This window comes from Streptomyces sp. NPDC037273 (genome assembly GCF_055603625.1).
In genome coordinates, this window is sequence record NZ_JBVJVO010000019.1 from 1 (window position 1) to 56,083 (window position 56,083).

A 56,083-nucleotide genomic window follows, 5' to 3' on the forward strand; every position below is an offset into this window, starting at 1 on the left:
CCCCCCCCCCCCCCCCCCCCCCCCCCCCCCCCCCCCCCCCCCCCCCCCCCCCCCCCCCCCCCCCCCCCCCCCCCCCCCCCCCCCCCCCCCCCCGGGACCAGGGCCAAGGCCAAGGCCGGGGCCAAGGCCGCATGCGCGGCTCCGGCACCGGGTGGTGTCCGGGCGCCCCTCCGCCGCAACCGCGCGTCCCACGGCGACATTCGTACAAGACGAAGAGCCGTCAGCGCAGGCATCGTCCCGTACATGAGAGATGAAGCCGTCAGTACGCACCTGCACGGGATGCATGTGGCCCACTACGGCCCGCGGCAGGCTCCGCCGCTGGTGCTCATCCACGGATCGGGAATCTCGGGTGCCTCCTGGAGCCCGGTCGTGCCGGTACTCGCCGACCGGCATCACGTCATCCGGGTCGACCTCCCGGGACACGGCCGCTCCGCGCCCGCGGAGTCGTACGACGTGCCCGACCAGGCGGGCCGCCTGGCCGCGGTGCTCGACGACCTCGGCGTCCACCGGGCCGGCGTGGCCGGGCACTCCAGCGGTGGATACATCGCCACCGCGCTTGCCGAACAGCGCCCCGACCTCGTCGGCTCGCTCGCGCTGATCAGCAGCGGCCCGAGCCCCGACGCGCTCCTCGCCCAGCCCGTTCTCCTCCGCGTGCTGATCGCCCCACCGCTGGGCCCGCTCCTCTGGCCGATCCGCTCGGACGCGATGCTCCGCAGGGGGATGACCGCGGTGTGCAACCGCCCGGTGGACATCCCGGACGACCTCGTCGCCGAGGTCCGGGGGATCGGCTACCGCACGTTGAGGACGGTACTGCGCCGAAATGCCGCGTACATCGCCGAGCGGAGCATGCCCGAGCGTCTCGCCACTCTCTACGCACCGGTCCTGGTGATCTTCGGCGCTGCCGACCGCCGCTGGGATCCGTCCTCGGCACACCACTACGACACGGTGCCGAACGCACGGGTCGAGCAACTCCCGGACGTCGGACACCTCCCCATGCTCGAAGCACCGGAGGCGACCGCTGAGTTGCTGCTCGCCTTCGCGGCGGCAGGCCGCTGACATCGATCGCTACCCTTGATGCCATGGGGGCAGCGCAGTCACCACCTGACTGGACGTCCGTGGAGATCGCGATCCCGCGGCCGTCAGAGCGACTGTCCGGGATCAGCATGGCGGGGTTCAGCCATCGCGGGCCGGGGCTCGTGGACATCGCGATGGTCGCGCACCCCTCGGTCACCCTGCTCGTCGACCTCAGCGACGGGGACGGCCTCGTCTACGACGCCCACGGCCGTCGCGAACGCGGCAGCGTGGCCGTCGGGCTGACCCCCGGCGACCTTCGGATCAGCGGCCGGACGGACAAGGCAGGCCAGTGCCTCCAGATTCGGCTGTCTCCTGTCGTGGCGGCCGCGGTGCTCACCGCACCGACCGAGCTGGCGGGGTCGGTGGTCTGCCTGGAGGACATTTGGGGTCGCGAAGCCGCGCGAGCCGAGGACAGGCTGCGCGCCGCCACGTCGTGGGACGAACGGTTCGCGATCGCGGCGGAAGTCCTCGGCCGACGCATGGACGCGCGGCCACCACTCGATCCGGAGGTCGGTGCGGCTTGGCGGCGGCTGCTCGCGAGCCGGGGACAGGTACGGGTCGACACCCTGGCCGACGAGCTGGGATGGAGCCGCAAGCGCCTGTGGTCCCGCTTCCGGTCCCAGATCGGCCTCACCCCCAAGCGCGCCGCCCAACTGGTGCGCTTCGACCACGCCGCCCACCTCCTCGCGGCGGGTGAAGCCGCCGCTCGGGTGGCGGCCGCGAGCGGCTACGCGGACCAGTCCCACCTCCACCGCGAGGTCAAGGCGTTCACGGGGGAGACGCCCACCGCCGTGGCCACTGCGCCGTGGCTCGCGATCGACGACGTCGCCTGGCCGACGTCGCTCACCAGCCTGTCGCCGTCGGCGTCGCCGTCGCCACCGTTGCCTTCGTCGCCGTAGACGCACGTGTTCGGTCACGTGGACGAGGTCGTCTTCGCCGAGAGCTGCTGACCGTACGCACCTCGAACCGTACGGTTGCGAGCCCGCACTCGGCAGACGTCGTTTGGGACGGCTCAGCCGTGGCGGGATGCGTCGCGGCGTGAACCCGCCATTCCGCGAACACGCGAACAGGCAGGTGGAGCGGCCAGTATGCGGCCGAGCCGATCGATATACGGAACTCCAGCGTTCGGCTCGGCGCGAGATCCTCGCGCTTTCCGGTGGGCGGGTCGTCGCGGTGGCGCCGGCGGCCAACTCCGGTCAGCGGGAGGCGATGCAGGCCGGGGTCCGCTACCGGGTGGTGTACGAGCGGGATTCGCTGGCGTCCCGACACACCCCTGCTGCTCAAGCACCGGGCTTCGCTGGGCGAGGAGATGCGGGTCGCGTTCGGGTTGCCGCTGAAGCTGGTTCTGGTGGACCGGGAGCGGGCACTCGTCGTCCCGCTCGCGGAGAGCGCCGAGGAGGGGGAGGAGGGGGAGGAACCGACGGCGACGGTGCTGCGATCGAGGCCGTTGCTTGACGCGCTCAGCTGGATATTCGACCGGGTCTGGGACAGCGCGCTACCGGTACCACTGGCGGTGGGGGCGACGGTCGACGGACCGCTGACACCGGACGACCGGCGGCTCCTCATGCTTCTCCTGAACGGGTACACGGATCAGGCCATCGGGGCCCAACTGGGCCTGTCCGAAAGGACAGTGCAGAGGCGGGTGCGCAGGCTGCTGGTCCTCGCGGGCGTCCGCAGCCGCCTCCAGCTCGGCTGGCACGCGGCCCGCCACCACTGGCTCTGACCCCTTCCCGGATGGGCAGTTCCGGGCACGGAGTTCCAGGCGGGGAGTTACCGACGGAGCCCCCTTGGCCTGGGCCTGTCGGGATTACGTCACGGCGGTAAGACGACAGTACGGAGGGCCTGCTGGAGGTGTGTGGTCAAGGCCGATGTCAGTCCCGTCGTCGAGGTGCGATGGCGTCGATCCACGCACGTGGCAGGCCAGTTGACACCTGTCCCTTCGCCCACACGGTATGACGAGGACGGTTACCTACCCCAGCCGTGCTCGGTGACCGCCGAGCCTGTGACCGACTTCGCCTTCCGTGAGGTGCTGCCCGCGGAGTTGCGTCCGAGGCTGGAGCAACTGGTTCACGAGACCGGCGACGGTGGTGATGTCATCACCCGCCTCGCCGGCTGGAAGCTCGGCGGCTGGCCGACCTGGCATCTGTCGCACCCCGCGGTGTTTCCCTGCGGTGACTGTGGCACGGCCATGACACTGCTGTTCACTGAGGCCAGTGACGACGAGACAGGGGTCGTGGTCGGCCGATGGGGAGACCTGCGTCTCTTCATCTGCCCGACCGATCACCGCCACGCCTTCCAAATGGACCTGCACTGAGCTCGGAACCAGCCGTTGTGAGCTCAGTTCCCTCCCTCAGTGGGGGAGTGGATGAAGCCTCCGCCTCAGGAAGGACCGCTGCTCTCATTCCCCAGCCCACCCGAACCGGCGACCAGAGCCTCTCCGAGCGGGGTGCGCCGGTAGAGCACCGACCGTCCGGACCGGGCGCGGACCAGGAGTCCCGCGCCTCGGAGGATGGCGAGGTGGTCTCCTACCGCGCCGGGCGCCATGGTGAGGGTTCGGGCGAGGTGGCTGGTACTGGCCGGGGCGTCCAGGGCCAGCAGGAGGCGGGCTCTGGCGCGGCCGACCAGAGCGGTCAGAGTGTCCGGTTGGGGGAGGGTGTCCGGTTCGCCCCACAGGGCGGCGGTGCCGCGGGCGGGATAGATCAAGGTCCTGGGCCAGGGGTCTTCGAGGTGGGCGGCGACGTTCGCGACGAAGACCGAAGGGATCAGCAGCAGTCCGTCGCCGGAGAGGTGGACCGTTCCGCCTCGGAAGAACTCGATCTCGATGCCGCCGGCGTGCCAGGTGATGCCCGGGTGCAGGTCTTCGATGGTCGTGACCCATCCGTGTTCGCCGATCACACCCACCCGGTGCACGACATCGCGCTCGCAGATCGCGCGCAGTTGCGGCCAGTCCCGGGCGAGCAGCTCGTGCCACGCCTGGTCCATCGCCTCGGCGATCCTGGGGACGGCATCCGTCGAGTCCAGCACCGCGCGTACGCGGGGATCGCGGGCGGACGGGCCGGTGGCGGGCGTTGTGGAGGTGGCGATGGCGGCCATTTCGCTTCGGGCCGCATCCAAGGGTGTGGCTCGGATCTTCGCCAGATCGTCTGCCCAGGTCTGGCTGAGGCCGCGCGGGGGCGGGGCGATGAAGTTCGGTCCGCCGTGCGGAGTCTGCAGGGCGAGGACGGCGTCCAGCTCGGTCTCACGGCGAAGCCGTTCGAAGACCGGCGTGAGCCGGGAGGACCAGGCCCGCGGCAACGGCCGGCTGTGGCCGGCGAGCGAGCGCAGCAGCAAGCAGAGGTCCATCGCCGGCGACAGCGCGAAGCGGCTGCGCAGCAGGTCATCGACGGAGACTTCGAAGCGGAGCACCCCGGCATGCTACCGCTCGAGGTCTGCGCAGATTCGTCCAGCGACGAATCATTGGTGAGTGACGTGGGAGTACGCCGAGGCTGACCGTCATGACCTCAACCGCCGGACCCGCGCAGCACGACCACCGCGCCACCTACCGCGAGGTGCTGGCCGAGCCGCGATTCCGACTGCTCTTCTCGACCCGCACCGTCGCGATCACCGCGGGCTCGCTGCGGATCACCACGTTCTCGGTTCTGGTCTTCGCGACCACGGGCTCCGCGCTGCTCAGCGCGCTGGCCTTCGGCATCGGGTTCCTCCCACAGGTGCTCGGCTCGCTGCTGCTGGGCGCACTGGCCGACCGACTGCCACCCCGCAGTCTCATCGCCGGCGGCTACGCCTTGGAGTGCGCCGCCGCCCTCCTGCTGGCCCTGGTGCGGATGCCGATCCCGGCAAGCCTCGCTGTCGTGGCGCTCGTCGCCCTCGCCACACCGGTGTTCAGCGGCGCGTCGAGCCGACTGGTCGCGCAGTGGCTGGAAGGCGACGCCTACGTACTGGGCCGCTCCCTGAACAACATCGCCGCCTCCGGAGCGCAACTGTCCGGCCTGGCACTGGGAGGCGCGGTCGTCGCCCTACTCGGCCCACACCGGGCACTCGCGCTGAGCGCCGCCCTCTACCTCGGCTGCGCGCTCGCCATCCGCACCCGGCTACCCCGCCTTCAACCAGAACAGTCCAGGGGCACAACCACCAGCGCCAACATCGACAGCGGGACCGTCCGAGCAAGCCTGCGCGGCGCCGGCCTCCTGCTGCGCCGACGCACGGTACGACGACTCATGCTGGCCCAGTGGCTCCCGCCCGCGTTCGTAGCCGGCGCGGAAGGCCTCCTTATCGCCTACGCAGGAGAACGCCACCTCGCACCGGGCTCGTACGCGGTACTCATGGCCTGTCTGCCGGTCGGCATGCTCGTCGGTGACCTGCTGGTGGCGCGGCTGCTCCGCCCATCCACCCGGGAGCGACTCGTCGTCCCGCTGATCGCCCTGATGGGCCTGCCGCTGGTCGGCTTCGCCGCCAATCCCGGAACAGGCGTGTCGTCCTGCCTGCTGCTGCTCTGCGGCTTCGGATTCGCCTACGGTCTCGGCCTGCAACGCCCGTTCCTGGACGCCCTGCCGCCCGATGCCCAGGGCCAGGCCTTCGGCCTGCTCGGCTCCGGCAGCATGACGCTCCAGGGTCTCGGCCCCGCCTGCTTCGGCTCGCTGGCCGCAGGCGTCGGAACCGGCGGTGCCATCGCCCTGGCCGGCGGCGCCGCGGCGCTTACCACCGGCTGGATCCTCAGCTGGCGGCCGTCCGCGTCTCTGACGGACAGCCATTCCCGATCGTGCGTTACCTAAGAAGTCCCACGCCTCGGTTCCGCTCACCGTCGTGGAACACGTACGAGATCGTGAGCCCACGCACAGCCCACGAACAGACCACGAACAACCCAACGCACAGCCCCCGCACAGCCCATGAAAGGCTCATGTCGCATGATCGACGAATTCGCGAAGAACAACCTCCACGGACGGCTGCGACGGGACCGCGAGGCGCTGCTCTGGAAACTCGACGGCCTGCCCGAGTACGACGTCCGCCGACCTCTGACACCGACCGGGACCAACCTCCTCGGCCTCGTCAAACACGTAGCCACCGTCGAGGCCAGGTACTTCGGCGAAGTCTTCGACCGCCCGTCCCCGGAACCGCTGCCTCGCTGGCAGGACTCCGACGGCAGCGACCAGTGGGCAACCGAGCACGAGACCCGCGACCAGATCATCGCGTTCTACCGACGCACCTGGGAGCACTCGGACGCGACCATCAACGAGCTTTCCCTCGACGCCCCCGGGCACGTGCCGTGGTGGCCGGAGCCGTATCCCAACACGAACCTGTTCGCCATCCTGACCCACGTCCTCGGCGAGACCAACCGGCACACGGGGCACGCCGACATCCTCCGCGAAACCCTCGACGGCCGTACCGGGCTACGCGCCGAACACGAGCAGCGGATCGACGAACAAGCCCGTGCGGCCCACCGCGCGAAGATCGAGCAGGCCGCCAGATCGGCCGCTCACGCCACAGCGCGTGCACAGCCGGCCGGGACTGACACGCAGGGGGGATGAACACGAGCTGCATGCCGCGCGGCAGGGACCGGGGAGCCCGCCGCGCGGATGCCGTGAGACCTGGAAGCCGGGGCGGCGTCCGAACGGCCGCCCCGGCGTTCTCGTATCAGCCCAGGGGATTGGCGCCTGAGTTCGACCCCTCGATGCAGTCGTTGAAGAAGCCGTCGTTGCATACGTACAGGGCGATGTACTTGATGTTGTAGCCGTCGGACAGCGTGAGGTCGTTGTAGTCCGTTCCGGAACCGTTGCAGCCCTTGTTGTCGTACCGGTGGGTGCTGGAGTACCAGACCCCGCCGTTGGACCGGGTCACCTTCAGCTGGGCGTAGACCGGGTTGCTGTTGCAGTTGTCGTCCTCGACGTGGAGGTCGATGTTGGTCAGGCTGCCGGGGCCTGACCACGTCCACGTAGCGCTGGCGTGCCCCGCCCACATGTAGTTGCTGGCACTGCCGGTCGCGGCCCATGCGCTGCTCGGAAGAGCGAGCGTCAGTCCGATTGCGGCGGGAACGGCGAGCAGGGCACTGCGAAGTCTGCGCATGTCTCCCCTTGATCCGTTGGACTCCATGGCTACGTCTCAGGAGTCGCGAGGAGCGCAACGCTGCCAGATCTCTGATTGACCTGTACATGCCTAATCTATTTGTATCGCCCTTCCATCCAGGGCCTCCCTCCCACCTGCCAGGAATGCCCGGATCCACCGGAATGCGAATCCGGGGTTACGCCGCTGAATCGATGCTCACCGCGATGGCGCGCCTCTGAAGGTGAGTCCCCAGCGGAGATCCGGTGTCCGCCTTGGATCGGGCCTGCGAGGGTGTGGGGGTGACTGAGACAACTCCGTATGACGCGGACCGTGCCCGATTCACCCGCCAAGCTCTGGCGCGCCTCGTCCTGTGCGACCACGCGGTGGACGTCGCGGATGGTGCCGCCGGTCTGGTCGCCACCGAGAACGACCCTGACACCGGTCCCGGAGGCCGGGTGAGTCAGGCTTTCCAGCTCATTGAACTGGCGGAGCGGGCTGTGGTTTCGGCTGTGATCTACGAACGAGAGCGAGGCAGCTCTTGGACGGAGATCGCTCAGTACCTGGGCATCAGTCCAACAGAAGCGGAAGATCGGTTTGGCGCGAAACTCGACGACTGGAACGCTGCTTTCGAGGTTCCGTACCGGCTCGACGAGACCGGTCGCAAACGCGTACCCCAGCTGCCCACGGCGGCGTATGACCCTGCCTGGGCGTGCGACCGCCTCGACACCTGGGCCGGGAACCGGCTCATTCTTGTCAATGACGAGCATCCCGTCAGCTCGGGTCTAGTCATGGCCGCGCCGGAAGATGAGCTCCCGTCGGCGACCCCGTAAAGGCGTTTTGTCGCTCATTCGGGAAGCATTGTGGTGAGCATGCTGGGGAGGGGGTTGGCTCGACGCAGCGGCCGGGACGTTTCTCGTAGCGGGCGGCCGTCGATGCCTGGGGCGGCATCAAGGAGAGGCCGGCGGGGCCGGGTCGCGCCCACCCTGGGGGCGCCCGAGTCGAAGACCTCGGCGAGGACGTCTCACGAGGTTCGGGCCCGCACACGCGCCCTCATTACGTACCCGCACGATTTCGATGCGAAAACGCTGCGAGTTGATCAGCCGATGGGGGGCGGCGACCCTTGGCTGCATCGCGTCCGCCGGATTCCGGAAGTTGTCTTTCCCCCCGGCGGCCTCCTCCACCGGCGGACGCGCCCGAATCGAGCCGGAGGAGGCGACGGCATGACTGCATCACAGGCAGGCGGCACCATCGCCGCAAGGCCGAGCTTCTCCGGTGGCACGACCGACGCAAGCCCGGCCTCCTCCGGCGGGACGGCCGCCGCAGCCCCGGGCTCCTCCGGCGGCACGACCACCACAGGACCGGCTTCCATCGGCATCACCGCCACAAGCCCGGCTTCCGTCGGCGGAGCACGCGCGGAAGCCCCGGATCCGGACGCGGAGATCGTCTCCTTGCTCCTCCAGGGCGACGAACGATGGCTCGCGCTGGCGCATCGTCGCTGGAGCCGTCTCGTACATGCCCACGCCGCGCGGGTGCTGGGGGACGCGCGGGAGGCGGAGGACGTCACGCAGCATGTCTTCGTCGCCGCGTGGCAGGGGCGGCATGGGTTCCGGCCGGGCCGAGGCACGTTGCCGGCGTGGTTGATGGGCATCGCCCGGCACAAGACGGCGGACGCGCTCGGCGCGCGGACCCGGCGCCTGGAGCTTGTGGCCGCCGCGGGGCGGCACCGCGTCGACGAGACCGAGACCGCGGGAAGTGTCGAGCAGGTGCTCGACCGGATCGTGGTGACCAGGGAACTGGCCCTGCTTCCACGGGTCCAGCGTGACGTCCTGACCCTCGCGTACTTCGGCGATCTCAGTCAGGTGCAGATCGCGGACCGCACCGGGATGCCGCTGGGCACAGTCAAGAGCCACACCCGGAGGGGCCTGCACAGGCTCCGTCTGCGCGCGGCCGCGGGCGCGGTGGAGACCAGCAGTTGAGAACCCACCCATCCGGGAGGGGCAGCGCACCGAATCGTCAGACGAGAACCGGGGGAACGCCAGGGGCCGCGGCAGGGGCAGCGGCAGCGTCCCCGGGGCCTCAGAGGTCACAGAGGTCTCAGAGGTCACAGATATCAAGGGGTGGAGTGATGGACCGTAAGAGCATCGCGGTGGTGGGGTCGGGGGTGGCCGGACTCACGGCCGCCCACATCCTGTCGCGTACGCACGACGTGGTCCTCTACGAGGCGGACGGACGCCTCGGAGGTCACGCGCACACCCATGAGGTGCCGGCCGTCGGCGGGGGAGCGGTCGCGGTGGACACCGGGTTCATCGTCCACAACGAGCGGACCTACCCGCACCTCCTGCGGCTCTTCCACGAACTGGGCGTGGCCACGCAGGACTCAGAGATGAGCATGTCGGTACGGTGTGACGGCTGCCGGCTCGAGTACGCGGGTGCCCGGGGCCCGTACGGACTTCTGGGCGGCGGGAACCTGCTGCGTGTCCGCCACCTGCTGATGCTCGCCGACGTACCGCGGTTCCACCGTGCCGCGCGACGGCTGCTCGCCGACGGAGACACGGCCTCCACGCTTGGCGGGTTCCTGCGCGAGAACCGATTCCCGCCCTACTTCGTCAGCCACTTCGCCATCCCCCTGGTCGCCGCCGTATGGTCCTGCGCACCGGCCACCGCGCTGCGCTACCCGGCCGCCTACCTCTTCCGCTTCCTCGACCACCACGGACTGCTCTCGGTCACCGGATCCCCGCGGTGGAAGACCGTGACCGGAGGATCGAAGGCGTACGTGGAGAGGGCCGCCAAGGCCCCGGCCCGGGTCCTGACCTCGACACCGGTCCGCACGATCGTGCGCGGCGCCGGCCGCGTACGCCTCGTCACGGACGACGGCGAGACGGCCGAGCATGCCGCCGTCGTCATCGCCGTCCACCCCGACCAGGCGCTGAGGCTGCTCGCCGACCCCACCGAACAGGAACGGCGCGTCCTCGGCGCCTTCACCTACTCCCGCAATCCGACCGTGCTGCACCGAGACACCTCGCTCCTGCCCCGAGGCGGCCACGCGCGGGCGTCATGGAACTACTGGCTGCCCTCCTGCGCCGCTCGCCCGGGAACCGTTCAGGTCAGCTACGACATGAACCGGCTCCATCGGCTGCCCGCCGGCCACGAGCCGCACATCGTCACGCTCAACCCCGGCGACCGGATCGACGAGAGCACCGTCCTGGCACGCATGACGTACGAACACCCGGTCTACACGGCCGAGTCGGTGGCGGCGCAACGACTGCTGCCCGCCCTCAACGACGGCGTCACCGCCTACGCGGGCGCGTACCACGGATGGGGTTTCCACGAGGACGGCTGCCGCTCCGGCGCCCAGGCCGCCGCGTCCCTCGGAGCGCCCTGGTGACCGGCACCGCCGCCGGCCCCGCGACGCAGGTGCCGGCCCTGTACGCGACCGAGGTACGGCACGCCCGCTCCCAGCCCGTCCGGTACGCCATGACGCACCGGACGTACATGTGGCTGGTCGACCTGGACGACCTTCCGGTCCTGCCCCGCCTCCTGCGCCCGTTCGCCCGCTTCGACGCCCGCGACCACTTCTCGGGACGTGCCCACACACTGCGCGCCGGCCTCGACGCCCACCTCGCCGCCCAAGGCGTCCACGGCGCCGACGGCCGGGTCCTCATGCTGGCGCACGCGCGCGTGCTGGGACACGTCTTCAACCCCCTGACCCTGTACTGGTGCCACGACAGGTCCGGCGGCCTCGTCTGCGTCGTCGCGGAGGTCCACAACACCTACGGCCAGCGGCACTGCTACCTCCTGCGCCCCGACGACCGGGCCCGTGCCGAGGTGGCCAAGGACTTCTACGTGTCCCCGTTCTTCGGCGTCGAGGGCAGCTACCGGATGAGGCTGCCCCTGCCCGGCGACCGCCTCGACCTGACCGTCCAGCTCCGCCACCCGGACGGCTCCCGCCCCCTGACCGCCACCGTCCGCGGAAAGCACCGCCCCGCCGGGACCCGCGCGCTGCTCGCGGCCCTGCTGCGCAACCCGTGGCCGACCGCCGGAGTGTCCCTCGGCATCCGCCGCCACGGAATCCGCCTCTACCTCAAAGGCCTGCCCGTCCAGCCGCGGCCCACCCGCCCGGCCCGTCCCACCCAGGAAGACGCGCTGTGACCCTCACCCTTCCCCCTGCCCCTCAAGGCGGCACCGGCACCGGCCGCCACTTGGTCGAGGCCGGTCTGTGGCCCGACGTGGCCCGCCTGCCGCGCGCGTCGCCGCTGCGTACCGCGATCGCCCGCCGGATCGTAGAACGCGCTTTCGGCCGCCTGCCGTTGCGGGTGCGGATCGCCGACGCCGGTACGCAGATTGCCCAGCAGCCCGACCGCACGCGCATTGCGCAGCAGCCCGACGGATCACACGACCGCCCCCCGACCCTGACCCTGCGCGACCCCGAAGCCTTCTACCGGCGGATCGGCGCCGACGGCCTCATCGGCTTCGGCGAGTCCTACATGGCCGGCGAATGGGACAGCGACGACCTGGCCGGGCTCCTGACCGTTCTTGCCCGGCACGTCGACGACCTCGTACCGCAGACCCTGCGCCGGTTGCGCGGCCTCTGGGTCCGCCGCCGGCCCGCCTCGGACCTGAACACCGTCGACGGGGCCCGCCGCAACATCCATCAGCACTACGACCTCTCCAACGACCTGTTCGCCACCTTCCTCGACCCCACGCTCACCTACTCCTCGGCCGTCTTCACCTCGCTCCCGACGGGCGCCGAGGACCTGCCCGCAGCGCAGCACCGCAAGATCGACCGGCTGCTCGACCTCGCCGGGACCGGACCGGGCACCAGCCTCCTGGAGATCGGTACGGGCTGGGGCGAACTCGCCATCCGGGCCGCGCAGCGCGGTGCCCGCGTCCGCACGATCACCCTGTCCCGGGAACAGCGCGACCTAGCCCTCAGCCGGATCGCGGACGCCGGAGTCGCCGACCGGGTCACCGTCGAACTGCGCGACTACCGCCACGTCGAGGGCAGATACGACGCCGTCGTCAGCGTCGAGATGATCGAAGCCGTGGGAGCCGCCTACTGGCCCGCGTACTTCGATGCCCTGCACCGGCTGCTGGCCCCCGGAGGCCGTGCCGTTCTCCAGGCCATCACCATGCCCCACGAACGGATGCTCCATACGGCACGTACCCACACGTGGATCAGCAAGTACGTGTTCCCCGGAGGCCTGATCCCCTCCAGGGAGGCCATCGCCCGGCAGAGCGCGGCCGCAGGGCTGTCCGTCGTCCACGACACCGGCTACGGCGACCACTACGCGGAAACGTTGCGGCTGTGGCGTGAGCGGTTCCTCCACCAGTCCGCCGCGGTGACCGCCCTCGGTTTCGACCACGCCTTCCGGCGGATGTGGGAGCTCTACCTCGCCTACTCCGAGGCCGGCTTTCGCTCCCGCTACCTCGATGTGCGCCAGCTCGTCCTCACCGGCAGGGACGCGGCGCACGACGCGAACGGGCCGGGCGCGTGAGCCCCGTCGACACCGGAGCCCTCGTCACCGTTCTCGCCGCGTCGGCGGGCACGGCGCTCACCGTCATGCTCCTCACCTTCGCCGTGGCCACGGCCAAGGGCGTGCACCGGATCGTCGACAGCGCCTGGGGGCTGGCCTTCGCCGCCGTGGCCGTGGTCGCCTGGTTCCTCTCGGCCGGCCACGGCGACCCCGCGCGAAGGACCCTGGTGGCCCTCGCCACCGTCGTGTGGGGACTGCGCCTCGCGGTCCACATCGCCCGGCGCGGACGCGGCCACGGGGAAGACCCCCGGTACGCGCGCATGCTCGCGCGTGCGCGCGGCAGCACCACCCTCTACGCCCTCCGCGTCATCTACCTCCTCCAGGGGGCCCTGGTCTGGCTCGTCTCCCTCCCCGTCCAGGTCGCCGTTCTGCTGCCCAGCCCGCCGGACGCCGCGGTCGCGGTGGGGCTCGCTCTCTGGGCCGTAGGACTGTTCTTCGAGGCCGTCGGCGACCACCAGCTCGCCCGGTTCAAGGCCGACCCGACGAACAAGGGCCGCATCATGGACCGCGGCCTGTGGTCCTGGACCCGGCACCCCAACTACTTCGGAGACTTCCTCGTCTGGTGGGGCCTGTACCTGACGGCCTGCGCCACCTGGCAGACCGCCCTGGCCACCGTCGTCTCCCCACTCCTGATGAGCGCCCTGCTCATCAAAGGCAGCGGCAAGCGCCTACTGGAGGCCCACATGGCCGGCCGCCCCGGTTACGCCGACTACCTGGCCCGCACCAGCGGCTTCTTCCCCCGGCCGCCACGCTCCCGGGACCGGCCACAGTGAAGATCGCGATGCTCCTCGGGTTCACCCGGCGGTCCCCAGGCCTGACGCCCCGCTCCTCACCGCTTTCCCCGGGCGTGAGTCCTGGCTCCTCACCCCTTTCCCCGGGCGTGAGTCCCCGCTTCTCACCTCTTTCCCCAGGCCTGAGCCCCCGTTCCTCGCCCCGGGCCCCCTCCGCCGCGGTGGTCCTGCTGCACGGCGGACGCGCCCACGACCTCCGGCCGCCACCCTTGCTGAACCTCCCCGCATGGCGCATGCGCTGGCTGTCCGCCGTTCTCGCACGCGCCCTGAACGGTCGGTCGGTCCTCATCACCACCCTCCGCTACCGCCGCCGGGGCTGGAACGGCCCGCGCGCCGACGCTGCCCGGGACGCCGTCGCCGCGCTCGACCAGCTCCACGAACGCCACGGCGACATCCCCGTCGTCCTGATCGGCCATTCCATGGGCGGCCGTGCGGCCTTGCGGGCCGCCGGGCACCCGTGCGTACGAGGAGTCATCGCCCTGGCGCCCTGGTGCCCGCCGGAGGAACCCGTCGCCCATCTCGCGGGCCGCGAGGTGTACGTGCTCCACGACGAAAGGGACCGGGTCACCTCCGCTCGGCAGTCATGGGACTTCGTGCGCAGGGCACGCGCCGCCGGCGCATCGGCCGTGGCCATCCGCATGGGTACGGGCGGCCACACGATGCTGCGCGGCAGCCGGTCCTGGCACCGGCAGACCTCCGAGATCGTGAAGCACCTGCTCTCACCGCCGTGAGGAGAGACCACCTCAGCACCGCTCATTTCGCCTATGTACGCGATGCCGCGACGCGCGATCGGTGCGAGTCAGAACCCGCCCCTGCATCCGGGAAGCCGCCGACGGCGGAACAGTCAGGGGACGGACACGACCCCCGCGGAGACGGGGACACGACCACCCCCCCCGCCGAGGAGAGACATGATCCACGTGAAGCGCACGATGCTCGTTCCCCGCCCGCTCCAGGACGCGGTGGTCTACTTCGCGGACTTCGCCCACGCAGAGGAGTGGGATCCCGCGACCGTCTCCTGTGTCCGCCTGGACCAGGGACCTGTGGAGCCGGGCGCGCGCTGGCGCAACCGCTCACGCTTCCGTGGGCGCACCAGCGAGGTGGAGTACCGACTCGACGTCCGACAGGCCGACCATCTCCTGTTCACCGGCGAGAACGGCACGGTCCACGTCACGGACGAACTCCGGTTCACGTCGGTGTCCGCCGAGTCGACACGGCTCACCTACGACGCGACCTTCACCTTCAAGGGCATCGCCCGTCTCGCCGCCCCGTTCCTGCGCAAAGAGGTCGACCGCCTCGCCGACGCCGTCGCCGCCGCGGTGCCTCTTGCCACGGCGCCCTGAGCCCACGCCCGCTGCCGCCGACCAGGGATCGATCCGATTCCTTGCACGACACCGTTGGAGGTAACCGTGTCCGACTGGCACTGGCTGTTCGGCGACCAGCTCGGCCCGCACTTCCTGACGCCGCGCGAGCACGGACCCGCCCCGAACACACCCGTTCTCATGATCGAGTCCCGCTCGGTGTTCCGCCGACGCCGGTTCCACCGTGCCAAGGCCCATCTGCTGCTCTCCGCGATGCGGCACCGCGCGGCCGAACTCGGCGACCGCGTCCGGTACGTGCGAGCGGAGACGTACACGGCCGCCCTGCGGGAAACCGTCGGTGACGCTTCCCTGACCGTGCACCACCCGACGTCACGCGCCGCGCACACCTTCGTCACCGCCATGGACACGGTGCGGGTCCTCCCGGCGCGCGGCTTTCTGCTGCCGGGCGAGGCCTTCCGCTCCTGGGCGGACGGGCGCGAGAAGCTGCGGCACGAGGAGTTCTACCGATGGGCCCGCCGCGAGCTCGACCTGCTCATGGACGGCGGCGAGCCGGCCGGCGGCCGGTGGAATCACGACCAGGCCAACCGGGAGCCACCGCCCAAGGACGCGCGGACCCTCGGCGCGCCCGCCCCCTACCGGCCTCGCGAGAACGACATCGACGAGGAGGTACGCGCCGACCTGGACCGCTGGGAACGGGAGGACGGCATCGCCTTCGTCGGACGGGACGGGCCGCGCCAGTTCCCCGCCTCGCGCCGCGAGGCCCTGGCCGCGCTGCACCGGTTCGTCGAGCACCGCCTCCCGGGCTTCGGCCCGCACGAGGACGCCGTCCTCGCCCATGACCCGGTGATGAGCCACAGCCTCCTGTCCTCCTCACTGAACCTGGGCCTGCTCGACCCCGCGGAAGTCGTCAGCGCCGCCGAGAACGCCTGGCGCGACGGCCGGGTACCCGTGCAGAGCGCGGAAGGGTTCGTACGGCAGATCGCCGGCTGGCGTGAGTTCGTGTGGCATCTGTACTGGTACTTCGGCGAGGACTACCGGCACCGCAACACCCTCGGCCACCACTCCCCGCTGCCCGACTGGTTCCTCGAGCTCGACGCCGATGCGGTCACCGCCCGCTGCCTGTCCACCGTGCTCCGTCAGGTCCGCGACACGGGATGGACCCACCACATCCCCAGGCTGATGCTCCTGGGCAGCTACGCCCTCCAGCAGGCCTGGGATCCGCGCGCCGTCACGGACTGGTTCCACCGGTCCTTCGTCGACGGCTACGACTGGGTCATGCTGCCCAACGTCATCGGCATGTCCCAGTACGCCGACGGCGGCCTGATGACGACCAAGCCGTACACCAGCGCGGGGGCGTACATCCACCGCATGAGCGACCTGTGCGGCGGCTGCGCCTACCGGCCCTCGGCCCGCACCGGAGACCGCGCCTGCCCCTACACGACCGGCTACTGGTCCTTCGTCCACCGCCACCGCGCCCGCCTGGCCGCCAACCCGCGCACCGCCCGCGCCGCACAAGGCCTGGATCGGCTCGATGACGTGCAGGACGTCCTGCGCACCCACCACCGGCAGACCGGGACCCCGCCATGACGCCGCTGGACGACCGGAGACCGGAGACCGGAGTAGTGGACAAGGTGACCGGAGAACGGACGTCCGGAGACCGGGCGGCTGGACGTCCAGTGTCCGGACGGCAAGTACGGCCTCCGGGCGGAGGCCGTCCCGGATGTGGACGATCCTGGGGGAGAGGCGCTGCCGCACCCGACTCCCGCCAAGCGGCTTTGAACGGAGGCTGTCGTGGAGAAGACCCCGCAAGCAGGGCAAGCGCCCCTGTCCTGCCTCGTCACCGGTGCCACCGGATACATCGGTGGCCGCCTGGTGCCCGAGCTGCTGGATGCCGGCCATCACGTCCGATGCCTGGCGCGTTCACCCGAACGGCTCCGTGACCACCCCTGGGCCGACCGCGTCGAGACCGTCCGTGGTGACGTCACGGACGAAGCGGGCACCACCGCGGCCCTGCGGGGCATCGACGTCGCGTACTACCTCGTCCACTCCCTCAACAGCGGCAGCCGCTTCGAGGAGAGCGACCGACAGGCGGCCCGCACCTTCGCGCGCGCGGCCCACGCCGCCGGTGTCGGCCGCATCGTCTACCTCGGCGGTCTCGTCCCGGCCGACAAGCCCGCCAGTGAACTCTCGCCCCACCTGCGCTCCCGCGCGGAGGTCGGCGAGATCTTCCTGCGGTCACCCGTCCCGTCCACCGTCCTCCGCGCGGCCGTCGTCATCGGCTCCGGATCCGCCTCCTTCGAGATGCTGCGCTACCTCACCGAACGGCTCCCGGTCATGGTCACCCCGAGCTGGGTCGGCACCCGGGTCCAGCCGATCTCCGTCCGGGACGTCCTCGGCTACCTCGTCGCCAGCGCCCGCATGCCCGCGGACACCAACCGCTCCTTCGACATCGGCGGCCCGGACGTCCTCACGTACGAGGAGATGATGCGCCGCTACGCCGAAGTCGCCGAGCTGCCGCCACGGTTGATCCTCCGGGTGCCGATGCTCACCCCGAGGCTGTCCAGCCTGTGGATCGGCCTGGTCACGCCCGTCCCACGGGCCCTGGCGCGGCCCCTTGCCGAATCCCTGCGCCACGAGGTCGTCTGCAAGGAGCACGACATCGCCCTCCACGCCCCCGACGGCCCTGGCCACCCGTTGGGCTTCGACGAGTCCCTCGAACTGGCCCTGCGAAGGGTCCGCGAAGCCAACGTGTCCACCCGCTGGTCCAACGCCTCCCTCCCCGGCGCCCCCAGCGACCCGCTTCCCACCGACCCGTCGTGGGCGGGCGGCAGTCTCTACACCGACCACCGCTCCCGCGACACCGACGCCCACCCGCCCGAACTGTGGCGCATCATCGAGGGCATCGGCGGCGAGAACGGCTGGTACTCCGCTCCGCTCGCCTGGGCCGTACGAGGCTGGCTCGACCGTCTTGTCGGCGGCGCCGGCATCCGTCGCGGCCGCCGTGACGCCGCCCGACTCCGGGTGGGGGACTCACTCGACTTCTGGCGCGTGGAAGAGATCGAACCCGGCCGCCTGCTGCGCCTACGCGCCGAGATGCGCCTGCCGGGCCTCGCCTGGCTCGAAATGTACGCGGACCCCCGGCCCGGCTCCGGTGGCTCCCGCTACCGCCAACGGGCCCTGTTCCACCCCCACGGGCTCCTCGGCCACCTCTACTGGTGGAGCGTTTCCCCCTTCCATGCCGTCGTCTTCGGCGGCATGGCCCGCAACATCACCCGCGCCGCCGAACGCCTCGCCGACCAACCCCCGCCCAACCCGGCCGAGCCCGCCACATCACCCGAGCCCAGCCCGGCCGCGACCCCCACGCCACCCGAGCCCAACCCGGCCGAGCCTCCCACGCCATCCGAGTCCAACTCGGCCGCGACCCCCGCACCACCCGACCACGGCGAGGCCGGCCCCCGATGACACCCGGCAGACCCTCCTGGACGATCGCACCCGACGGAGGGCGCCCCGACGGACGTACCTGCTCGCACGTGACGGCCCTGAACTCGGCTCTGGAACCCGATGCCCCGACCCTGCCCGCAGCCCGGGAACCCGTCCTCCACGTGTGCGCCCAGTGCCGCGCCCGCGGCTGGCCCTGGACCCGGCTGAGGTGGTGCACCACCTGCGGGCACGTCGGATGCTGCGACAGCTCCCGAGGCCGCCACGCCTACGACCACCACGTGCGGACCGGACACCCGGTGGTCATCTCGCTGGCCCCCGACGAGGACTGGGCCTGGTGCTACACCGACGAAGTCTTCCTGGTCCGAGCAGAGGGAGGCCATGCGAGCGCACCCGGCTGAAGGCCCGCCACGGGAGCCATCCGCGTACGGCCACCTTTCGATGCAGAAACATTGCGAGTTTCCGGATCGGCGCACGAAGGTCACGCTGGTTGTCTCGGGACAAATGGCTAATGGCTGCGATAGTCCAGGAGGGGCCATGCGCTTGCGAGACGGCCTGAGTGACGACCATCGAGGCGACGTGCGAGACGCATCGCCTCTGGACCACCGCCAGAGCGGAGGCGGAGGCAGTGCCGCTGATGCGGCGCACCACCGGCCGGCCGCTCGGGTAGCGCTGAGATGACCGCTTCCGGGAGCGGAGCACGCGTGCTGGTGGCCGGCGCGACCGGAGACATAGGCGGGCTGGCAGTGCGCGAGTTCCTCCGGCACGGTGCCAGCCCCGCGCTCACCGGACGGAACGAGCGGCGCCTCGCGGAGCTCGCGGCACGCACGGGTTGCCCCGCCCGTCTCCTGGACGCCTACGACCTGGACGCCTGCGAGCAGTCCGGCCCGTGGGCCCGGTCGCAGCTAGGCAGCCTCGACGGTGTCCTTGTCACCATCGGGGTCGCCGGCTTCGGGACGGTCGCCCAGGTGCCCAATGCCGCCGCCGAACACCTCATGACCGTCAACGCACTGTGCCCGATGGCCGTTCTCAGAGGAGCCGTATCCGTAGTCCGGGACGGCGGCTTCCTCGCGGCCGTGACCGGTGCGATCGTCGACGCCCCCCTCACCGGGACCGCCGACTACGCGGCGTCGAAGTCCGCGCTGGCCTGCTGGCTGGGTGTTCTGAAGCGCGACGTCCGCCGACGGCGCATCGCCGTCGTCGACGCCCGCTTCCCTCACCTCGAGACCGACTTCGCCTCCCGGGCGGTGGTCGGCAGCGCGCCGCCCTTGCCACGCGGCGCCGATCCGTCAGCCACGGTGGCCGCGCTCGTAGAGAACCTACTCGCCCACATCCAGGTCGGCCCATCAAGCGCGCCGGCCTCCCCACACCGAAAAGGCCCCGGCAGGACAGATCCCGGGAAGGCACGCCCCCCGGAGCCGAAGCCGTGAACCGGCCGGAAACCATAGGAGGAGTCATGTCCGTACCCAAGGCGCCCCCGGAAGAGACACCGGAAGCCGAAGGATCGACGGCATCCGCCCATCAGGAGCGTCCCGACGGAGGACCGTGGGAGCACCCCTGGGTCATGCTCGGCCTCATCGTCCTCGGCGGCGTGATGGTGGCCGCCTTCTTCGCCGCCCGTCTCGCCGGCTGGTAGCCGCGTCCCGGCGCCCGCCGCCCGGGCGGCCGGCCCTCGCCCGACCACCTGCACGAGAATCCGATGGGAGCGATGCTGGTCCCATGGCGTGGCCACCGGTCGTCATCCGCGGGCTCAGGTCTCGGGCCGGAGAGCGCCTGCTGCTCCGGATCGCCGGCCCGGAAGCGCGGGAGCTCCGTAAACGCATCCACGCGACCCCCGGACCGCGCTGGTTCGCCCCCGGCCGCCCCATACGGACCGTCCACGCGGACGCCTCCATGTACGTCGGCGGCTTGGCCGCCCTGCTGCTGCAATCGCTGCACCCGGTCGCGATGACGGCTGTCTGGGCTCATTCCGGGTTCAGGGGCGACCCGTGGGGCCGCCTCCAGCGCACCAGCACCTTCCTGGCTGTCACTACCTTCGGCACGGACCAGGACGCCGCGCGCGCGGTGCTCCGGGTACGAGGTGTCCACGAGCGCATCACGGGCACCACCACCGACGGCACGGCGTACCGGGCCGGCGATCCGCACCTGCTGGCCTGGGTCCACATCGCCGAAACGGACTGCTTCCTGCGCGCCTACCAGCGGTACGGCCGCCGCCCCCTGGACCGCGCGGGGCAGGACGCGTACGTGGCGGACATGGCCTACGTCGGACGCCGTCTGGGTGTCGAGGACCCCCCTGAGGACCGCGAGGAGTTGGCTGCCCGCCTTGAGGCATTCCGTACGGAACTCAGGCCGACCCCAGAGTCGCGCGCGACCGCCGACTACCTGTTGTCGCGTCCGCCGCTGCCGTGGCCGCTGCGCATCCCCTACGCGCTCCTGGCGGCGGCGGCTTACGATCTCTTGCCCCGGTGGGCCCGAGCCGAACTCGACCTGCCGCTCACGACACGACTGCTGATGCCGGTGGCGAAGCAGGGCGGCCGCTCCGTGACGGCGGCCATCCGATGGGCGACGCCACCCCTGCCCTCCTCCGGTGAGGGGCTCAGCGGCGCACCTGGATGAGCTGGCGGTTCATCTCGCTCAGGAAGCGCACCACGGTGTGCAGTTCATCGGAGCTGAACTGTTTCCGCGTGGCTTCGGTGGAGCCTGCCAGGGGGCGGAAGTACTCGCGAGCGGCCTCGCGTCCGGCCTGGGCGTAGTGAATGTGGACCACGCGCCGGTCGTCGGCGGCCCTGACCCGGCGGACGTGACCCGCTTTTTCCAGTCGGTCCAGGCATGCCGTGACCGCGCCGGAGGTCAGGTTCATCTGGGAGCCGAGCCGTCCGGGCGTCATGGGCCCGCCGCCGTCCTCGTCGTGTTCGGCGTCCAGGACCGCGATCAGGGCCTGTACGTCCGTGGGATGCAGCCCCTGCGCGTGGGCGAACTCCTGGGCGATCCGGTTGAACTCCGCGTTCATCCTCCTCAACAAGACCGCGAAGGACTGCAACCCGATCGGGTCGTCGCACGGAAGTACCGGGGGAGGGGTGTCGGCGCTGCGCATCTCCCCAGCATAAGATCTCTCGATGATTGAGATACTTTATGGTTGAGTGACTGCGCTGAGCGGCTGCATGGAGCGCCTGCGTGAGTGCCTGTGTGGATGCCTGTGTGAGCGCCCGTAGGTGCCTGTGTGAGTGCCTGCTCGAGTGCCCGCTTGAGTTCCTGCTTGAGTTCCTGCTTGTGTGACTGGAGAGGTTGATGAACTTCATGACGAGCACCCCGCGCTGGGCCCGGTGGCTGCTGCCCGTCGTCCTGCTCGTGGTCTGGCTCGGCATCGGCGGGACCCTGGGTCCCTACGCCGGAAAACTCGGTGAGGTGGCCACCAACGACCAGGCGGCGTTCCTCCCGCAGGGCGCCGAGTCCACCCGGGTCATCGAGGCCCGCAAAGCCTTCGACAAGAGCGAAACGGTCCCCGCGATCGTCATCTGGCAGGCCTCCGAAGGCAGTCGGACGAGTGACTCGCAGCAACAGGCGGCCACCACGGCCGTGGCGGACCTGGCCGGGCAGCCCGGCGTCGCCGCCCCGCCGTCTCCCGCGCTGCGCTCGGACGACGGGCAGGCGCTCCAAGCCGTCGTCCCCCTGGCCCCCGACCTCGGCGACGAGCTGCCGACCGTCCTGGACGAGGTACGCGCGGCCGCCGGCTCAGTGCCGGGGCTCACCGTGCAGATCGCCGGCCCGGCCGCCACGCAGGCCGACCTCGCAGACGCCTTCGGCGGGATCGACGGGCTTCTCCTCGGCGTCGCCCTGGGAGCGGTGCTGATCATCCTGCTCCTCGTCTACCGCAGCCTGCTCCTGCCCCTGGTGATCATCATCAGTGCGGTCTTCGCCCTCGGCCTGGCCTGCGCGGTGGTCTACGCCCTGGCCGCCAGGGACATCGTCCGCGTCGACGGCCAGGTCCAGGGCATCCTCTCCATCCTGGTCATCGGCGCCGCCACCGACTACGCACTCCTCCTCGCCGCCCGTTTCCGCGAAGAGCTCGCCGCCCGCGACGACCGGATGGCCGCGGCCGCCGCCTCCGTACGCCGCTCGGCCGGTGCGATCACTGCCAGCGCCGCCACCGTCGCCCTCGGCCTCCTCGCCCTCCTGGCCAGCGACCTCACCAACAACCGGGCGCTGGGCCCGGTCGGAGCCATCGGCATCGCCTGCGCCGTCCTGAGCACCCTGACCTTCCTGCCCGCCGCCCTCCTCCTCCTGGGACGCGGCGCCTACTGGCCCGCCACCCCCAAACCGTCCGACGCCACAGCCGAAGGCCACCGCATCTGGCGCCGCATCGCGGACGTCATCGACCACAAACCCCGACGCGTCTGGATCTCGACGGCCCTGCTGATGCTCGCCCTGGCCGCCTTCTCCCCGATGCTGTCCTCCAAGGGGGTCCCACTCGACGAGATCTTCGTCAAGGACGCTCCCTCCGTGACCGCCCAGCAGACCCTCGGCCGTCACTTCCCCGCCGGGTCCGGCCAACCCGCCGTGATCATCACCAATGCGTCCGCCGCATCCGCCGTCCAGGCCGCCGCCCAGCAGACCCCGGGCATCGCATCGGCTCAACCGACCAGCGCCTCGGGCCGCCCCGGCGGCCAACCCCTGGTCGTGGACGGCCGCATCCGCATCGACGCCACCCTCAAAGCGGCGGCCGACAGCGACGCGGCCAAGACCACCATCGCCGAACTCCGCACCCGCGTGCACGCCGTGCCCGGCGCCGACGCCATCGTCGGCGGCTACACCGCCCAGAAGTACGACACCGAACAGACCGCGGCCCGCGACCGCACCATCATCGTCCCCGTCGTCCTCGTCATCATCCTGCTCATCCTCGTGCTCCTCCTCCGCTCCCTCCTCATCCCCGTGCTCCTGGTCGTCACCGTCGCCCTGAACTTCCTCGCCACGCTCGGAGTCTCCGCCCTCGTCTTCCAGCACCTCCTCGGCTTCACCGGCACCGACGCCTCCGTCCCCCTCTACGGCTTCGTCTTCCTCGTCGCCCTCGGCGTCGACTACAACATCTTCCTGATGTCCCGAGTCCGCGAGGAAACCCTCACCCACGGAGTCCGCACAGGCGTCCTCCGCGGCCTCACCACCACCGGCGGAGTCATCACCTCCGCCGGCGTCGTCCTCGCCGCCACCTTCGCCGCCCTCACCGTCATCCCCCTCGCCTTCCTCGTCCAGATCGCGTTCATCGTCGCCTTCGGCGTCCTCCTCGACACCCTCGTCGTCAGATCCCTCCTGGTCCCGGCCCTCGTTCTCGACATCGGCCCCCGCGGCTGGTGGCCCAGCTCACTCGCCAACCCCCGGGCCGACCGGACCGGACCGGCACCCCGCCCCCTAGTCGGGTCAGGGCCCACCGGATCCGACTGACGCGGCCCCGGCACGCCACAGGGTCCACCCGAAGTCACCGGGTGGACCCTGCTGCCCGCGCGAGCCCGCGGCGGCGGTCCCGCTCAGGAGGAACGCCTCATCCGGCCGGCCGGCAGGAGCGCCTCACCGGGAGCGCCCCTGCCGGCCGGCCGCTGCGTCACCCCATCGTCCACTGCTGGTTCGTGCCGCCACTGCAGGACCACAGCTGTACGGGCGTGCCGTCGGCGGTTCCCAGGCCGGCCACGTCCAGGCAGAGACCCGACTGGGCCCCGGTGACGGTGCCGTTCGGGTTGAACTTCCACTGCTGGTTGGGCTGGCCGTTGCAGGACCAGACGATCACCTTGGTGCCGTTGACGGTCCCCTTGGCGCTGGCGTCCAGGCAGAGCGTGCTGCCGCCGACGTTCACGGTCAGCTGGTTCGAAGCCGTACGCGTCCAGGTCTGGTTCGCGCCGCCGGTGCAGGCGTGGATCTGCTGCTGCGTGCCCGGCGTCGTACTCGCGTCGGTCAGGCATTTACCCGCTGCCACCGCGCGCAGCGCACCCGTCGTGCCGCCGGTGGAGCCTGCGTCAAGCCCCATGAAGTGGACCGCGTCGGCGGCCATCCCCGTGCCCTGGACCGGCAGCTGGTGTCCCGTCCCGGCGATGCTGTACGCCTCGACCTGGGTGGTGCCGGCACTGTTGTTGTACCGGGTCCGGGTCCAGTTGGTCGCGGGGCTGTCGGTCGCCGACGGCGTCTGGCTCACGCCGAGGACGTTGGTCCACTGCTTGATGCCTTCGCCGAGGTTGTTGTGGCTGAGGATGGTGTCGGTGGTTCCATGCCACAGCTGCACACGCGGCCGCGGACCGGTGTAGCCGGGGTAACCGGTGTTCCGTACCAAGTCGCCCCACTGCTGCGGCGTCTTGGACACCTGACCCTGGGCGCAGGCCGAGTTCCAGCCGCGCACCGTGCCGGTGGCGAAGCAGTGGTAGGGCACTCCCATGAACGCCGCGCCCGCCTTGAAGACGTCGGGGTAGACGGAGAGCATCACGTTCGTCATCATGCCGCCCGAGGACTGACCGGTCACGTACACAGCGTTGGGATTGCCGCCGTAACGCTGCTGCGCGTAAGTGATCATCGACATGAGCCCGACCGGGTCGCTACCGCCATTGCGGGTCAGCGCCTGGTTCGAGGACACGTCCCAGCAGCTTCCGCTCGGGTTCGTCGAGGGGTAGATGACGAGGAACCCGTACTTGTCCGCCTGGGAGGCGAAGTCGGTGCTCGAGTACATGTAGGGGCCAGACCCCTGACAGCCGTGCAGCGCCAGCAGGATCGGCGGGTTGGACTTCACGTTGTCCGGAACGTATACGTGCATCAGCAGGCCGGTCGGGTTCGTGCCGAAGTTCGTGACCTGGACCAACGACGCGGCAGCGGCCCGTGGGGCCGCCTGCAGATTCAGGCCGAGCGCGAGGCCGAGCACGGCGATGATGCCGAACAGCCGGGTCGCCAGCGAGTGGGTTCGGGACATGGGACCTCTCCGTAGGGATTGCCAAGAGTGCAAGGAGGTTCCCGGCGCCACCACGGAGACAACGCCGCCGATACTCGCGCCGATCCACGGCATACGTCAACAGCCCGTCCGCGACTGGTCGTTGACGGGGCGGTCCGCCGCCTCACCCACCTGCGGAGGTGTCGACGGCCGGAGACCAGGCGCCCGCGACACCCGGTGAACGCCGGACGCGGGCCGGCCGCCGAGAGCGGAGGACACGTCCCGGCCTGCACGGCGGGGCGGTTTGTGTCCGGAGTGTTGACAACAGGCTTCGCCTGGTGGAGATTTCACCGGGGCAGCCTTGGAGCGGCTTGCCCCACGGAAATTGTTAGCGCTCACAATTTCGACGAGGGGCCCGGCGCCCACCCATTCCCCTCGGCTGTCTCCCGCTCAGTTTGCTCCGCCTGGCAGGAACGGCCCGGCGGCAGAGCATGCCCCCGCGCGACCGTCGCGACGAAGCTCTGCCCTCCGACCGGCCTGCAGGCATCCCCCCCACCCCAAGGAGAGCGACGCGTTATGCGATGACTCGACAGGAGACCCCTGTACGTGATCCGACCCTTTGACTCTCGGCTGGATGCGGTCAGTGCTGCGACCTGATGGATGGCAGGCCAGCTCCGCGTGAAGGTTGGCGAGCCGGCCGACGGTGCAGAGGGAGCGCTGTACGACTTCTCGCTTCCGGCTCTCCGGGCCTGGGTCACGACGCACCGCGAGTCCGTCGTAGCAGAGGGCTTCGCGGTCGACCTGGACGAATCCCGCTCCCGCTGGGACAAGGCCAGCATGTCGCCTGCCCTGGACGGCCCCGACCTCCTCAGCCAGTTGACCCTCTGGGACAGTGGCGAGGCAGAGCTCCAGCGCGGCGCGGTCACCACCGACCGCATCGAGACCGAACACCGCGACCTGACATCGGTCGACGCCTTGCACCAGGTCTGGACGATCTGGTCCGCTGGCACCGTGAAAGGGCGGGGCAGTCATCGTGAATTCCGAGAGGAACTCCACCTCGCCCGTGCGGAGGTAACCCCACCTCCAAGTCCCCGCATCATGTGAGATGGGCCGTCGATCCTTCGGCGGGCCATCTCACGTTCCTCGATCGTGACGTGGACGCATCGACGCCGGCCGGCACGTGGCCCCCAGGCGCCACTGCCTCACGTTCGTTTCGTCACCGCGACGAGTGATAGACGCGACGTCGGCGCTACCTGGGGCACTGGTGTGACGTTGAGGTGCGGTGACGGCCGTGCAGTGACGGTTCTGCAGTCGGGACCTGCGGGTTTCCGAAAGGGAAAGCCGTCGGCCTGGGCCCGTGGCGTCGCGACCTGGGAGAAGCTGACCGATGGGAGTGGCGAACGTGTGGGCTGCATGCCAAGGCGACGATGTCCGGATGGCGGACCTTCCCCACAGGCGCACCGGACTGGTCGGCCGGGGTGCTGAACTCTCTTCGTTGAAAGAGGCGTTGGCCAAGAACCGGCTCGTCACCGTGACCGGTGCGGCCGGGGTCGGAAAGAGCCGTCTGGCTCTGGCGGCGGTCGCCTGTCCGCAGGACAGTCCGTGGCCGGCCATGGTCCGCGTCCGCTGGCGCGATCACGTTCCGGCCGGTCCCTGGGCGCTGGCGAAGAGGATCGCCAGGGCTCTGGACGCCGCGACGGGAGCGTACGGACGCTTCGAGAGCACGGACCTCGCGGGCGCGATTCGTACACTGCCCTGCGGCGAGCTGCTGCTCGTCCTGGACGACGTCGATCCCGTGCACGGCGACTGCACCCGGCTCGTGCAGTCCCTGCTGAGGAGTCTGCCGACCCTGCGGGTCCTGGTGACGGCGCGCCGCCCGCTGGGGCTCGGCGACGAGTACGTACTGCGGCTCGCTCCTCTGGCGACGGACGCGCCGACGGAAGGCGTGTCGCCGGCAGCCGAGTTGTTCCACGCCGTGGCGGCCCGGCACGGGCGCACCACGGCGACGGACCACAAGGCGATCGATCGGGTCTGCCTGCTACTGGAAGGGGTACCCCTGGCACTCGAACTGGCCGCGGCTCAGCTGCAGCGCACCACCGTGAGCCGGCTCGCCGCCCGTCTGGAGGAGGGGCAGTGCTGGCTGTCAGCCGTCGGCACGCCCGTCGGACGCCACAGATCGGTCAGAGCCTCGATCGGCGCCGTGCACCACCTGTGCGACCCGAAGATCCGCAAGGTCTGGCGACGTCTCAGCGTGTTCACGGGCGCGTTCACCGAGCATGCCGCGGCCTTCGTGTGCCACAGCGCCGACCTTCTCCCCGACGAGGTGCCCGCCGCGCTCGCCGAGCTCACCGCCATCGGCGTCCTCCACACCCGCGACGAGATCGGCGCGGTGCCCGAACCCCGCTACCGCATGGCCCGGGCAGCCCGCGACTTCGGCATGGAACGCCTCACGCTGGCGGGCGAGTCGACCGCGGCGTACGACCGCCACGCCCGGCACTGCCGAAGCGTGGCCTCCGTCGCGGAAACACTGTGGAGCACCGGCCTGCAGCAGCAGGCGGTACAGCTCGTCCGTGACGAACACGACGACCTGGCCGGCCTCCTGGACCGCGCCACCCACCACGGCACTCACACGAGGACCGCCGTCGAGGCCGTGCTCCACCTGTGGTTCTGGTGGGCGGCCGACAACCACGGGACGGAAGGCGCGGCGCGCACCCTCGCTCTCCTGCCCCGACTCCCCGCGGGCAGCGCCCTGACCGCCCGGGCACAGTGGCTGGCCGGCTGGCTCACCGCGGCAGCCGACCCCGCCACAGCCCGCCACCTCCTGGACCTCGCCTGGCCGGTGGCCGTCCTCGCCGGAGACGACGCCCTCATCGGCCGCATCGCCCATGCCCACGGCACTCTCGCCTGGCGACGACACGACCTACACACAGCCGCCGAACACTACCGACACGCCGCCCGCACCATCCCCGCCGGCGCCCCCGGGGGCCCCACCCCCACACTCAGCCTCACCGCCCTCGCCATCGTCCAGACCCGCACCGCCCCCACGCACGCGATCCGCACGGCACGCCAGGCCCTCGCCCAGCCCTCCGGCAGCCACGACACCTGGACCACCGCCCTCGCCCACTACGCCCACGCCCTCGCCGACCACCACACCGGACACCCAGGCCGCGCCCACCACCGCACCCGCCGCGCCCTCTCCTACCTCGACACCCGCCTGGACGCCCCCCAGGCCCACGCCGCCCTGCGCCACCTCCTCATCCACCTCGACGAAGCCACACCGTCCTCCCCCCACCACCTACCGCCGTTCCCCACCCCACGCGCAACGCCCCCACGCCAGACCCCGGTCGGCCACACCGCCGGCGCCGGCCCCTCCACGCCTTGGTCGTGGTCCTCGCCATCCTTCTGAGGGGTGACCGCTCGAAGGAGAACCGATTCGCCACGCACGTCGCCAGCCCCTCCGCACCGGCCACGACGAGTGCCGAGGAGGGTCCTTCCCTCCTCCTGCCATGAGCGTCGATTCATGCCGAGGATGGCCAATGACCGCGGTGAGGCGCGGGACCACAGGCCGCGCCGCTGCCCTCGGAGTGCGCGGGCACCTGGGGCTACCGGTGCGTCGAGCCCGTATTACCGGCTGCCATGGGCGCTCTCCTCGGCAGGCGGATGCCGGGGCCGGACGTCCCGGACGGGCTCCCCAGCGGGTGACCGGTTCGGCCCGACCGGACCCGCTGAGGCTGGAGCTGATGCTCGCCCCCGGGGAGGGCGTGGAGGAGACGGCGCGCGATCTGATCGCGAGGGAGAGCGGCTGCTGCTCGTTCTTCACCTTCGCCCTCACCGCCGCTCCCGAAGACATACGGACGGCCCGTGCCGGGTCTCCAGAACCACACGCAGGCCAAGCTTCGCCTAGATCGACGCGAAGATCGCGGACCTCACCACCATCCGTACGGCCCTGGCGGCGGCGGCCGAGGCAGGCTGCGACGACCTGACCGCCTGCGCGTCGAGCACCCGCTGCCCCATCCCGTTCCCCACCCTCGCCGAGGAGGACCGCCATACCGGCCCCTGCTGGTGACCGAGGGCGCCGCCGCCTCCCGCCGTCGCGTGTGTGCCGCGTGCTCCAGCTCTCAGCGCGGCCGGGGCCGGGGCCGTGGGTGCGGGAGCGGGCGTGGTCGTGGGCCGGCCGCCCGCGCTCGCCATCGCCCTGGCCGTCTGGGGCATGGTCGCGGACGGCTACCGCCCCGAACCGATTCGACGTCATCGGAGCGCTGGTCCGCCTCGCGGGCATGGCCGCCGTCATGTACGCACCCCGCGATGGCTGAGCCGGGCCGACGTCACCGTCGGAGTTCCGGCAGAGCTGGGACATCCGGACGAAAGCGGTGCCGACCTGCGGTGTCTTTCCCTGAACGTGTGGGCTTGGCGTAGCCGTCTGACCCCGCCACGCGGCAAGATGCCGGGCATGGCTCCCGACCCGACCCTTGTTCCTGCCCGTTCGGCGCGTCCGGCCCCAGCGGTGTTCGGCGCGGGGGCGGCCATCGGTGTGCTGGGCGGGATGATCGGCCTGGGCGGCGCGGAGTTCCGTCTGCCGCTGCTGATCGGCCTGTTCGGCTTCGCCGCGCTGTCGGCCGTGATCCTGAACAAGGCCATGAGCCTGGTCGTGGTCCTGATCGCGTTGCCCGCCCGGCTCGCGGCGGTCCCGGCCTCCGAGGTCGCAGCCCGTTGGCCGGTGGCGGTGAACCTGCTGGCCGGCAGCCTGCTGGGCGCCTGGGCGGGTGCGTCCTGGGCGGTACGGACCCGCACCGCGACGCTCTACAAGGTCCTGGCGGCCCTGATGGTGTTCATGGCCGCCGCCCTCGTCGTCACCCACACCACCGCGTTCGGCACGCTCGACCTGCCCGCATGGGCGCAGATTCCCGCCGGCGTGGCCGCGGGGTTCGGCATCGGGGTGGTCGCCGCGATCATGGGCGTCGCCGGGGGCGAGCTGCTGATCCCGACGATCGTGCTGCTGTTCGGCGAGGACATCAAGACCGCCGGAAGCCTGTCCCTGCTGGTCTCCCTGCCCACCATGCTGGTCGCGTTCGCCCGCTACAGCCGCGACGGCAGCTTCGCCGTCCTCGGCGCGAACCTCCGCTTCACCGCGATCGTGGCGGTCGGCTCGGTCGCCGGCGCTGTCGTGGGCGGCCTGCTCCTGGGCGTCTTCCCCGACGTGATCCTCATCCCGCTCCTGGCCGTCGTTCTCCTGGTCTCCGCGGTCAAGCTCGCCCGCCACGACTGACCGCGGCACGGCGACCCGAGCATCCGAGCGGCTCCGCAGGGCCTGGTGGGCCCGCAGGCCTTCCCCGAGCGGGTTCAAGGCCGACGTGGACGCGGATGAGCGGTCGGAGGGCCGCGGGAGCTCGACTTCCTGCGGCAGGCAGCGGCGGGGGAGGCCTTGGATGACGCCACATCAGTCGCCGCCGAGATCTCGGCTGTCCGGACCGGTCGGCAGCGGTCGGCGACTTTCAGGAACGACACACGCTCGCGGATGATCCCGAGGCGCTCGCAGCGACCGCGAACAGCGGTGCGCCCGCCCGGTGCAACGTGCGACGGCTTCCCGGGCGGGCTCCGGTCTCATTTTCCGCCAACCCGCGCCAAGGCGCGCGCCGAAAGCATCGCAACTGGGCGTAAGGGAGCGCGGCCTGGCTGGGAACGCCCCGCGTCCGGCACGGTGAGGGAAGGGGGTTCGACCGTTTGCGAGGGCGCCAGACGGCCGGATGTCCTTCCTGACGTGAAGGAGCAGCTCGTGATGTCCCAGCCAGGTCACTCCCTTCCGTCCGGCGTGAGCGGGCAGGGTGTCCCCGCCCCGCGCGCCGCCACGCCAACAGCCCTCCCTGTCGTTCCCGCGCCTCGACCGCGCCCAACCACGATCGATCCGGGAGGCACGGAACCCCGCTTCCGGGTCCCCCGGCCGGCCCGCATCAACCCCAGTGTCGAAGAGATGCGGCAGCACAGTCTGCGGTGGGCTCAGGACCTCGGGCTCGTCACCGAGGAGGACGAGGTGAGGTGCCTAGACAGGCCGCGGTTCGACCGGCTCGCCGCGTACGCGCACCCTGACGCCCGTGGGCTGGGCGCGCGGTTGGTGTCGGACTGGATGATCTGGTTCTTCCCCTTCGACGACTTCTTTGACGGCCCGGTGGGGGAGGACCCCACGGCGGTCAACGCGCAGATCGAACCGATGGTGCGCTTCGCCTTCGGGGACGCACACGCACTGTCCCTCTCCAGCCCGCCGCTGGTGCGCGCTTTCGCCGACCTCTGCGGACGCAGCCGCATGGGCATGTCCCCGACCTGGCAAGGCCGCTTCGCGCAGGACATCGGGACGTACCTGTACTCCTACGTCCTGGAAGCACAGATGCGCCACCGTCCCGACGCGGACCTCGAACACGTCGCGGAGGTCCGCCGCAACGCCATCGGGATTCGACCCTCGCTGGCCTTCGGCGAGGCCGTCCAGGGCCAGGAACTGGCCCTTCCACTCGTACTCACAGGACCTGAGCGATCCGGATGGGAGCGTGGGCACCGGCACCGGCACTGGCACTGAGACAGACCCTGGCCCTGGCCGCGGCCCCACTCCGGAGACCCGGCCCGACGCGCGGGACGAGCAGCCCGGTCCGCAGGATCAAATCCAGACGAAGTATGTCGGCCTGACGGACGGCGGCGTGGCGAAGGTCGACTGGATCCTGGGTAAGCCCCGCGCCGAACTCTCAAGCCGGTTCGACAAGCCCCTCGGCACGCTCGCCGGCCCCGGCGCCAGCAAGCCGCTCGCCTCCGGGCTGAAGGTCACCCTGCGGCCTGGCGGCCATCTCGTCCAGGAGTGGACCAGCGGCAATCCCCACAAGCCGGTTCACAAGCCCAGGCCGAAGCCGGACGCCGCAGTGCGCACCGTCACGCTGTGGGACGGCGGCACCGCCAAGGTCAGCAAGGCCCGATACGGGGCCTGGACCGCCACTCTCCACAACCGCAAGGGCACACCGGTGAACGCCCTCGACGCCACCAACAGGCCCTCCGCGACCCTCAAGTCCGGACTCAAGGTCACCGTCACCAAGCACGGCAAGATCACCCAGAAGTGGACCGGCAAGACCAAGCCGGGCCCGGCCGCAACGCAGCGGACCGTCAAGCTCAAGGACGGCAACAGCGCGCTCGTCGAGAGGGGTACTGACAACATCTACGGCGCGAAGATCTGGGACAGGCACGGCTACGCCCTCGACGGTGTTCACGCCAAGATCCGGCCGTCCGTCAAGTTGCCGTCCGGCCTGAAGATCTCCATCGACAAGTCCGGCAAGATACTCCAGCAGTGGACCTGACAGCGTCGGCTGTTGCCCCGCCCGAGAGCGCGCACCGGCCAACGCCCATTGCTCGCCATCCGAGCCGCCGGTAGTGAGGGAGCTGGCCGAGCGTCCAAGCTCAAGCACATGTGCTGAGAACGCCCGGCAGCAGGCGTGCCGGTCGGTATTAATCGAGTGCGGGGGCCCCGGTCCCGGTGATACAAGGTCCGCGTGACTGATCACCTCTCCTTCCCCACTCTGCTGCGGATGATTGACGAGCGTTCCGCCGCGTTCCGCGCGGCCGTCGCCGCGGCCGCCAGCCTCGACGCCGACGTCCCGTCCTGCCCGGGCTGGACGCTGTACGACCTGGCGAACCACCTCAGTGAGGGAGACCGCTTCTGGGCCTACATCGTTCTGAACACCGCTCCGGGCGACGAGCGGCCGAGCAAGGACGGGCTGGCGGCGCCCAGGGAGCGCGAGGAGCTCATAACCTGGCTGGCCGACTCGACGGAGCAGTTGCTCAGCGCTCTGCGCGAGGCCGGCCCGGACCGGGGCTGCTGGGCCTGGTGGGAGCCGCTGGCGTCGCCGCACACGGGGGCCGCCGTGGCCCGCCGCCGCGTCCCGGAGTCACTGATCCACACCTACGACGCCCAACTGGCCTCCGGTAACCCGCAGGCGCTGCCGATGACCGAGGCGCTCGACGCCATCGAGGAGTTCCTCGCCACCGTCTGCACCGTCACGGTCCCGTGGCCGGGCGAGCCCTCCACCATGGACTACCACACAGCCGAGGCCGGCTCCTGGCGCCAGACGGTCGACGCCGCCGGTTCCCGCTTCACCCGCCTCACCGCAGCGCAGGCCGCCGAGAACAAGCCCACCGCCGCCCTCCACGGCACGGCCAGCGACATTGCCCTGCTCATGTACATGCGCATCCCGGCCGACTCCCTGCGGATCGAGGGCGACGCCGACCTGCTCCAGCAGCTGCAGAACTGGGGCTGAGGCCGACGGGCAGGGGGATCACCTGAGGTGCCGGGTGGTGGGGCGGCCGTCCCCCACCCACCTCTTGCGGGCCTGGATCGGGGCGGGGATGCCTATGCGGGCGGTCCCGCCAGTGAAGCCCAACCCAACAGCGCAGACCTGCGCCTGAGGAGCACGGCCCCGACGGGCTCGCTGTGCGGCTCACTGGCCGCCCATGCACTACACGGCCGAACATAGGCCCAACCTCAACTCCAACTCCAACCCCAACGCCAGCCCCGGCCCCAACTCCGGCTCCTCTTGGGGGGATTCCCTGGTTCCGGGGTGGGGCTAGCCGCACCGATGGCCGGGGGACCGTCGGATGTCCCGTTGATCAACGGCTCCGTAGCGTCGTCGCCATGACCCACACCACCACCCACACCGCCACCCGCACCCGCGCCCAACGGGCCATACGGCGCAGGCGCGTACGCCGTTCCCTGGCCGCCGCGACCGCCGTCGTCCTCACAGCCCTCGCCGCCACCCCGGCGATCGCGGCGCCCGAACCCCGCCCGGCACACCGCAGTACGGAACGTGGGGCCCTCCTCGGTGTCACTCCCGTCGCCGACCAGAGCCGCGCCGAGGTCGCAGCGTTCCTCAAGGGCGCCGGCATCGACCCGGCGACCGTGCGCCACGGTGTGCGCGGCTACCGGCTCACGTACCGCACCCTGACACCCCGGGGCGAACCGACCACCGCCACAGGCCTCTTGGTGCTCCCCAAGGGTGGCGACCGTCGGCTCGACGTGGTGGCCGACACGCACGGCACGATGGTCCATCGCGACTATGCGCCGTCTGTTGCTGAGGACTTCGGCCTGTACGCGCCCTATCTGCACGCCGCCGCGGGCCGCGCCGTCGCCGCCCCGGACTACCTCGGGCTCGGCAAGGGCCCAGGCCTGCACCCGTACATGGACACCGCCTCCTCCGTCTCCGCCTCGCTCGACATGCTGCGGGCCTCTCGCACCGCCGCGGCCTCGCTGGGCAGGCCGCTGACCGGAGACGTGTACGGCACGGGGTTCTCACAGGGCGGCCAGGTCGCCATGGCACTGGGCCGCGAGCTGGCGCGGGGCGTGGACCGGCACTTCCGGCTGCGGGCACTGGCGCCGGTCGCAGGGCCGTACGACCTCCAGGGCGCCGAGATCCCCGCGCTGCTCGACGGCCGCGTCAACGACATCAGCGGCGTCTTCTACATGTCGTACTTCCTCACCGCCCAGAACCGGCTGCACCCCGTCTATGACAACCCGGCCGAAGCCTTCCGGCAGCCCCACGCGCAGTACGTGGAGGAGCTCTTCGACACCCGGCACACGGAGGAGGACATCCTCACGAAGCTTCCCGGCTCGGTGAAGGAACTGCTGACCGACAGCTTCTACGACCGGCTGCGGCACCCGGACGACGGCCTGCTGGCCGCCCTCAAAGCACAGGACGGGACCTGTGACTGGAAGCCCGACGTGCCCGTACGGCTGCACAGCGCGGCCGGCGACACGGACGTGGCGATCGCCAACTCCCTCAGCTGCGCGACCGATCTGGCCCGCAACGGTGTGACGGCCCCCGTGATCGACCACGGAAAGGCCGACCACAACGGCTCCTTCAAGCTGGCCGGGCCTCAGATCGTGCGCTGGTTCGACCAGCTCGCGCGCTCCTGACGCACGGTGTCTTCGCCATGCCGGCCTGGACGTCGAGAATTTCCACGATCCGGAGCCTGATAGGTGCCTGACCAGCGGTCCAGCGGTTTCAGGGGGCCGGCCCCCGCTGCGGGTCGTTCGGTGTGGGTGTGGGTGTGGGTGTGGGTGTGGGTGTGGGTGTGGGTGCGGGTGTCGGCGAGGTGGTGTGGGTCGATGCCGGCCTCGGTGCCGGCCTCGATGACGGTCGCGATGCCGGCCTCGATGACGGTGCCGTGGAACGTCTGCGGGCCGACGCCGGCCGCGCGGAGCCGATGGTCCGGTCTACGCCTGCGCGGCGCACACGGCGGAACGCCAGCCATGGTGAAGAGTTGCGGATGAGCCGCTTCAGCACTCGCCGCGCTGGCTGAGCGTGGCCTTCGCGGTGTTGCGGATCCGCTTGGTGCGACCGGCTTCGGCGAGGATGCCGAGGGCCCGTGTGTTCGTCCCGGCGGCCGCCATCAGCTGGAACCGGTTGGATGAGGCGAGCAGGTCGTCCGCCTGCCAAGGCAGCTCGAGTGTGACGGCGCGGAACAGTGACCACTCCCGCAGGCGCTGAGTCAGCAAGGGGCGGTCGATCGTGGCCTGGGTCATCGCCTGCGCCCACTCCTCGTAGGCGGTACCCGGGTAGAGGTCGGTGGCGGGACGGTCCAGGTGTCGCCGCACCGCGGACTGGGCCATCGTCGAGTCCGGGTCGGCGAGCACGCGGCTGACGAGGCCGGCCTCGTCAGCGTCGGTGACCTGCCGCAGCTTGTCGAGGTAGGCCGCGAAGCGGACGTGCTCGTCCGGGTTCGGCACGATGTCACTGAAGTTCATGCGGCTTGCTCCTCACGTTCGGCAAGGCCACCGGATCCGGCATCGGCACCCGTGCGAACTAGGGAACCAGGGATACCAGGCGGGCTCGGATCATCGCTCGCCGGCGGCCCTGTGCGGACTTGAGCAAGGGCCGTCACTCTCGCTGACAATCCCAGAACGTGTGACGGAGCGTCACCGCCGAACGGTCGCATGCCCTGGCTTCACAGACTTCTTGCCGGGGCCGCGTACGTGCCCAGCCGGGTACCGATGAACGTGTCCAGCTGCGGGAGTGACCGGGGGATCTTGTTGACCTGAAGCCTGATTGAGGTTCTAGCGTGTCACTTACTTGATCGTTTGATGACGGGAAACACGCAGATGATCCTCGTGACCGGAGCCACCGGAAACATAGGCAGCGCCCTCCTGAAGGAGCTGCACGCAGGCGGTGTCGGGCCGCTGAGGGGGCTCACTCGTGATGTCGCACGGGCCGTCTTCCCCGGAGGGGTCGAGGCTGTCGAGGGGGATTTCGCGGAGCCGGCGTCGTTGAAGCGCGCGCTGGAAGGGGTTCGTTCGCTGTTTCTCGTGTCGCGTCTGGGCTCGGACGCCGAGATTCTCGAAGCCGCCCGGCAGGCGGGCGTGGAACACGTCGTTCTGGTGTCGTCCATCACCGTCCAGACTCACCCGCACCTCGGACCTGCCGGTGAGAACCTCGCGGTGGAGGAACTGCTCAAGGCGAGCGGCATGGCCTGGACGATTCTGCGGCCGACGCAGTTCGCCTCGAACTCCCTGATGTGGGCGGCTTCCATCCGTGCCCACGAGACCGTCCGCGCGCCGTACGCCGAGACCGCACTGCCAACGATCCACCCTGCGGACATCGCGTCGGTGGCACGCGTGGCGCTGACCGAGCCCGGCCACCAGGGACGCACGTACGCTCTGACCGGTCCTGAGCCGGTGACCGCCCGACAGCAGGTGGAAGCCATCGCGGCAGCACTGGGCCGAGAGGTTGCCTTCGCCGAAATCAGCCGCCTGCAGGCCCACGCGCAGATGGCTGTGGTCTTCGGGGCCGAGGCGGCGGACGCGGTGCTCGACGTCACGGGCGGAGACGTGAACGACGAGCTGCTGATGGTGCGCGACACGGTTGCGCGGATCACGGGGAGGCCGGGCCGCCCGTTCCGGCAGTGGGCATCTGAGCACGCCGACGCCTTCCGCTGAACGACCTGGGCCCGACCACGTCCATCTGCACCCGGGCCGCCGGGCCGGCACTTTCCGAACGCCGACAGACGACAGACGGCCCCACGTGGGCCCTCGCCCAGCCGTCCCGGAACAGTCGTTCCCTGCGCCCGCAGGGATGGGCCGTCGATCGGGGGTGTGGGCCGTTGGCTGCCCCGGCGGAGGGGTCGTGTGCCAATGGCTCAGCCGAGCCCCTGAACGCCGTGGTCCCGAGGGCGGTGCGGGTGTTGATCCGTGCGCCTCGGGACCACGCCCCTGGCGGCCCTGTCCGGTACTACTTGGGCATGAGGACCGTGTCGACGATGTAGACGGTGGCGTTGGCGGTGGGCACGTTGCCGCAGACGATCTTGGAGGAGTCGTTGACGGTGTAGGACTCTCCGGAGCCCTTGGTGGTGAGCGTGCCCTTCTGGAGGGTCTCGAAGGAGCCGTTCTCCAGCTGCTTCGGTGTCAGCTTCTCGCCGACGACGTGGTAGGTGAGGATCTTGGTGAGGGTGGCCTTGTCGGCGAGGACCTTGTCGAGGTCGGCCTTCGGGATCTTGGCGAAGGCGTCGTTCGTCGGCGCGAAGACGGTGATGTTCTCGGCGTTGTTCAGGGTGTCGACGAGGCCGGCCTGCTTGACCGCGGCGACCAGGGTCGACAGGGCCGGGTTGTTGGAGGCGGCGGTGGCCACGGGGTCCTTGGCCATGCCGTCGAACGAACCGGCGCCTTCCTTCGGCACACCGGCACAGCCGGGTCCGAACGGCGCGTCGGACGCCATCGCGTCCGAGGACTCCGCTGCCGCGGGCGGCGCGGCCTGTGAGGCCGCCTCGTTGGACATCGCTTCGCTGCCAGAGGCGGAGCAGGCGGCGAGGGCGAACGGCAGGGTGGCCGCGGCGGCGACGGCCACCGCGGAACGACGGAAGCGCAGGGTGTTCATGGCGTGCTCTCCTGAGGTGTCGCGTTCGTGCTGAGGACTGCGGAGAACATCCGGCGGTGATCGCTCACGCCACCCGGCGGTCCCGGAGGGGGCGGGGTCCTCACGTCGGTGCTCATGTCCGTCATTCGGAGCGGACCCTCCGGCGGATGGGTGGTTTCCGCCGACGACGCGCACCGGCGTCGGGACCGTACCCGGAGGTGCGCCTCCCCGCTCGACGGCGAACGGTCCGAACTCCTCCGCGACCTCCACCCCGGATACGTGCTCCAGCCTCGCGACCGCACCGTCGCCGCCACCGCCGCGGCCACGCCGAGCTCCCCGCCGCCAGCCCGCTTCCCGCACCCCGCTTCCCGCACCCCGCCTCCCGCACCCCGCCTCCCGCGTCGCGACCTGTCGCCGGAGCAGGGGGGGCGACCCGCGCACCCCGCCTGGCGCAGCCGTCGTCAGCCAGGCGCTGGAGCCGCACATCCGGACGCGCCTGTGCCCACGGCCCTGCTCAGACGCGCCTGTGCCCACGGCCCTGCTCAGCTGACGGGCGAGCCCTCCACGGTGCAGGTGACGGTGCCTGCCGGGCACCAGTGGGTGCGGCCGCCGACGAGGCGCAGTTGAAGGTCGGCGTCGCCGAGTCCGGCGCGGTCGAGGGCGGTGCGCAGGGCGGTGGGGGCGGGCTGGGGAGGGAGGCCGAGGACGCCGATGAGGACGACGCCGTTGCGGGCGTCGACCGAGGCGATCTGCCAGTCACCGGCCTCCGCCCAGCGCTCGGCGATGGGGCGGGCGTCGGCGGCCAACGCGCGGTCTCGGGCGACGGAGACGGTGCCCGTGGTCAGCGGGACGGCGACCAGCAGGACGACGGCTACGACCGCAGCCAGGGTCCGGCCGTGGAACGCGCCCACGGTGAGGTCGGCGGACCGGGCCGCTTCGCGTACGCGGTAGCCGAGGAAGACCAGGGTGCCGGTGGCGACGATGGCGGCGACGTTCGTCGCGAACAGGAGTGCGGACTGTCCGGCGTCGAGGTACCGGTGCACGGTGATGAGTAGCCCGGTGACGGCCAGCGGCGGGACGAGCGAGATGGCGATGGCGACGCCGGGCAGGGTGTCGGAGATGTCGGTCCTGACCAGGGCGAACGCGCCGACCGTTCCAGTGGCCAGGGCGGCGAGCAGGTCGATCAGGCGCGGACTGATCCGGGAGGACACCTGGCTGTTGTCCGCGAACGCGTCGGGCGGAGCGGCGATCCAGCCCAGCAACATGCCGATGATCACGACCACCACCGCACCGCCGGCCACCAGCAGCGCGCTGCGCACGACGTGCGCCCGGTCGGCGAGGACCAGGGCCAGCGCGGTCCCGAGGATCGGAGTCATCAGCGGGGCCACGATCATGGCTCCGATGACGGTGGCGGTGGAATCTCCCACCACTCCCGCGCTCGCGATGACCGCTGCCAGGACCAGGAGCACCCAGAAACGCGAGGCACTTCGACTGCCCCAGGCCCGCTCGATGAACAGCGCGTCGACCATCCGCCGCGCGGCCACCTCGTCCACGCTGGACACATTGCCCCCTTCGCTCGATTTGCCCCAATTCTGCTGTCTGGGGTGCGGTGCTGGGGGAGGGCGCGGCGCCTTCCCCGCGTGGGGCCCAACTCAGCCGAAGGTGAAGGCGAAGGCCTGCAAGCCGGGTGTCAGGCGGAGTTCGAGGTGAGCCTCGCGGGCGGTGTCGTGCGTGGTCAGCCGGTAAAGGGCCGGAGTGCCGTGGACATCGAAGGTCCGGGTGGGCTTGCCGTCGACGAGGACGGTGACGGCGCCTTCGCCGGCGAGGACGAGGTTGGCGTTCTGCGCCCGGTAGGTGAGGGCGAGACGTGCGTCGCGGCCCGCGGTGAAGTGCTCGTACCCGGCGGTCCAGGTACCGGACAGGGAGAGTCCGTTGAGGGGGATGCCACCGATCGGGAAGCTGTAGACGACTGGCTTGTCCTGGGTGAGTTCGGGGGTGCCGGTGTAGCCGCGGATGCGGTGGGTGCTGAGGTACGTCTCCGGAGTACGGTCCTCGGTGAGCAGGTCGTCGGCCTGGCCGGTCGGCGGCGGGAGGACGACGGAGGGGTCGGCCTGCCGGAGCAGGTCGCGGAGGAGGTTCTCCGTCTGGGCGTAACGGCCTTCGCCGAAGGTGAAGTACCGGACGGTGCCGTTCGCGTCGATGAGGTACTTGGCGGGCCAGAAGCGGTTGCGGTAGTTGTCCCAGGTGTCGAGGTCGTTGTCGAGCGCGACCGGGTAGGTGATGCCGAGCTTACGGGTCTGGTCGGCGACGTTGCCGGCGTCCTTCTCGAAGGCGAACTCGGGGGAGTGGACGCCGATCACGGTGAGGCCCTTGTCGCGGTAGGCGCGGTCCCAGTCCTTGACGTGGGGGATGCTGCGCTGGCAGTTGACGCAGGAGTAGGTCCAGAAGTCGATGAGCACCACACGCCCGCGCAGCTCCGCGAGGTCGATCTGCCGGCCGTCCGGTGTGTTCAGCCAGGCGGCGATGCCCGCGAGCGGGGGAGCCTGCCCGCACGAGCGGAGCTCGTCGACACCGTCCTCGCAGCGGGAGAGTTCCTTGTTGGAGTCGTCGTAGAGGCCGGAGAGCTTCTGCCGGGCGGTGTCGCTGTCCTCGACCTGCCGTTGTGCGGCGCTGGTGTAGTCGGGGAGGGCACGCTGGAGGGCGGTGGTGACATCGAAGGCGAGGGCGAAGGCAAGCGCGATCATGAGGACCCCGGAGACGATACGCAGCTTCCGGGCGCGGGTACGGAAAGCGGCGACCCGCTCGGCGACGCGCCGTCCGGCGAGAGCGAAGGCGAGCAGCGGGATCGCGGTGCCGACCGCGAACGCCAGCGTGAGGGCGACGATGTCGGCACTGATCTCCCCGCGGGCCCCGGCGACGGTGATCGCGGCGAGGACCGGCCCGGCACACGGCACATAGAGAAGCCCGAGCCCGAGACCGAGGACGAAGGCGCTCCCCTCCTTGTTGACCTGCCGCTGCGGGATGCGGGCGAACGGCTTCTCCAGGAGCCGCTCCACCGGCGGGAAGACAAGTCCCAGGCCGATCAGGACGAGGAGCGAGAGTCCGAGGTAGCGCAGGAGGTTCTGGGGGAGGCCCAGGGCGGAGATGATCGTGACACCTAGGAGCGTGAAGAAGCCGAAACTCAAGACCAGCCCGGCGACGACGGCGTAGGGGCGCAGGTTCCGGGCCGGCCGGGATGAGGGCGGGGCTGGAGCAGGGGGTGCGCCGTCGGCCGGACCGCCCACGGCGACAGCGGCGCGTTCCCGCGGGGCGGGGGCGTCCGCGCCGGGGCCGGCCGCGAGGAACACCACGGGCAGGACAGGCAGGATGCAGGGCGACACCGCGGTGATCAGCCCGCCCAGCAGCCCGATCAGCACCAGAGTGACCATGACGAACGCCTCTTCCTCGCGGCGGTAGCTTTTGTCGCCTATTCGGACCGGGAACGCCGCTGGATGGCGCCGTCCGGCGTGAGCCGCGGGGCTGCTGCCGGCGAGGCGCAGGAGGACGCGACCAAGGCCGCTCGCCCCCTGACGACAGGCCGGCGCCATGTCACTCGTACGGCTGACAGGACGCCCGAACCCACCGCGAAAACCCCACCCATCCGCATGTCCGTCCGCTACGAAGACTCTGCACAGGCCGTCCCCGGCCCCGTGGCCGCAGCCCGCCCCACCGGCGGCCCGGCCGCCCGCCCTCCGACCAAGGACCCGCATGCGATGGACACCCCACCCCCGGCCGGCCGGCCCGGACGGCTGCGCCTTGTCCCCACCCGCGGAGCCCACCCGGTGAACCGACCCGTACCCGCCGACGACCCCGGCCCGACCTCACGCCCCGCTCTCGCCGAGGTGATGCGGAAGGTCGCCCAAGGCGACCAGCAGGCCTTCTCCGCCCTCTACGACGCCCTCGCGCCGATGGTCTTCGGCCTCGTCGTCAGGGTCGTGCGCGACCGCGCCCAGTCCGAGGAAGTCACCCAGGAAGTCATGATCGATCTGTGGCGCCAGGCAGCCCGCTACCAGCCCACGGCCGGCAGCGTCACCACCTGGGCGGCGACCATCGCCCACCGCCGAGCCGTGGACCGCGTCCGCTCCGCCCAGGCCGCCACCGACCGCGAACACGCCCAAGCCGCCCGGGAGCACACCACCGCCTTCGACGAGGTCGCCGAACAGGTCGAGACCCGGCTGGAGTCCGAGCAGGTACGCCGCTGCATGCGCGGCCTGACCGAACTCCAGCGCCAGGCCGTGGCCCTCGCCTACTACGGGGGACTGACCTACCGTGAGGTCGCCGAGACCCTGCACACGCCGCTTCCCACCATCAAGACACGCATGCGCGACGGACTCATCCGCCTCCGCGACTGCATGGGGGTGACCACATGAACCAGCACCGCTCCGACCTCCACGCCCTCGCCGCCGCCTACGTCCTCGACGCTCTCGACCCCGCCGAGCGGGCCGACTTCGCCGCGCACCTCCCGCACTGCGAGGACTGCCGCAGGGACGTGGCCGAGTTCGCCGCGACCACCGCCCGCCTAGCCGGAGCCGCCGCCCAGGACCCGCCGCCCACCCTCAAGCAGCACACGATGGCCGCGATCGACGGCGTCCGCCAACTCCCGCCCCAACTCCCCGAGACCAGCGCGGCCCACCGCGCCACCCGCGCCCTCAAGCGCAAGGCCGCCCCCCTCGCCCTCGCAGCGAGCCTCGCCGCCGCGGCCTCCTTCGCCGGCCTCGCCGCCTGGCAGTACCAGCAGAGCCAGGACGCCCACCAGCAGGTTCAGCAGGCCCAGCAGAACCTCGACGCGGTGACCACCGTCCTGACCGCACCAGACGCCCGTACCGTCCACGGCCGGACCACCAACGGCGCCCTCACCACCGTCGTCACCTCCGACCGCCAAAACCAAGCCGTCTTCACGGCCACCGGCCTACCCACCCCCGCCGAAGGCATGACCTACCAGCTCTGGCTCGACCACGACGGCACCATGCAACCCGCCGGATTCATCCCCGCCGACGGCACCACCCCCCTCGCCGGCGACATCGCCGACGCCGGCGCCGTCGGCCTCTCCCTCGAACCGACCGGAGGCTCCCCCCACCCCACCACCACCCCACTCCTGCTACTGGCTCTGCCCACTTGAGGCGTCCCCGCCCCGAACACCGAGGCCAAGGACGCGCCGAGCAGAGACGGCTACGGCTCGCCCTTGGCGTCGGGGTTTGATGCTGGTGGAGAGCCCGGCTGCGTACGAACGAAGGGAGTCTGTCGCCGATCTCGGGACGACTACTACTGCTACCGCTTCACTTCGGCTTGGGCGCAAGCACCGGCTGCGCGGAGTTCGTCCACCAGGGCGGCGGCGACTTCCTCGGGCACGTTCTCGAGAATCGTTGCGGGCAGCTGGCTGACGAGCGACTTGCAAGACCACAGGCTCAGCCCCGTGCGCCTGTGTAGCAGCTTCACGACCTCGATCGCCTCGGGGCCGGCGTCTGTGAGAACCGCGTCGTGAGGTTGATCGTCGCAGATCAGCAAGAACGATTCGCTCATCGTGTCCGATCCCTCTACGAGTCCACCGATGGGCTACAGCATATGGCGGGGCGCACGTCATGTTCTGAGGAGGCCGCGGGCGCGGAGGAGACCAACGGACCTGCCGCCGAATCGCTGTCCTCAGCCGGCCAACTGCCCTGCCGGGAACCCCGTGCCGGTCAGAGAGACGGTTGCCACCGCAACCCCGACTGCGAAGCTCGCGATTCCGGGGCACGTCGTACCGGACGGAACCCGCGGTCGTGGTGGTTCCGACGCTGGCCCGGACAATTTGCGCGGTGGGCCGGCACTGTCAAGCGCTGCCGTCGGACGTCTTTCCCGCCCGCCGAGGCCCAGGGCTGTGACCTGCACGTCTGCACGGACTGATTGAAGTTGCTTGAAACAGCACTGTTTCAAGCACTTGACGTCATCCTTGGCGCCTGATGCCATGGCTGCCGCCGCACACCATCCGTCACCACAGCGCCGGCGGCTCCTTCGCGGTCGGCGCGAGCACCGACTCGGTCCCTCACCGGCCGAGAGCCCCGACATGAACGGCACGGATCGTCCTCCCCGTCGGCTCCCAGCACCGAAGGAGTTCCATGCTCCTCCGCCTCTCAGCCGCACTCCGCGCAAGAGCCGCCACGGCGGCCGTCGTCCTGACGCTCGTCGCGGCCGTGCCACTCGGCTCGGCCCCACCCGCCTCCGCCCTGGACGACGGCCAGGCCCTCGCCCCGCCGATGGGATGGAACAGCTGGAACAAGTTCGGCTGCTCCATCACCGAGAACAAGGTCAAGGCCGTCGCCGACGCGATCGTCGCCGAAGGACTCAAGGACCTCGGCTACCAGTACGTCACCGTCGACGACTGCTGGATGGCCCCGCAGAGGGACGCGGCCGGGAACCTTGTCGCCGATCCCGTGAAGTTCCCGAACGGCATGAAGGCACTCGGCGACTACATCCACGGCAAGGGGCTGAAGTTCGGCGTGTACGAGTCCCCCGCCCAGGGCACCTGCCAGCACCTGCCCGGCAGCTACGGCCACGAACAGCAGGACGCGGACACCTTCGCTTCCTGGGGCGTCGACTACCTCAAGTACGACTGGTGCCAGACCAGTCCCACCGAGTCCCCGCGCATGTGGGCCGACTTCCCCGGCTCCACCGAGCAGCAGATCGCCCGCACCCTCTTCACCCGGATGCGCGACGCGCTGTCCCGCACCGGCCGACCGATCACCTACAGCCTCTCCGCCTGCTGCTCCGCACTGGACTTCCCCTCCTGGGCCGGCGCTGTCGCCCACCTGTGGCGGACCTCCACGGACATCGGCGACAACTGGAACAGCGTGATGTACAACTTCGGCCAGGCCGCGCGGCACCCCACCGCGGCCAAGCCCGGCGCCTGGAACGACCCCGACATGCTGGAGGTGGGAAACGGCGGAATGACGGACGCCGAGTACCGCACCCACTTCAGCCTCTGGGCCGTCCTCGCCGCCCCCCTCGTCATGGGCCACGACGTCCCCAGCACCTCACCGGCCACTCGGGCGATCCTCGGCAACAGGGACGTCATCGCCGTAGACCAGGACCCGGCGGGGCGGCAAGGCACGGTCGTCCAGGACAGCGGCCGCAAGCTGGTCATGGTCAAGGTGCTCGCCAACGGCGACCGCGCGGTCACCCTCACCAACCGGGGACCGGCCACGACCACCGTCGCCACCACCGCCGACGCCCTCGGCATCGGCGGGGCCGGCTCCTACACCCTCAGAGACCTGTGGTCCAAGACGACAACGACGACCACGGGCACGATCAGCGCCCGACTCCCCAGTCACGGCACGGCGATGTTCCGTGTGACTCCGGGCGGCCCCACCACCCCACCGGCCGTCCCCGACGGCGTCCACCGCATCGCCGACGGCACCTAGGCCATCGACGCACCCGGCTCCTCGACCACCCGCGGCACCCAGCTCATCACCTGAACCTGGCACGGCGGCGACAACCAGCGATGGACCCCCACCAAGACCGGCTGCCCCCCCCACGCCGCACGCGCACCCCCTGCCCCGCACGCGCCCTCCGCCCCACACAGCGCCCCCTCCCCACACAGCGCTCCCACCCCGCACAGCCCCCCACCCCGCACAGCGCACCCCCACCCCGCACTGCGCACCCCCCCCTGACACCCGGGACCGCCCCGGGAGCCCCACACCTCACGAGGAGCCGTCCCCATGCGCCCCGCCCTTCCCTCCCCCCACCCGAGACCCGGTAGCGCCGGCGTCAGACGCACCGCGCTGGCCATCGTCTTACCGCTCCTCGCCGCACTCCTGTCCGTCGCCCTGCCCGCTCCGGCGGCGCACGCGGTCACGGCCGGCAACGTCACCGGCGTCACCCAGTCCGGCAACACCGTCACCATCACCACGTCGACCGGCGCGGCGGCGCGCGTCGTCGTAGCCCGCCCCGACATCTTCCGCGTCTGGCTGACCCCGAACGGGGCCTTCAGCGACGATCCCGCCGGCAGCGATCTCGCCATCCAGACGAGCTTCGGGCAGGTCGGCGTCACGCTCACGGACGCCGGAGGCTACTACCGGGTCGCCACTTCGAAGATCAGCCTGCGGATCAACAAGGCACCGCTCACCTTCGCCCTCTACCGGGCGGACGACACCACCCTCGTCTGGTCCGAGTCCCAGCCGACCAGCTGGACGGGCTCGCAGACGACCCAGTACCTCAGCCGTGCCGCGGACGAGCAGTTCTACGGCACCGGCCTGCGCCTCGGCGAATGGGCCCTGCGCGACAAGACCGTGCCCGTCGCCGTCAGCAACCAGTGGACCGAGAACACCAACGCGAGCCCGGCACCGTTCTACATGTCCACCAACGGCTACGGCGTCATGCGCAACACCTGGGCCCCGGGCTCGTACTCCTTCGGCGCCCCCACCTCGCTGCGCCACGACGAAAGCCGCTTCGATGCCTGGTACTTCGCCGGTGATTCCCTGAAGGACGTCCTGAACGGGTACACCGACGTCACCGGCAAGCCCTTCCTCGCGCCGATCTGGGGCCTCGAACTGGGGAACGCCGACTGCTTCAACGCCTCCAACCCGGCCTACCAGGGCGACCACAACCGTCTGCGGCACCAGACGACACCCGACGTCGTCGGGTACGCCACCGACGCGCGCGCCGCGGACATGCCGTCGGGGTGGTTCCTGCCCAACGACGGGTACGGCTGCGGCTACACCGCCCTTCCCACCACCGTCTCCCAGCTCAAGGCCAAGGGCTTCCAGACCGGCCTGTGGACCTCGACCGGCCTCGACGGCATCGCCACGGAGGTGGGGACCGCCGGATCGCGCGCGGTGAAGACCGACGTCGCCTGGATCGGAGGCGGCTACAAGAGCGCCTTCACGGGCGTGAAGCAGGCCGTGGACGGCATCGAGAACAACTCCGACGCGCGCCGCTTCGTCTGGACCGTCGACGGCTGGGCGGGCACCCACCGCAACGCCGTCGTCTGGACCGGCGACACCAGCGGCACCTGGGACGCCATGCGCTGGCACGTGCCCGCCATCGCGGGAGCGGGGCTCTCGGCACTCAACTACGCCAGCGGTGACGTAGACGGCATCTTCGGCGGCAGCCCCAAGACCTACACCCGCGACCTCCAGTGGAAGGCGTTCACCCCGGCCTTCATGACCATGTCCGGCTGGGGCGCCACCAACCCCTCGGCCGGCTACCAGGACAAGCAGCCCTGGCGCTTCGCCGAGCCCTACCTGTCCATCAACCGCAAGTACCTCCAGCTGAAAATGCGGCTGATGCCGTACCTCTACACCGCGAGCCGAACCGCCAGCGACACCGGCACCCCCGCCACGCGCGCGATGGTCCTCGAATACCCGAACGACCCCGTCGCCCGCGGAAACCAGACCAGCGGCCAGTTCATGGCCGGCGACTCCTTCCTCGTCGCACCCGTCGTCAGCGACACCACCACACGCGACGGGATCTACCTCCCCGCCGGCAGCTGGACCGACTACTGGACCGGCAAGGTCTACAACGGCCCCGGCTGGCTCAACGGCTACACGGCGCCGCTCGACACCCTCCCCCTCTTCGTCAGGGCCGGGTCGATCATCCCGATGTGGCCGAAGATGAACTACACCGGCGAAAAACCCGTCTCCACCCTCACCTACGACATCTACCCGCGCGGCACCTCCTCCTTCAGCCTGTACGAGGACGACGGCCTCACCCGCGCCTACAAATCCGGCGCCTACGCCCGACAGCAGGTGAACGTCACCGCCCCCGCCTCCGGCACCGGCGACGTCACCATCGCGGTCGGCGCCCCCACCGGCAGCTACACCGGCAAGCCCGCCTCCCGCGGCTACGAGTTCACCGTCCACAGCGCGGCCGCCCCCGGCACCGTCAAGGTCGACGGCACCACCCTCCCGCCCCTCACCACCCGCTCCGCCTACGACAGCGCGACCGAGGGATGGTTCTTCGACCCCGCAGACCGCTCGGGCACGCTCTGGGTGAAGACCGCCGCGAAGTCGACGGCCTTCACCATCACCGCGACGTCCGTCACCGTTCCCGCCGGCACCCCCGTGGGCGGCACGTCGAGCGGCCCCATCAGCCAGGCCGGCTGGAAGCTCCTCTCCGTCGACAGCCAGGAGACCGCCGCCGAGAACGGCGCCGCCACCAACGCCTTCGACGGCAACACCGGCACCATCTGGCACAGCAAATGGTCCACCGGAAACTCCGCCCTCCCGCACGACCTCCAGATCGACCTCGGCACCCGCTACGACGTCGACTCCATCACCCTCCTTCCCCGCCAGGACGGCGGCGTCAACGGCCGCATCGGCTCCTACGAGCTCTACGTCTCCGACAGCCCCACCGTCTGGGGCACCCCCGTCGCCACCGGCACCCTCCCCGACATCGGCACCGCCACCAAACTGCCCTTCGCCACGAAACCCGGCCGCTACCTCAGACTCCGCGCCCTCACCGAAGCCGCCAACCGAGGCCCCTGGACCAGCCTCGCCGAACTCACCGCCACCGGCCGCCCCTCCAACTGACCCCACTCCTGGACCGGCCCCCACTCCTGGACCGGCCCTCACTCCTGGACCGCCCCTCCGACGAAGGCCACCGCCCCCGTCCGCGCATTCGGGCCACACCCCGGATGCGCGGACACTCGCCCACCGAGGCCCTGCGTCGCCTCGCCGGGGACCGCCCACGAGTTCTGTAAGTCCTCGCAGACGGCCTGCATGATCGGGCAGCCCAGGCGCGGCCCCGCATCCGCATCCGCCGTCGCCGGGTCACCGACCCGCGGCGCATGGCCGTCAGCTCACCCGCCGCCTTCGACCGAAGGAGACGTCCACCCCCGGAGCGGCGAGCCGTCCGCAAGGCGTCCGACCAGGCGAAGCGGTGCGGCCCCGCCGCCGCGTGCGGCCAGCACCTGACCTCGGGAACCTGCCTGCACCGCGCCCGCGGCGGTGACGCCCACGACGCGTCGGCTGCCCGCGGCCAGGACATAGCGCGCTCCGCTGGGTGCCGACCAGGACGTCCCGGCGAGGATGTCCTGTCCGTATCGCCCGCAGGCTGCGGTGTGGTGCACGGTGGTGACGGGCACGGTCCGTCCCGGCACCTCCAGCGTGACGTCCGCTTGCCCCCGCCCCTCCCACGTGTCGGCCCGCGAGCACACCCACAAGGCGCGCCCCGCGTTCTCGGGCAGAGTCTGCGCGGCGAACTCCCAGCGGTTGACGGAGCGGACGCCGCTGCCCCGGAGGCGTACGAGCGAACACGCCGAGTGTGCCCAGGCCGCGAGCCCGAGCGGGCCGGTTGCTTCGCGTGGTCGACGGGCCGGCTGCCCTGGGACCGGCAGGGGCGTCCACGTCAGGTGCGCGGGGATGGGGCCGCCCAGGTCGGCGACGAGAAAGGCGTGGTCTTCCACGATCCGACGCGACGAGCGGAACTGCAGTACCGGTACGTCGCCGCACCGCGTCGTGGCGCTGTTCGGCTCAGCGTTCGACACGGGCTCGGTGGTTCCGTCCGCCGCCACACGCAAGGGCCGCACGGGGGAGCCGGGGGCGTGCAGATCGCGCATGCCGGCCTCGGCCACCCAGGGGGCGAGGAGATAGCGGGTTCGCTCGCTCCGGCGGGAGAGTACGACGGCCGCCGCGGTCGTCACGTCGCTGTTGTGCGCCGGTGTCTTCACCAGCGCGGGACTGCCGTGGCCTGTACCTGGCTCGCTGTAGCGTACGAGTACGCCTCCGGCCCACAGCAGTACGACGCCCGTCCCGTCCACGGTGCCCGCGTACAACAGCGACGGACGCTCAAGGCCGGCCGAGGCCGACGCGCCGCCCGCCCACGCTGCCGTCGCGCGCCTGATCAGGGCCTGGTCGCCGGTCCGGCTTCCGCGCGCGGGCCAGGTGGTGAAGTCGACGCGTGAGGTGTCGGCCCACTCGTCGGCCGGAACGAGTACCGGGGTCACCCCGGCCGGGGTGACGGACCCTGCCGACCGTGGGGGAGTCGCGGGCGATCCGCCCAGAACACCGGCGGCGGTCCCGGTGAGCAGCGCCACGGTGCCGACGAGAGCGGCCAGGCGGACGCGGCGGCGACGGCGCAGCAGATCGGTGGTCTGCAGATGGACTGTGCAGGGATCGAACTCGGGGCGCCTGAGCAGCTCGCCGACGTCGGTGGAGAGCTCGGTCCCGCCGACGGCGCGAAGTGTCCGCAGCCGTTCGGCCTCCCGCACGGCCCGCTCGGGATCGACCGCGCCCGCCTCGCGGAGCAGGGCCACGGCGGACGGGGGAGCGAGGCCTTCGAGAGACATCAGGGCGAGGGCCGCGCGCGTCGCGGGTGCGGTTGCCGCCAGTGCGCGATCGAGGGCGAGTTCGTCCGTTCCGCCGGCCCGGGGGAAGAGCCGCAGGCCGAACGCTCGGGGCAGGGCTGCTCCGTACGAAACCCGGAGCGGCGGCCGCAGCGCCTCGTGGACGATCCGGGCGCGGAGCCAGTCGTGGGCCGAGCCTCCGACGGTCCCGCCCGTGCGCGGCGTGGGGATCCGAGGGGCGTCGCCGACGGAACCGGCCTGCCCAGGCCCCCGTCCAGTCCGTGTACCGGCTCCCGCGCGGCCGAGGCTCCGCTGTACGAGGGCATGGGCGGCCAGCACCCTGCGGTGGCGGCCAAGACCCGGCGGCAGAATCAGGTGCGCCAGTCGTACCAGGGCGGGGTAGTGCTCGACGAGCACCGCCTCGGCGGAGTCACGTGACGGTGGCCGTGGGGTGGGTATCGACGTGGTCCGGTGGCGTACGTTCGCCCGAAGGAATTGCATACTGAGGAAACGACCCTCCCCGGGCGGCGTCACTTCGGACCTATGACCGGGCCCCGTCTGCGGGTCCGCCCCGCGCAGAGCCTGCGCGGGGGGTCCCCTCACGAGTCAGGAACGTGGCGCCGGTACGTCGTACCGGACGCGTTTCCCCCACGCGTGGCGCGCCTTGGCGACGGCCCTCGCCGCCGCCCGGCGTGACAGCTGACGGACCGGAACCGGGCGGGACGGCTCGGTTCTCAGTCCCCGTGGCCGGTTCCGCCACTTCCGAATCCGCCGCTGGATATGCCGCCCCATTTGCGCTGCTCTTCGCTGGGAGGGGTGTCCAGGGCCTCACCTGAGTTCCGCAAGTTGTAAGGCATGAGGCGGTGTTCGCCGTCGGTGTGCGGCATCTCGGAGGGCCGGCGGTACTCGGACAGCTCGCCGGGGTGCCGGTCGGTGACCGGCCGTCGCGGGTGGCTCGCGGGGTCCGGGGGAGGGAGTTCCCGCCTTGAGACCCGGATGCCCAGGGTGAAGGCGCCGATGAGCACCGCGACAACGATCAGGCCGCCGATCACTTGAGCCAGTCCCGACTGCCAGACTCCGGCGGCGAGCTGCTGCTGTTCAAGGGCGAAGGTGTGGATGTTCATGGAATGTCCCTCATCTTCGGACCGTCGCCGGCTTGGCGAGGAACCGGTCGGCTGGAGCTCGGGCGGAGACGCTTCGGACGAGGAGAACCTCCGGCGTGAAGGTGCGGCGACGCCGTGCGAAGGGCTGTGCGCCTGCCGGGGCGGACCTCGTCCGCCGGCGGGCGGGTCGCTTGCGCTGGTCCCGCGGGATCCGCTCCACCGGCTTGCTCCCAGCCTGTCTCCGGCGGACCGGGGCAGCGACTCGCATTGTTTGTGCATCGCTGTGTGTTTCGCCCCTCGGAGGGGCATGCCCGAGCAGGCCGAGCCGTGGCGGGGGAGCCGCTCCTGCGGACGGGCCGCCGATGGCCGTGCTGTCCCTTCCGAGGGCCTTGGGTCAGATGGTTCGGTGCGGGCGGGGGCGCTGGACCCGGACGCGGATGCTGGTGTGAAGTCGACGGGGTGTGAGCAGGGGCGCGATCTCTGCCAGTGCGCCGTCGGACACTGCGGTCAGGACGTCGCCGGGGTGTGCTGTTGCGTTCAGGGTGAGAGTGATGGCCAGGCGCATGGTGCGCCGGCGGCCCGTGAGGCGGCAGCGGGCTCGCGCAACCCCGGGCACGGCGGCGCAGGCGGCTTGGACGACATGGCGGACGGCCCGGCTGTCGAGCCGACAGTCGGGGGCCGGAAGGCTCAGGCGGCGCCCGGTCGGGCGCGGGATCTGTACGGTGAGCAGGGCCAGCGACGCGGCCAGGGAGGCACTGCCCGACGCGAGGAGCAGGCGCTGATCGCCTCGCTCCAGGTGTCGAACGGCGGCAGCGAGGACCTTCTCGTCGCCCCACCGGACGGCGACCGCAGCCGAGGCCAGGAGGGCAAGTCCGGTAAGAGCGAGCGTCATCCGGTTGACCACGGTGCGGCTACGCATCCTCGACCGCCGGTGCCTGTGGCCAAGTCGGGACGGTGTGCGGGGCATGGGCGGGGCGGAGGACGAGCTCCACCTTCGGCGTGCGGCTGAGGGCCATGCTGTGGAGGGTGCGCTCGATGGCTCCGGTGATCGTGTCGCGGATGCTGTCGTGCGGTGCGCCGGAGGACGCGTCGGCACGGACGGTGACCTTGCGCGGGGTGAAGCGGACAGCGTGGAGTCGCAGTCCGGGCACCTCGACGACGGCCGCCCGGACCAGGCGCGCGGCGTGCCGGCAGCTGATGACCGCCCGGGCCGGTCGGGGGCAGCCCAGGGGTAACAGGCGCCGGTGGCCGGGGGCCAGAGCCAGGAAGATCAGCCACCCGCCGGCGGCCGCGGCCGCCACGGCCGCCGCGCGTACGAGGGCCCGGCCCCCGGACGCCGCCGTCCACTGGCGCGCCATTGCCCAGGGCGACACGGAGATGCCGGGCAGGTGCTCGTGCAGGACGGCCCACAGCGTGAGCGCGGACAGGGCGGCCACGGTCAACGCCAGACCTGTGACCGTGGCACGCCGCGGAGACCACGTCCTGCCGGCCACGACCGACAACGGCCGCTCGGCCGTGCCCGGCGGCAGGCTCGGAGTGAGCTTGCGGACTCGCAGCCGTGCGGGCGCGATGGCCAGCCCGGTCAGATACCGGGTGCGGCTGGTCAGATGCTCGTGGAGGTGGACCATCCAGCCTGTGTCGACCGTTGCGGACACGGGCAGGTTCACCTCCACGGCCACCTCGACGCGGTGCCCGCGCGTCGCGGCCGCCGACCGCAGGACGTACCCACCCGCCGGGGCGGCGGCTTCGGCGGCTGCCTGCCGGGCGATCTTGGCCGTCGCCAGGTCGGTGACGGTGGTGACGCCTCGGACGGCGGCCTTCACCGATGCCTGCGTTCGGTGATCAGGAGGTCGCGCAGGTCGCCGCCGTGTTCGAGGTAGCGGCCCGTCGCGTATCCGAGCCCGCCGAGGGCGGCCACAAGGAGGAAAGCTCCCAAGCCCCCGAACCAGCCGGCGAATCCCAGTGTCATCCCGACCAGCAGCCCGAGGAGGTCCCTGCTCATGGCTGTTGCCTTCCCTTCCCTCATCCGCGCCATCCGTCCGCCAGAGTGGTGTGAGGCGCTCACGCGACCCGTGTCTCGGCGTTCTCGTCCTCGTCGTCGCCGGGCAGGTGGACGTCGGTGACGGCGATGTTCACCTCCACGACCTCCAGGCCGGTGATCCGTTCCACCGCGGCGGTCACGTTCTCCCGGACGTCCCGGGCCACATCCGGGACCGGTACGCCGTACTCCACGACCAGCTCCACGTCGATGGCCGCCTGGCGCTCGCCCACCTCGACCTTCACACCGCGACCCACATTCGGGCGCCCTCCGGGTACCCGGTCGCGGACCGCGCCCAGCGTCCGGGACAACCCGCCGCCCATGTCGTGGACCCCGGGGATCTCCCGTGCCGCCCGCCCCGCGATCTTGACGACGACGGCGTCCGCGATCGACGTCCTCCCGCGGGTACCGCCCGGCTCGTCGACCTGAGTGCGGCCGGCACCCGGCACGGCACTGTCCGAGTGGTTATGGCGGACCGGGGTCTTTTCCTGTGTTGCCGTCATGTCTGCTCCCTCGACGGGTCGGTTGCGTTTCGCACTCCTTTGACGCCGCGAGTGCGCCTTCCGTTACGCGCCCTTCGCCGTGAACGAGTGAACAAAGGTGTGAATCGAAGCGGCGTAACGAACGCCGGGCGGACGGTGTCAAAGCGGTGGAGGCTGGAAGGAGCCCGCGTTGAACGCTCGGTGGGGCCCGGACGACGAAGACGAAGCGGCCGAGGCCGCCGGCCGGCTTTTGGTGGTGCGGGCCGCGGAAGGAGACGAGGAGGCCTTCGAGGTGCTGGTCCACCGCCACTCGCCTGCCATGCTGCAACTCGCCGAACGCCTGATGGGCAGTAGAACGGAAGCCGAGGACGCCGTCCAGGACGCCTTCGTCAGCGCGTGGCGCAGCCTGCCCGAGTACCGAGGCGAGGCCGGTTTCGGCACCTGGCTCTACCGCATCGTCACCAACCGGTGCCTGAACCTCCTCCGCGCCCGTCGACCGGCAGCCGACCTCGACGCGGTCGCCGAACCGGCCGCACCGGAACACCAGTCCTCACCCGTCCGCGCCGCCGAGTCGCACGCCGCCGTACGCGACCTCGCCCAGGCCATGGGCGGCCTGTCCCCGGAGCAGAAGGTCTGCTGGGTGCTGCGGGAGATCGAGGGCCAACCGTACGAGATGATCGCCCAGGCGGTGGGCATCAAGCCCGAAGCGGTCCGCGCACGCGTATTCCGGGCCCGGCGCATGCTGACGGAGGCGATGGCCGCATGGCGATGAACACCCCCCACCCCCACGAGAACCCCGACGACGAGGACCTCGAACTCCTCGCCTGCGGCAGGGACCTGGCCACCGTGTGGGAACAGGACGACGGACCGGGCACCGACCCGCACACCGCCACCTGCCCCTACTGCCGACAGGCCGTCGCCGACCTGGCACACCTTCGGGCCGCTGTCCTTCCCCCGGCCACACCACCGGCCGACATCGACACCGCCGCCGTGGTGCGGCACGTCATGGACGCGGTCCGTCTGGAGCTGCGGCCCGGCCGTAACCTGCCGCTCGGCGAGGTCGACGAGGACACCTGGATGTACGAGTCCGTCGCCGCCCGCATCCTCCGCACCGCCGCCCAGCAGGTGCCCGGCGTCCTGGCCGGAAGCTGCCGCATCACCCCGCCCGGAAGCCGCACCCACCCCACACGCGGCCCCTCCACCGTCCACCTCGGCATCACCGTCGCCTACGGACAAGACCTCCCTGGCACCACCCTCGCGGTGCGGCAAAGCCTGATCCGTGCGGCCCAGGAGCAACTCGGCCTGGCCCTCGGCGACCTGAACGTCACCATCACCGACCTCCACGAACCCCCCACCCCGCCGCGGGAGGCCCGGCCGTGAACAGCGACCGTTCCAAGGCTCTCACCCAACAGGTCACCGATGCCGTCCTCGCGGTCCCCGGCGTCGCGTGTCTGCGCCCCAGCCTGCGTTCCCTGCTGAACACGAGCGCCTCACGGCCGTCCGACGCGGTCGGCCGGCGCGATCCGGGCAGCGCCGTACGCATCACGTTCGACACACGGGGCCGGGTTGCCGCCCTGCGCATCGATGTCGTCGTCCGCGCACAGCAGCAAGCCGCCCGCACCGCCGGCGCCGTGCGGACGGTGGCCGCCGAGGCGGCGGCCACGACACCCGGGGCCGTGCGAGTGACCGTCACCGGCATCGTATGACCGCCCCACCACACCTGGCCGTTCCTGTCAGAGGGGCGGTGGGCAGGTGAAGAACACCCACAGGGCGAGCGACCACACGCAGGCCGCGGCCCCCAGCAGCCGAAGGCGCCGGATGCGCTCCGGCGCCACGGGATCCGCCGCGGTCCTGCCCACGACGACGTGCGCCACCCCGCCCGCCGCGGGCACCCTCGGACATGCGGCTCGCGTGACGTCCTGCCGCAGGGCGGGCAGCACAGGGGCGGTGGGGCGGGATGCCGGACGCTGAACGTCCGCGGCAGGAAACCCGTCACGGCCCGCTGCACGGCGCTGGGCCACCTCGCCGTGCTGGGCCAGACCGGCCAGGAACCGTCGGTAGGCCTCCTTACGACTGCCACGGGGTGCCGAACGGCCCTGTTCCCAAGACCGCACCGTCGCCGGTGTCACCCCGAACGCCGTCGCCACCTGCCTGGTCGTCAAGCCCCACCGCTCCCGCAACCTGCGCCGCTCGTCCGGCTCGG

Annotated in this window: 53 protein-coding genes and 1 pseudogene (1 of these 54 cut by a window edge); 37 read left to right on the forward strand and 17 right to left on the reverse strand. The window is 71.1% G+C overall.

What is annotated here, in order from left to right:
- Window positions 1–243 precede the first annotated feature (243 nt).
- The 4 genes from ACZ7G1_RS34170 to ACZ7G1_RS34185 all read left to right on the forward strand — a co-directional run bounded on the left by ACZ7G1_RS34170 (window position 244) and on the right by ACZ7G1_RS34185 (window position 3,388).
- Window positions 244–1,056, forward strand: a complete 813-nt coding sequence (locus tag ACZ7G1_RS34170; protein WP_470875116.1) for an alpha/beta fold hydrolase — start codon at window positions 244–246, stop codon at window positions 1,054–1,056.
- Between the two features lie 23 nt (window positions 1,057–1,079).
- Window positions 1,080–1,973, forward strand: a complete 894-nt coding sequence (locus ACZ7G1_RS34175) for a helix-turn-helix domain-containing protein (protein WP_470875114.1) — start codon at window positions 1,080–1,082, stop codon at window positions 1,971–1,973.
- Between the two features lie 410 nt (window positions 1,974–2,383).
- Window positions 2,384–2,797 carry a helix-turn-helix transcriptional regulator gene (locus ACZ7G1_RS34180; protein ID WP_470875113.1) on the forward strand — a complete coding sequence of 138 codons (414 nt, stop codon included), beginning with the start codon at window positions 2,384–2,386 and terminating at the stop codon, window positions 2,795–2,797.
- 279 nt (window positions 2,798–3,076) lie between these two features.
- Entirely contained in the window at window positions 3,077–3,388 is a 312-nt protein-coding gene (locus ACZ7G1_RS34185) for a hypothetical protein (RefSeq protein ID WP_470875112.1), read from the forward strand.
- A gap of 65 nt (window positions 3,389–3,453) precedes the next feature.
- On the opposite strand, the gene ACZ7G1_RS34190 is transcribed toward ACZ7G1_RS34185, so the two are convergent.
- The gene (locus ACZ7G1_RS34190; RefSeq protein ID WP_470875111.1) at window positions 3,454–4,479 is read right to left on the reverse strand and encodes an ArsR/SmtB family transcription factor; all 1,026 of its coding nucleotides are present in this window, start codon (window positions 4,477–4,479) and stop codon (window positions 3,454–3,456) included.
- A gap of 89 nt (window positions 4,480–4,568) precedes the next feature.
- Between ACZ7G1_RS34190 and ACZ7G1_RS34195 the strand changes: the two genes are divergently transcribed.
- The gene (locus tag ACZ7G1_RS34195) at window positions 4,569–5,843 is read left to right on the forward strand and encodes an MFS transporter (protein ID WP_470875110.1); all 1,275 of its coding nucleotides are present in this window, start codon (window positions 4,569–4,571) and stop codon (window positions 5,841–5,843) included.
- A gap of 132 nt (window positions 5,844–5,975) precedes the next feature.
- Window positions 5,976–6,596, forward strand: coding sequence for a DinB family protein (locus ACZ7G1_RS34200; RefSeq protein WP_470875109.1), 621 nt, complete (start codon window positions 5,976–5,978; stop codon window positions 6,594–6,596).
- Between the two features lie 106 nt (window positions 6,597–6,702).
- Here ACZ7G1_RS34200 and ACZ7G1_RS34205 read toward each other — a convergent pair whose 3' ends face one another.
- Window positions 6,703–7,131, reverse strand: coding sequence for a hypothetical protein (locus tag ACZ7G1_RS34205; protein ID WP_470875108.1), 429 nt, complete (start codon window positions 7,129–7,131; stop codon window positions 6,703–6,705).
- Window positions 7,132–7,409: 278 nt separating this feature from the next.
- Here ACZ7G1_RS34205 and ACZ7G1_RS34210 point away from each other — a divergent pair, with 278 nt between their 5' ends.
- The 14 genes from ACZ7G1_RS34210 (at window position 7,410) to ACZ7G1_RS34275 (ending at window position 20,808) form a co-directional block, all read left to right on the forward strand.
- Window positions 7,410–7,940: a hypothetical protein gene (locus ACZ7G1_RS34210; RefSeq protein WP_470875107.1), complete on the forward strand. Its 531-nt coding sequence runs from the start codon at window positions 7,410–7,412 to the stop codon at window positions 7,938–7,940.
- Window positions 7,941–8,330: 390 nt separating this feature from the next.
- A complete protein-coding gene (locus tag ACZ7G1_RS34215; RefSeq protein WP_470875105.1) occupies window positions 8,331–9,086 on the forward strand; it encodes an RNA polymerase sigma factor in 756 nt (251 codons plus the stop codon).
- A gap of 149 nt (window positions 9,087–9,235) precedes the next feature.
- The gene (locus tag ACZ7G1_RS34220; protein WP_470875103.1) at window positions 9,236–10,495 is read left to right on the forward strand and encodes an NAD(P)/FAD-dependent oxidoreductase; all 1,260 of its coding nucleotides are present in this window, start codon (window positions 9,236–9,238) and stop codon (window positions 10,493–10,495) included.
- The gene (locus ACZ7G1_RS34225) at window positions 10,492–11,259 is read left to right on the forward strand and encodes a DUF1365 domain-containing protein (protein ID WP_470875102.1); all 768 of its coding nucleotides are present in this window, start codon (window positions 10,492–10,494) and stop codon (window positions 11,257–11,259) included. The genes ACZ7G1_RS34220 and ACZ7G1_RS34225 overlap by 4 nt, the downstream gene beginning before the upstream one ends.
- Window positions 11,256–12,605 (forward strand): class I SAM-dependent methyltransferase, encoded by a 1,350-nt coding sequence (locus tag ACZ7G1_RS34230; RefSeq protein WP_470875100.1) that lies wholly within the window; start codon window positions 11,256–11,258, stop codon window positions 12,603–12,605. Before ACZ7G1_RS34225 ends, ACZ7G1_RS34230 begins: the two co-directional genes overlap by 4 nt.
- Entirely contained in the window at window positions 12,602–13,417 is an 816-nt protein-coding gene (locus tag ACZ7G1_RS34235; protein ID WP_470875098.1) for a DUF1295 domain-containing protein, read from the forward strand. The genes ACZ7G1_RS34230 and ACZ7G1_RS34235 overlap by 4 nt, the downstream gene beginning before the upstream one ends.
- A 179-nt stretch (window positions 13,418–13,596) precedes the next feature.
- Window positions 13,597–14,166 (forward strand): alpha/beta fold hydrolase, encoded by a 570-nt coding sequence (locus tag ACZ7G1_RS34240; protein ID WP_471204366.1) that lies wholly within the window; start codon window positions 13,597–13,599, stop codon window positions 14,164–14,166.
- 177 nt (window positions 14,167–14,343) lie between these two features.
- The gene (locus tag ACZ7G1_RS34245) at window positions 14,344–14,775 is read left to right on the forward strand and encodes an SRPBCC family protein (protein ID WP_470875095.1); all 432 of its coding nucleotides are present in this window, start codon (window positions 14,344–14,346) and stop codon (window positions 14,773–14,775) included.
- A gap of 66 nt (window positions 14,776–14,841) precedes the next feature.
- Window positions 14,842–16,341 (forward strand): cryptochrome/photolyase family protein, encoded by a 1,500-nt coding sequence (locus tag ACZ7G1_RS34250; protein WP_470875093.1) that lies wholly within the window; start codon window positions 14,842–14,844, stop codon window positions 16,339–16,341.
- Between the two features lie 204 nt (window positions 16,342–16,545).
- Window positions 16,546–18,216, forward strand: coding sequence for an SDR family oxidoreductase (locus ACZ7G1_RS34255; RefSeq protein ID WP_470875091.1), 1,671 nt, complete (start codon window positions 16,546–16,548; stop codon window positions 18,214–18,216).
- A complete protein-coding gene (locus tag ACZ7G1_RS34260) occupies window positions 18,213–18,593 on the forward strand; it encodes a UBP-type zinc finger domain-containing protein (RefSeq protein WP_470875090.1) in 381 nt (126 codons plus the stop codon). Before ACZ7G1_RS34255 ends, ACZ7G1_RS34260 begins: the two co-directional genes overlap by 4 nt.
- Before the next feature lie 276 nt (window positions 18,594–18,869).
- Window positions 18,870–19,622, forward strand: coding sequence for an SDR family NAD(P)-dependent oxidoreductase (locus tag ACZ7G1_RS34265; RefSeq protein ID WP_470875088.1), 753 nt, complete (start codon window positions 18,870–18,872; stop codon window positions 19,620–19,622).
- A gap of 26 nt (window positions 19,623–19,648) precedes the next feature.
- Window positions 19,649–19,828, forward strand: coding sequence for a DUF6480 family protein (locus ACZ7G1_RS34270; RefSeq protein ID WP_470875087.1), 180 nt, complete (start codon window positions 19,649–19,651; stop codon window positions 19,826–19,828).
- Window positions 19,829–19,911: 83 nt separating this feature from the next.
- On the forward strand, window positions 19,912–20,808 hold the full coding sequence (locus ACZ7G1_RS34275) for an oxygenase MpaB family protein (RefSeq protein WP_470875085.1): 897 nt from the start codon (window positions 19,912–19,914) through the stop codon (window positions 20,806–20,808).
- On the opposite strand, the gene ACZ7G1_RS34280 is transcribed toward ACZ7G1_RS34275, so the two are convergent.
- Window positions 20,789–21,286: a MarR family winged helix-turn-helix transcriptional regulator gene (locus ACZ7G1_RS34280; protein WP_470875084.1), complete on the reverse strand. Its 498-nt coding sequence runs from the start codon at window positions 21,284–21,286 to the stop codon at window positions 20,789–20,791. The two genes, ACZ7G1_RS34275 and ACZ7G1_RS34280, sit on opposite strands and share 20 nt — an antisense overlap.
- A gap of 203 nt (window positions 21,287–21,489) precedes the next feature.
- Between ACZ7G1_RS34280 and ACZ7G1_RS34285 the strand changes: the two genes are divergently transcribed.
- On the forward strand, window positions 21,490–23,628 hold the full coding sequence (locus tag ACZ7G1_RS34285; RefSeq protein ID WP_470875082.1) for an MMPL family transporter: 2,139 nt from the start codon (window positions 21,490–21,492) through the stop codon (window positions 23,626–23,628).
- Window positions 23,629–23,785: 157 nt separating this feature from the next.
- Here the strand turns inward: ACZ7G1_RS34285 and ACZ7G1_RS34290 are convergent, their stop codons facing one another.
- Window positions 23,786–25,132, reverse strand: coding sequence for an extracellular catalytic domain type 1 short-chain-length polyhydroxyalkanoate depolymerase (locus ACZ7G1_RS34290; protein WP_470875080.1), 1,347 nt, complete (start codon window positions 25,130–25,132; stop codon window positions 23,786–23,788).
- A gap of 618 nt (window positions 25,133–25,750) precedes the next feature.
- On the opposite strand from ACZ7G1_RS34290, the gene ACZ7G1_RS34295 reads away from it, so the two are divergent.
- The 8 genes and pseudogenes from ACZ7G1_RS34295 to ACZ7G1_RS34330 all read left to right on the forward strand — a co-directional run bounded on the left by ACZ7G1_RS34295 (window position 25,751) and on the right by ACZ7G1_RS34330 (window position 35,027).
- The gene (locus ACZ7G1_RS34295; RefSeq protein ID WP_470875078.1) at window positions 25,751–26,194 is read left to right on the forward strand and encodes a hypothetical protein; all 444 of its coding nucleotides are present in this window, start codon (window positions 25,751–25,753) and stop codon (window positions 26,192–26,194) included.
- 331 nt (window positions 26,195–26,525) lie between these two features.
- Window positions 26,526–28,496, forward strand: coding sequence for an ATP-binding protein (locus ACZ7G1_RS34300; protein WP_471204369.1), 1,971 nt, complete (start codon window positions 26,526–26,528; stop codon window positions 28,494–28,496).
- A gap of 798 nt (window positions 28,497–29,294) precedes the next feature.
- Window positions 29,295–29,403: pseudogene (locus ACZ7G1_RS34305) on the forward strand (YnfA family protein); the annotation flags it as partial.
- Between the two features lie 137 nt (window positions 29,404–29,540).
- Window positions 29,541–30,356 (forward strand): sulfite exporter TauE/SafE family protein, encoded by an 816-nt coding sequence (locus ACZ7G1_RS34310; protein WP_470875075.1) that lies wholly within the window; start codon window positions 29,541–29,543, stop codon window positions 30,354–30,356.
- Window positions 30,357–31,058: 702 nt separating this feature from the next.
- Window positions 31,059–31,655, forward strand: coding sequence for a terpene synthase family protein (locus ACZ7G1_RS34315; RefSeq protein WP_470875073.1), 597 nt, complete (start codon window positions 31,059–31,061; stop codon window positions 31,653–31,655).
- Between the two features lie 118 nt (window positions 31,656–31,773).
- On the forward strand, window positions 31,774–32,418 hold the full coding sequence (locus ACZ7G1_RS34320; protein WP_470875072.1) for a hypothetical protein: 645 nt from the start codon (window positions 31,774–31,776) through the stop codon (window positions 32,416–32,418).
- A gap of 192 nt (window positions 32,419–32,610) precedes the next feature.
- Window positions 32,611–33,375, forward strand: coding sequence for a maleylpyruvate isomerase family mycothiol-dependent enzyme (locus ACZ7G1_RS34325; protein ID WP_470875070.1), 765 nt, complete (start codon window positions 32,611–32,613; stop codon window positions 33,373–33,375).
- Window positions 33,376–33,749: 374 nt separating this feature from the next.
- Window positions 33,750–35,027 carry an alpha/beta hydrolase gene (locus ACZ7G1_RS34330; RefSeq protein WP_470875069.1) on the forward strand — a complete coding sequence of 426 codons (1,278 nt, stop codon included), beginning with the start codon at window positions 33,750–33,752 and terminating at the stop codon, window positions 35,025–35,027.
- On the opposite strand, the gene ACZ7G1_RS34335 is transcribed toward ACZ7G1_RS34330, so the two are convergent.
- Together ACZ7G1_RS34335 and ACZ7G1_RS34340 are read right to left on the reverse strand one after the other, a co-directional pair.
- A complete protein-coding gene (locus ACZ7G1_RS34335; RefSeq protein ID WP_470875068.1) occupies window positions 34,988–35,365 on the reverse strand; it encodes a hypothetical protein in 378 nt (125 codons plus the stop codon). The genes ACZ7G1_RS34330 and ACZ7G1_RS34335 overlap by 40 nt on opposite strands.
- A gap of 25 nt (window positions 35,366–35,390) precedes the next feature.
- Window positions 35,391–35,858, reverse strand: coding sequence for a hypothetical protein (locus tag ACZ7G1_RS34340; RefSeq protein WP_470875066.1), 468 nt, complete (start codon window positions 35,856–35,858; stop codon window positions 35,391–35,393).
- Between the two features lie 354 nt (window positions 35,859–36,212).
- Between ACZ7G1_RS34340 and ACZ7G1_RS34345 the strand changes: the two genes are divergently transcribed.
- A complete protein-coding gene (locus ACZ7G1_RS34345; RefSeq protein WP_470875064.1) occupies window positions 36,213–37,046 on the forward strand; it encodes an NAD(P)H-binding protein in 834 nt (277 codons plus the stop codon).
- A gap of 292 nt (window positions 37,047–37,338) precedes the next feature.
- On the opposite strand, the gene ACZ7G1_RS34350 is transcribed toward ACZ7G1_RS34345, so the two are convergent.
- From ACZ7G1_RS34350 to ACZ7G1_RS34360, 3 genes are all read right to left on the reverse strand, one after another.
- A complete protein-coding gene (locus ACZ7G1_RS34350; protein ID WP_470875062.1) occupies window positions 37,339–37,980 on the reverse strand; it encodes a fasciclin domain-containing protein in 642 nt (213 codons plus the stop codon).
- Window positions 37,981–38,501: 521 nt separating this feature from the next.
- Entirely contained in the window at window positions 38,502–39,521 is a 1,020-nt protein-coding gene (locus ACZ7G1_RS34355; RefSeq protein WP_470875060.1) for a DUF389 domain-containing protein, read from the reverse strand.
- Between the two features lie 90 nt (window positions 39,522–39,611).
- Window positions 39,612–41,387 (reverse strand): cytochrome c biogenesis protein DipZ, encoded by a 1,776-nt coding sequence (locus ACZ7G1_RS34360; RefSeq protein WP_470875058.1) that lies wholly within the window; start codon window positions 41,385–41,387, stop codon window positions 39,612–39,614.
- 393 nt (window positions 41,388–41,780) lie between these two features.
- On the opposite strand from ACZ7G1_RS34360, the gene sigK reads away from it, so the two are divergent.
- Together sigK and ACZ7G1_RS34370 are read left to right on the forward strand one after the other, a co-directional pair.
- Window positions 41,781–42,368 (forward strand): ECF RNA polymerase sigma factor SigK, encoded by a 588-nt coding sequence (gene sigK, locus ACZ7G1_RS34365; RefSeq protein WP_470875056.1) that lies wholly within the window; start codon window positions 41,781–41,783, stop codon window positions 42,366–42,368.
- Window positions 42,365–43,117 (forward strand): anti-sigma factor, encoded by a 753-nt coding sequence (locus ACZ7G1_RS34370; protein ID WP_470875054.1) that lies wholly within the window; start codon window positions 42,365–42,367, stop codon window positions 43,115–43,117. Before sigK ends, ACZ7G1_RS34370 begins: the two co-directional genes overlap by 4 nt.
- Before the next feature lie 149 nt (window positions 43,118–43,266).
- Here the strand turns inward: ACZ7G1_RS34370 and ACZ7G1_RS34375 are convergent, their stop codons facing one another.
- The gene (locus tag ACZ7G1_RS34375) at window positions 43,267–43,518 is read right to left on the reverse strand and encodes a ribosomal protein L7/L12 (RefSeq protein WP_470875052.1); all 252 of its coding nucleotides are present in this window, start codon (window positions 43,516–43,518) and stop codon (window positions 43,267–43,269) included.
- 575 nt (window positions 43,519–44,093) lie between these two features.
- Here ACZ7G1_RS34375 and ACZ7G1_RS34380 point away from each other — a divergent pair.
- The gene (locus tag ACZ7G1_RS34380) at window positions 44,094–45,395 is read left to right on the forward strand and encodes a glycoside hydrolase family 27 protein (RefSeq protein ID WP_470875050.1); all 1,302 of its coding nucleotides are present in this window, start codon (window positions 44,094–44,096) and stop codon (window positions 45,393–45,395) included.
- 297 nt (window positions 45,396–45,692) lie between these two features.
- Window positions 45,693–48,503 carry a TIM-barrel domain-containing protein gene (locus ACZ7G1_RS34385; protein ID WP_470875048.1) on the forward strand — a complete coding sequence of 937 codons (2,811 nt, stop codon included), beginning with the start codon at window positions 45,693–45,695 and terminating at the stop codon, window positions 48,501–48,503.
- Between the two features lie 269 nt (window positions 48,504–48,772).
- Here ACZ7G1_RS34385 and ACZ7G1_RS34390 read toward each other — a convergent pair whose 3' ends face one another.
- The 6 genes from ACZ7G1_RS34390 to ACZ7G1_RS34415 form a co-directional block, all read right to left on the reverse strand.
- Window positions 48,773–50,758, reverse strand: coding sequence for a hypothetical protein (locus ACZ7G1_RS34390; RefSeq protein WP_470875046.1), 1,986 nt, complete (start codon window positions 50,756–50,758; stop codon window positions 48,773–48,775).
- A 233-nt stretch (window positions 50,759–50,991) separates the two neighbouring features.
- Window positions 50,992–51,381, reverse strand: a complete 390-nt coding sequence (locus ACZ7G1_RS34395; RefSeq protein ID WP_470875045.1) for a DUF6479 family protein — start codon at window positions 51,379–51,381, stop codon at window positions 50,992–50,994.
- Between the two features lie 373 nt (window positions 51,382–51,754).
- A complete protein-coding gene (locus ACZ7G1_RS34400) occupies window positions 51,755–52,252 on the reverse strand; it encodes a hypothetical protein (RefSeq protein ID WP_470875044.1) in 498 nt (165 codons plus the stop codon).
- Between the two features lie 19 nt (window positions 52,253–52,271).
- Complete coding sequence (locus ACZ7G1_RS34405) at window positions 52,272–53,183, reverse strand: DUF6286 domain-containing protein (RefSeq protein WP_470875043.1); 912 nt, start codon at window positions 53,181–53,183, stop codon at window positions 52,272–52,274.
- Entirely contained in the window at window positions 53,180–53,362 is a 183-nt protein-coding gene (locus tag ACZ7G1_RS34410) for a hypothetical protein (RefSeq protein WP_470875042.1), read from the reverse strand. The genes ACZ7G1_RS34405 and ACZ7G1_RS34410 overlap by 4 nt, the downstream gene beginning before the upstream one ends.
- A 59-nt stretch (window positions 53,363–53,421) precedes the next feature.
- Window positions 53,422–53,901, reverse strand: a complete 480-nt coding sequence (locus ACZ7G1_RS34415; protein ID WP_470875041.1) for an Asp23/Gls24 family envelope stress response protein — start codon at window positions 53,899–53,901, stop codon at window positions 53,422–53,424.
- A 169-nt stretch (window positions 53,902–54,070) separates the two neighbouring features.
- On the opposite strand from ACZ7G1_RS34415, the gene ACZ7G1_RS34420 reads away from it, so the two are divergent.
- Genes ACZ7G1_RS34420 through ACZ7G1_RS34430 form a run of 3 tightly spaced genes read left to right on the forward strand, consistent with a single transcriptional unit; the run spans window position 54,071 to window position 55,586 of the window.
- A complete protein-coding gene (locus tag ACZ7G1_RS34420; protein ID WP_470875040.1) occupies window positions 54,071–54,652 on the forward strand; it encodes an RNA polymerase sigma factor in 582 nt (193 codons plus the stop codon).
- Window positions 54,643–55,260, forward strand: coding sequence for an Asp23/Gls24 family envelope stress response protein (locus ACZ7G1_RS34425; protein WP_470875038.1), 618 nt, complete (start codon window positions 54,643–54,645; stop codon window positions 55,258–55,260). The genes ACZ7G1_RS34420 and ACZ7G1_RS34425 overlap by 10 nt, the downstream gene beginning before the upstream one ends.
- Window positions 55,257–55,586, forward strand: coding sequence for a hypothetical protein (locus ACZ7G1_RS34430; protein WP_470875036.1), 330 nt, complete (start codon window positions 55,257–55,259; stop codon window positions 55,584–55,586). The genes ACZ7G1_RS34425 and ACZ7G1_RS34430 overlap by 4 nt, the downstream gene beginning before the upstream one ends.
- A gap of 27 nt (window positions 55,587–55,613) precedes the next feature.
- On the opposite strand, the gene ACZ7G1_RS34435 is transcribed toward ACZ7G1_RS34430, so the two are convergent.
- Window positions 55,614–56,083: the 3' portion of a helix-turn-helix domain-containing protein gene (locus ACZ7G1_RS34435; RefSeq protein ID WP_471204372.1), read on the reverse strand. The gene runs 85 nt beyond the window's last position; only the last 470 of its 555 coding nucleotides appear in the window; its start codon lies off the right edge, out of view — the gene reads right to left on this strand; it ends in the stop codon at window positions 55,614–55,616.

What these genes read in the sequence shown, in the direction of transcription:
- ACZ7G1_RS34400 (WP_470875044.1), bottom strand. Translation starts at nt 52,252, where the DNA reads ATGACGCTCGCTCTTACCGGACTTGCCCTCCTGGCCTCGGCTGCGGTC.
- ACZ7G1_RS34280 (WP_470875084.1), bottom strand. Translation starts at nt 21,286, where the DNA reads ATGCGCAGCGCCGACACCCCTCCCCCGGTACTTCCGTGCGACGACCCG.
- ACZ7G1_RS34265 (WP_470875088.1), top strand. Translation starts at nt 18,870, where the DNA reads ATGACCGCTTCCGGGAGCGGAGCACGCGTGCTGGTGGCCGGCGCGACC.
- ACZ7G1_RS34245 (WP_470875095.1), top strand. Translation starts at nt 14,344, where the DNA reads ATGATCCACGTGAAGCGCACGATGCTCGTTCCCCGCCCGCTCCAGGAC.
- ACZ7G1_RS34415 (WP_470875041.1), bottom strand. Translation starts at nt 53,901, where the DNA reads ATGACGGCAACACAGGAAAAGACCCCGGTCCGCCATAACCACTCGGAC.
- ACZ7G1_RS34195 (WP_470875110.1), top strand. Translation starts at nt 4,569, where the DNA reads ATGACCTCAACCGCCGGACCCGCGCAGCACGACCACCGCGCCACCTAC.
- ACZ7G1_RS34290 (WP_470875080.1), bottom strand. Translation starts at nt 25,132, where the DNA reads ATGTCCCGAACCCACTCGCTGGCGACCCGGCTGTTCGGCATCATCGCC.
- ACZ7G1_RS34205 (WP_470875108.1), bottom strand. Translation starts at nt 7,131, where the DNA reads ATGCGCAGACTTCGCAGTGCCCTGCTCGCCGTTCCCGCCGCAATCGGA.
- ACZ7G1_RS34180 (WP_470875113.1), top strand. Translation starts at nt 2,384, where the DNA reads ATGCGGGTCGCGTTCGGGTTGCCGCTGAAGCTGGTTCTGGTGGACCGG.
- ACZ7G1_RS34410 (WP_470875042.1), bottom strand. Translation starts at nt 53,362, where the DNA reads ATGAGCAGGGACCTCCTCGGGCTGCTGGTCGGGATGACACTGGGATTC.
- ACZ7G1_RS34350 (WP_470875062.1), bottom strand. Translation starts at nt 37,980, where the DNA reads ATGAACACCCTGCGCTTCCGTCGTTCCGCGGTGGCCGTCGCCGCCGCG.
- ACZ7G1_RS34270 (WP_470875087.1), top strand. Translation starts at nt 19,649, where the DNA reads ATGTCCGTACCCAAGGCGCCCCCGGAAGAGACACCGGAAGCCGAAGGA.
- ACZ7G1_RS34335 (WP_470875068.1), bottom strand. Translation starts at nt 35,365, where the DNA reads ATGGCTGGCGTTCCGCCGTGTGCGCCGCGCAGGCGTAGACCGGACCAT.
- ACZ7G1_RS34375 (WP_470875052.1), bottom strand. Translation starts at nt 43,518, where the DNA reads ATGAGCGAATCGTTCTTGCTGATCTGCGACGATCAACCTCACGACGCG.
- ACZ7G1_RS34340 (WP_470875066.1), bottom strand. Translation starts at nt 35,858, where the DNA reads ATGAACTTCAGTGACATCGTGCCGAACCCGGACGAGCACGTCCGCTTC.
- ACZ7G1_RS34425 (WP_470875038.1), top strand. Translation starts at nt 54,643, where the DNA reads ATGGCGATGAACACCCCCCACCCCCACGAGAACCCCGACGACGAGGAC.
- ACZ7G1_RS34370 (WP_470875054.1), top strand. Translation starts at nt 42,365, where the DNA reads ATGAACCAGCACCGCTCCGACCTCCACGCCCTCGCCGCCGCCTACGTC.
- ACZ7G1_RS34385 (WP_470875048.1), top strand. Translation starts at nt 45,693, where the DNA reads ATGCGCCCCGCCCTTCCCTCCCCCCACCCGAGACCCGGTAGCGCCGGC.
- ACZ7G1_RS34295 (WP_470875078.1), top strand. Translation starts at nt 25,751, where the DNA reads ATGGCAGGCCAGCTCCGCGTGAAGGTTGGCGAGCCGGCCGACGGTGCA.
- ACZ7G1_RS34215 (WP_470875105.1), top strand. Translation starts at nt 8,331, where the DNA reads ATGACTGCATCACAGGCAGGCGGCACCATCGCCGCAAGGCCGAGCTTC.
- ACZ7G1_RS34170 (WP_470875116.1), top strand. Translation starts at nt 244, where the DNA reads ATGAGAGATGAAGCCGTCAGTACGCACCTGCACGGGATGCATGTGGCC.
- ACZ7G1_RS34200 (WP_470875109.1), top strand. Translation starts at nt 5,976, where the DNA reads ATGATCGACGAATTCGCGAAGAACAACCTCCACGGACGGCTGCGACGG.
- ACZ7G1_RS34380 (WP_470875050.1), top strand. Translation starts at nt 44,094, where the DNA reads ATGCTCCTCCGCCTCTCAGCCGCACTCCGCGCAAGAGCCGCCACGGCG.
- ACZ7G1_RS34220 (WP_470875103.1), top strand. Translation starts at nt 9,236, where the DNA reads ATGGACCGTAAGAGCATCGCGGTGGTGGGGTCGGGGGTGGCCGGACTC.
- ACZ7G1_RS34315 (WP_470875073.1), top strand. Translation starts at nt 31,059, where the DNA reads ATGCGGCAGCACAGTCTGCGGTGGGCTCAGGACCTCGGGCTCGTCACC.
- ACZ7G1_RS34345 (WP_470875064.1), top strand. Translation starts at nt 36,213, where the DNA reads ATGATCCTCGTGACCGGAGCCACCGGAAACATAGGCAGCGCCCTCCTG.
- ACZ7G1_RS34390 (WP_470875046.1), bottom strand. Translation starts at nt 50,758, where the DNA reads ATGCAATTCCTTCGGGCGAACGTACGCCACCGGACCACGTCGATACCC.
- ACZ7G1_RS34330 (WP_470875069.1), top strand. Translation starts at nt 33,750, where the DNA reads ATGACCCACACCACCACCCACACCGCCACCCGCACCCGCGCCCAACGG.
- ACZ7G1_RS34395 (WP_470875045.1), bottom strand. Translation starts at nt 51,381, where the DNA reads ATGAACATCCACACCTTCGCCCTTGAACAGCAGCAGCTCGCCGCCGGA.
- ACZ7G1_RS34285 (WP_470875082.1), top strand. Translation starts at nt 21,490, where the DNA reads ATGACGAGCACCCCGCGCTGGGCCCGGTGGCTGCTGCCCGTCGTCCTG.
- ACZ7G1_RS34360 (WP_470875058.1), bottom strand. Translation starts at nt 41,387, where the DNA reads ATGGTCACTCTGGTGCTGATCGGGCTGCTGGGCGGGCTGATCACCGCG.
- ACZ7G1_RS34310 (WP_470875075.1), top strand. Translation starts at nt 29,541, where the DNA reads ATGGCTCCCGACCCGACCCTTGTTCCTGCCCGTTCGGCGCGTCCGGCC.
- ACZ7G1_RS34260 (WP_470875090.1), top strand. Translation starts at nt 18,213, where the DNA reads ATGACACCCGGCAGACCCTCCTGGACGATCGCACCCGACGGAGGGCGC.
- ACZ7G1_RS34275 (WP_470875085.1), top strand. Translation starts at nt 19,912, where the DNA reads ATGGCGTGGCCACCGGTCGTCATCCGCGGGCTCAGGTCTCGGGCCGGA.
- ACZ7G1_RS34175 (WP_470875114.1), top strand. Translation starts at nt 1,080, where the DNA reads ATGGGGGCAGCGCAGTCACCACCTGACTGGACGTCCGTGGAGATCGCG.
- ACZ7G1_RS34300 (WP_471204369.1), top strand. Translation starts at nt 26,526, where the DNA reads ATGGCGGACCTTCCCCACAGGCGCACCGGACTGGTCGGCCGGGGTGCT.